The sequence below is a fragment of the Jiella marina genome (assembly GCF_024359545.1).
In the GTDB taxonomy this organism is placed as follows: domain Bacteria; phylum Pseudomonadota; class Alphaproteobacteria; order Rhizobiales; family Rhizobiaceae; genus Jiella.
On sequence record NZ_JAKQZG010000016.1, the window covers coordinates 1 to 57,096 of the forward strand.

Genomic DNA, 57,096 nt, shown 5'->3' on the forward strand with positions numbered 1-57,096 from the left:
TCCGGCACCGGCGGCGGCAAAGAGCGCTCCCCGCCCGATGCCGCAGATGAAGAACACCGGGACGGGCGGTGCTGCCCGCGCGGCAAACCACGACGTCGCCTCTGAAGGATGGGAGGAGTTTTGATGCCTCGCAAGTCAACCAAGAAAACCGGCGCAACCGCGGCTGACGGCACGGTCTTTCCGCTCCCCGCGGTCCTCGACCTCAAGGCGACCGGGCCGCTGACGGAGGGTCTCCTCGCGATGCGCGGCCAGAACCTCGTGCTCGACGCTTCCAAGGTCGAGCGCCTGGGCACCCAGTGCGTCCAGATTCTGATGGCAGCCGCGGCGACCTGGAAGGACGACATGGCTTCGATCAGCATCGTCGAACCCTCCGATTCCTTCAGCGCCGGCCTCCGGATCCTCGGCCTCACGCCGCAAGCCATTCTCGAAAAGGAAATCGCACAATGAGCCGCACCATCCTCACCATCGACGATTCGCGCACCATGCGCGAAATGCTCAAGGCGACGCTCGCCTCCTCGGGCTTCACCGTGGTTCAGGCCGAAGACGGCCAGCACGGGATCGAGGTTCTCCAGTCCATGGGGCAGGAACCCGACGTGATCATCACCGACATCAACATGCCTCGCAAGGACGGCTTCCAGTTCATCGAGGAAGTGCGTGCGAGCGCCGATCGCCGGGCGATCCCGATCCTGGTGCTCACCACGGAAAGCGATGCGGAGAAGAAGCAGCGGGCGCGGCTTGCCGGCGCCACGGGCTGGATCGTCAAGCCGTTCGATCCCCGCAAACTGGTGGACGCGATCAACCGCGTCGCCGCGTAAGCACCGAAGACGTCCGTCCGAACGGCGATCAAGGTCAAGGCAACATACCGGCGCTCATATGCCGGGTCGAGGGTGGGAAAGAGATAGATCCATGGACGCGATGGCGGAAATCCGGCAGACCTTTTTCGAGGAATGCGCCGAACAGTTGGCGGACCTCGAGGCGGGTCTTCTGGCAATCGAGAACGGCGAGGCCGACTCCGATACCGTGAATGCCGTGTTCCGCGCGGTCCATTCGATCAAGGGCGGAGCGGGTGCGTTCTGCCTCGACGATCTGGTGCATTTCGCCCATGTCTTCGAGACCACTCTCGACGAGATGCGCTCGGGCCGTCTCGATACCAGCGACAAGGTCATCAAGATCATGCTGCGCTCGTCCGATGCGCTGGCGGATCTGGTGACCGTTGCACGCGACGGCGGGACGGCCGATGCCGAGCGCAACGCCACGCTGATCGACGAGCTCAAGGGCCTCGTCGCCCTCGCCAAGGGCGAGGAGCCGCCGGCACCTTCGGCCGGTGCTGGCGCCCCCGCGGCTGACGGTCCCACTTATGACGACGGCATGGGCGATCTCGACTTCACGCCGGTGGCGGTCGACCTGTCCGACCTCATGGGGGTGGGCGGCGACAACACGTTCAAGATCGAGTTCAAGCCCAATCCGCGCATGTACGCCAAGGCGAACGACGCGATCCGGGTGCTGCGCGATCTCTATGAACTCGGCGAGGTCAAGGTCACCTGCAACACTGGCGAGGTGCCGCTTCTGACGGCGATCGATCCCGAAGGCGCCTACCTCTCCTTCTCGGTCGAACTGTCCACCGCCGAGAGCGAGTCCAAGGTCCGCGAAGTCTTCGAATTCGTCGAGTTCGATTGCGACCTCTCCGTCGAGGAAGTTGCACCCGAGATGGGCGAAATGGATCTCGACGGCGTCGATCCCGACATCGCCGACATCCTGAGCCGTATCAAGGCCAGCGACGATGACGAGGCCCCCTCCGCCGTGAGCGATGAGCCCGAGGAGGAGGAAGTCGAGGAGGCGGAACCGGAAGCACCGGTCGCGAAAGCCGAGCCCGAGCCGGTCGCCGAAGCGCCGAAGGCGCCACCCGCACCCGCCAAGCCTGCTGCTCCCGCCCCGGCTCCGGCTCCGAGCGCCCCCAAGGGCGAAGCGCAGGACGCCAAGGGTGCGTCCGGCAGCCCGGCACAGACGATCCGCGTCGATCTGGAGCGCGTCGACCGGCTGATCGACCTCGTCGGCGAGCTGGTGATCCACCAGGTGATGCTCTCCCAGCGGGCCTATCAGGCCGGGCTTGCCCGCGCTTCCGACGTCGCCGTCGGCTTCGACGAGCTCGAGCAGCTGACCCGCGAGATCCAGGACTCGGTCATGGCGATCCGCGCCCAGCCGGTGAAGTCCGTGTTCCAGCGCCTGCCGCGCCTTGTCCGCGAGGTCGCCGACATTTCCGGCAAGCAGGTCCGCCTCGTCACCGAGGGTGAGTGGACCGAGGTCGACAAGACGGTCATCGAGCGTCTGGCCGATCCGCTGACCCACATGATCCGCAACGCCATCGATCACGGTCTCGAAAAGCCCGAGAAGCGCCTCGAAGTCGGCAAGGCCGAGGAAGGCGTCGTCCGCGTCGCGGCGATGCATCGCTCGGGCCGCATCGTCATCGAGATTTCCGACGACGGCGCCGGCATCAATCGCAAGAAGGTGAAGGAGATCGCCTCCGACAAGGGCCTGATCCCCGCCGATGCGAATCTGTCGGACGAGGAGATCGACAATCTGATCTTCATGCCCGGCTTCTCGACGGCGTCCGAGATTTCCTCGCTATCGGGCCGCGGCGTCGGCATGGACGTGGTCAAGCGCTCCATTCAGGCGCTCGGCGGTCGCGTGTCGATCTCGTCGAAGCCCGGCAAGGGCTCGACCTTCACCATGAGCCTTCCGCTGACGCTCGCCGTTCTCGACGGCATGATCGTCTCGGTCGGCGACCAGACAGTGGTGGTGCCGCTGACGGCGATCATCGAGACGCTGCAGCCGAAATCTTCCGAAGTGAAGAGCTTCGGCGGCGACGCCCGCCTGATCCAGGTTCGCGACGCCTTCCTGCCGCTCGTCGATGTTGCCCGCGAGCTCGGCTATTCCTACGAGCCCTCCAATGCGACCGGTGGCGTCGCCATTCTGGTCGAAGCGGAGAACGGCGCCCGTTCGGCGCTCCTCGTCGATGCGATCCAGGGCCAGCGGCAGGTCGTGATCAAGAGTCTCGAAGCCAATTACGGCCGCGTCCCCGGCATCGCCGCGGCGACGATCCTCGGTGACGGACGTGTTGCCCTGATTCTCGACGTCGATGCCGTCGTCGCCACGTCGCGGGTCGAGGGCAACTTCTTCAATCAGGCAGCGGAGTGAGCGACATGACGACGGTCTCACCAGCCCATAACGACAATCGGGGCGAACTGGGCTACGCCCGAGAACTCATCGCATTTCGCATCGGAGAGCAGGAATTCTGCGTCGACATCATGTCGGTGCGCGAGATCCGCGGATGGACACCGGCGACACCGCTGCCGCATTCGCCCTCCTATGTGATCGGCGTGATCAATCTGCGCGGCGCGGTTCTGCCGATCGTCGATCTGGCGGCGCGACTTGGCTTTCCGCGCACCGAGCCGACGGCGCGCAGCGTGATCATCGTGGTGCGCGTGGAGCAGCAGCTCTTCGGTCTCCTGGTGGATGCCGTGTCGGATATACTGACGATCACCGACGAGGCGCTGCAGCCCACACCCGACCTTGCCTCCGACCTCGCCAAGACCTTCGTGCGCGGCGTCATGGCGATCGAGGGCCGGATGATCTCGCTGATCGCGACCGACAACGTTCTTCCGCAGTTCCAGGCGGTCGCCTGAACGGCGCGCTGATCAAAAACGCATGCGCAACGGGTACATGAACGCTGCCCGAAGATCTGACCGGCGACCGCAAGGGTGTCGCCCCTACGAGAGGAGAGACGGCCGGTGAGTGCTTCGCGAGAGCCCATCATGCGTTCGCAATCGCGCGCGGGTTCCGATGCCAAGTCGGTGGGAAGCGGCGAATTTCCGATGACGGAGAAGGATTTCGCCACGATCGCGAAACTTCTCTACGAGGACGCCGGCATCTTCCTCGCGGAGACCAAGGCGACCTTCGTCTACTCCCGACTTTCCAAGCGGCTTCGGGCGCTGGGACTGGAAAGCTTCAAGGACTACTGCTCCCTTGTCCAGACGACGGGCAAGGCGGGCGGAGAGCGCATGGCGATGCTCGCCGCGCTGACGACCAACGTCACCCATTTCTTCCGTGAAAAGCACCATTTCGACTTTCTGCGCGACACGCTTCTTCCCCCCCTTCTCGCCGAGGCCAAGCGGGGTGGCCGCGTACGGCTGTGGTCGGCAGGCTGCTCGATCGGCCATGAGCCCTATTCGATCGCGCTGACTGTCCTGTCCATGATGCCGGATGCGGCCGAGCACGACGTGCGCATCCTGGCGAGCGACATCGATCCGAACGTGGTTGCGACCGGTCGCGCCGGCGTCTACGCGGCGAGCGCGCTGGAAAGCATTCCCACCGAGATGCGCCGCAAGTGGTTCCGCCCCAGTTCGGCGGATTCGCTGGGCGGAAAGGGTCACGCTGCGACCGAGATGATCTACGAGGTGGCCGATCCGCTGCGCGATCTGGTCGCCTTTCGCGAATTGAATCTCATCGGGGAATGGCCGATGCGCGGCCAGTTCGACGCGATCTTCTGTCGCAATGTGACGATCTATTTCGACCAGCCGACGCGCGAGCGTGTCTGGAAGCGGTTCAGCGAGCGGCTGCACCCGGAGGGCGTCCTGTTCATCGGACATTCCGAACGGATCACCGGGCCGGCTCTCGAGGTTCTCGAGTTCCAGGGCAACACGTCCTACCGGAAGGTTCGTTGAGCGAAGATCGGCGAACACTCGAAGAATGAGGGTTTGCGCCGTTGACGGGACGCGGGGAGCCTACGGGGCGTTCGTGGATAACCGCAACGGAACGGAGACGATGCGCCGGATCGATCAAGAGAGGATCGCCGGCCTTGGGGGAACTTTGCCATGTGCGCTGCAAGCGTTCTTGTTGTCGACGACTCCATGACGATGCGGGCTTTGATCAAGCACGCGCTGAGCCGTGACCCCGAGATCCGGGTCGTCGGCGAAGCGTCGAATCCGTTCGAGGCACGCACCAAGATGAAGGAACTCGATCCGGACGTGGTGACGCTGGATGTCGAGATGCCGAACATGAACGGCATCGAGTTCCTGGAAAAGATCATGACGCTCAGGCCGACGCCGGTGATCATGGTGTCGAACCTCACCGCCCCCGGCGCTGCCGCGACCCTTGCAGCGCTGGAGATCGGCGCTTTCGACTGCGTCGCCAAGCCGAGCGCGCGCGAGAACATGTTCGAATCCCTGCCAGGCATGATCAAGGAAGCCGCCCGGGCGAAGCCCGGCATGGCGAAGCGATGGAATTCGGGTCCGCAGCGAATCAACGTCTCGCCGCGCGAGACGGCTCGGCCGCAGCGCGCCGCTCGGATGCCCGAGCTGATCGCCATCGGCTCCTCGACCGGTGGGGTGGAGGCCCTGATGCAGGTTCTGTCGGAATTCCCGGCCGATTGCCCGCCGACCCTCATCGTCCAGCATCTGCCCGCGGCGTTCACGACCTCCTTCGCCGCCCGGCTCGACCGTGCGTCACGCGCCACCGTGGTCGAGGCCAAGGGCGGCGAATCGCTCATGCCTGGCCACATCTATCTCGCGCCCGGCGGCGAACGGCACATGTTGCTGAAGTCCGGCTCCCGGCCATCGATCGCGCTGGTGGAGGGCGCTACGGTCTCGGGACACCGACCGTCCGTCGACGTTCTGTTCTCCTCGATCGCCAAGGGCTTCAAGGGCGAGGCCTGCGGCCTGATCCTCACCGGCATGGGGCGAGACGGGGCGCAGGGCCTTCTCGAAATGCGTCAGTCCGGTGCGCAGACCCTTGGTCAGGACGAGGAAACCTCTCTGGTTTACGGGATGCCGCGGGTGGCATTCGAAATCGGTGCGGTTACGCGACAACTGCCTCTGAACAAGGTCGCAAAGTACATTTTCAGCTAGGCTTACGGTTTGATAATAAAGAGATTTTTCGCGCCGCGGAGAGATTTCTTTCATCAAATTCGTGTCTACTCGGCCTCGGAAGGAAAACGCCATGAGCATCGCACAACACTTAAAGGTCCTGATCGTCGACGATCACCGCACGAGTCGCATGCTGATCCGCGACGCGCTGGAGCAGCTCGGCATCAAGAACATCGTCTTTGCCTGCGATGGCGAAGAAGCGTTGAAGGCGATGATGGCGACGCCCTGCCACATCATCATCTCGGACTTCAACATGCCGAAGCTCGACGGGATCCAGCTGCTCAAGGCCATTCGCTCGTACAATCCGACGAAGAAGACGCCGTTCATCATTCTGACGAGCAAGGGCGACCGCGAGCTTGTGATGAAGGCCGCCCAGCTCGGTGTGAACAACTTTCTGGCCAAGCCGATCACGGTGCCGGTGCTGAAGAAGACGATCGAAGCGGTCGTGGGAAGGTTGCAGTGATCCAGAGCGGCGCACGGCCCAATCGAATCCATATCATGCAGGGCGAAGCCCGAGTGGAGAGGGGCGAAAATGTCGTGCTGACGACATTGCTCGGCTCATGCGTCGCCGCTTGCATCCGCGATCCCGAGGCCGGGGTTGGCGGCATGAATCACTTCCTTCTTCCCGGAAGCGGAGGGGCGGAGGGTGGCCGGGCCGAAAGCTTCGGTCTCTATCTGATGGAAGTTCTCATCAACGGTCTGCTGCAGAAGGGCGCGCGTCGGGCGCATCTGGAAGCCAAGCTCTTCGGTGGAGCGCGCACGGTCGACGGCCTGTCGGATGTCGGCTCCAAGAACGCCGCCTTCGCCGAGCGATTCCTCAAGATGGAGGGCATTCGCTATCTCGGCGGAAGCCTCGGCGGGACGCGGGGGCGCCGGATCGAATACTGGCCGGTCTCGGGCCGAGCCCGGCAGATCTTCTTCGAGGACACGACGATGCCGAAAATCCCCGTCGCGCCGCCCGCGCGTCCGCCCCAGTCGGTCGGCGACGTCGACCTGTTTTGATCGCGTCCCTCACGACGAGGCTTCGGCGGGCAGACGTTCATGGAGCCCGCCGGTGCGAAGCTGCGCACGACCAGGAAAAGATGAGAGCATTCGCATGACGACGCATTCTCTTTCGGACCTCCTGCGGTCCCTGTCCGAGGAACTGCGGGCCCTTTCGGGAACCACGGAGGAAATGCACCATCTGGTCTGCCATGATCATCTGAGCCAGGACAGCGATTATGTTCGCACGGTCCAGAGTATCGATCACACGACGCAGATGCTCGACAATCTCTCCACGTTCCTGGCGGTGATCGGGGAAGAGGCGAGCGAGGACTGGCAGGTCGCGGTGGGCACCGCGCTGGAGACGGTCCGGATGACCGAGCTCAAGCGTCGCCTGCACGGCAGCAGCGCCGAGACGCCGGATTCGAGCAACGACAATGGTGATCTGGAACTCTTCGGATAAGGCGGAGCCAGGCCGAGGGCCTGGCTTGCCGCGTCACGGGGCGGCGTTTGAAACCGCGCGTCTGTGACGGAGCCCAACGCAGACACGGGCGCCGGGCGGCCATCCTGAAACGCCAAACTTCGCCGGCTGGCGGCCATGGCCGAAGAGCAGCCGCAGCCGGTCCGGCGAAACCATCTACTCGGCGGCCTGGCGGTCCACCCAGGCCATGTCGTCCCGTTTCTCCTTTCGGGCCGCCGCCTCGTCGAGCGCGCGGAGGCGATCCTCCTCCTCGCTCATGTAGCTGCGAGTGATCGGCAGGGTGTCGAGGCTCTTGGTGAGCTGGATCTGGAAGACCACGAGATCCTGCCAGCGGAATGCCGTCTCCGAGACGACGAGATAGAACTCCCACATGCGGCAGAAGCGCTCGTCATAGAGCGCCTTGGCCTCCTCGCGCCGCGCCAGGAAGCGCTCCCGCCAGGCTTTCAGCGTCTCGGCATAGTGGATGCGCAGGACTTCCACGTCGTTGACGATCAGGCCATTGCGCTGAACGGCCTCCATGATTTCCGAAAGCGCAGGAATGTATCCGCCTGGGAAGATGTATTTGGCGATATAGGAGTTGGTCGTGCCCGGCGGGTCGTATCGCCCGATCGTGTGGAGCAGCATCACGCCGTCGTCCTTCAACACGCTCTCGCAGCGCTTGAAGTATTCGTCGTAGAAGCCGACGCCGACATGTTCGAACATGCCGACCGACACGATCCGGTCGAACGGGCCTTCGGTCTTGCGGTAATCTTCGAGCCGGAACTCGGCGAGATCGGAAAGGCCGCTTTCTGCTGCCCTGCGATTGGCGATGGTCAGCTGCTCGTCCGACAATGTGACGCCGACCACATTGGCCTGCAGATTGCGGGCCAGATAAAGCCCCATGCCGCCCCAGCCGCAGCCGATGTCGAGGACGCGAAGGCCTGGCTTGTCGAGTTTCATCTTGGCCGCGATGTGCCGCTTCTTGGCGAGCTGCGCCTCTTCGAGGGTCGCGTTCCTATCCTCGAAATAGGCGCAGGAATACTGGCGGTCCTCATCAAGGAACAGATCGTAGAGCTGCCCCGACAGGTCGTAGTGATGCTTGACGTTGGAGCGGGCGCGTTTGGGCGTGTTGTACTGCACGATGCGGCGCGCCGCGACGCGCACCCGCTCGATCACCTTCATCCACGTCTGGTCGGTCGCGTGGTTGCCCGCATTCTGGAAGATGAGCGCGAGAACGTCGTAGAGGCTGCCTTCGACGACGTCGATCTCGCCGTTCATGTAGGCTTCGCCGAATTTCAGGCTCGGATTGAGCGCGACGGCTCGTTCGGCCGCCCTGCTGTTGAACCGCAGGGCCACCGGCATTCCGGTGCCGTCGCCCCATCTGTGGGTCTGACCGTCCGCGTCGATCACCTTGAAATCGCCGAAGGCGATAATGCGGTCGAGATAGAATTTCAGAATTCCGTTCATACTGTCGATCTCCTGGCCGAAGCCCCTAAGAGACCGCGGCGGCCGTCGTCAGCCGTCGGGTACCGTTACACGCTGCACTGCGATACGGAATCCTAATTGAGACTCACGATATGAAAAGAGCCCCGCCGTGGGCGGGGCTCCAATTTTTGACAAAAAAATGTCGGGCTGCAGATTTTTTCAGGCCGAGGCTGCGTTCTCTTCGCCTTCGCTCGCTTCGGTCTCGGTGTCCTCGCCTTCTTCGATCTCGTCCTCGTCGGCATATTCGTCCTCGTCCGGGCCGTACATGGCCTCGACCGAGGTGAGATCCTCGCCGCGCGCCTGGCGCTCGGCCTCGTCCGGCGAGCGGGCGATATTGAACTCGATCTCCACCGAGACTTCCGGGTGAAGGCTGATGGTCACGCTGTGCAGACCGATCGTCTTGATCGGATGGTTCAGTTCGACCTGGTTGCGGCCGACCTTGTAGCCTTCCTCGGCGAGGATCTCGGAGACGTCGCGGGTCGACACCGAGCCGTAGAGCTGACCGGTCTCGCCGGCCGAGCGCACGACGATGAAGCTCTTGCCCTCGAGCGTATCGGCGACGCTCTTGGCTTCGGCCTTGCGCTCTTCGTTGCGCTGGACGAGCTGGGCCTTCTGCGCCTCGAAACGCGCGCGGTTGGCTTCGTTGGCGCGAAGCGCACGGCCGGTGGGCAGGAGATAGTTGCGCGCATAGCCATCGCGCACCTTCACGGTGTCGCCCATCTGGCCGAGCTTGGCGATGCGTTCGAGAAGAATGACGTCCATTGTGATGGTTCCCTTGTTTGAAGTCGTGTGGAATGCTTGGGTTCAGGCGGAATCGGTCGGAGGGGCGCGCAGCTGCCGCCAGGTGTCGGCAAGCCCCATGATCGTGAAGATCAGGATCGGAAAAGACAGGATCACGATCCCCGCATAGCTCGCAAAGAGCAGCAGGCCGCGATTGGAGCGACCCCGCGAACGGGCGTGGAGCCGGGCGAGCCCCACCAGGGTGAATGCCATGCCGAAGGCGCCCATGACGACGGTCGCGGCAAGGGCGATCGTTCCCGGCAGGAACGAAACGGCAAGGGCGGTCACGAACACGAAGAGCGCCACCGGTGGCAGGTGCGCGGCTGTCGGCAGATCGTCCTTCGGCCTCGGCAGGCGACCGGAGGTCCGCACGATCCAGGCCCCGAGATAGAGCCCGACCACCAGCGTCAGCGTCAGAACCGCCGGCTGCACCAGCGGCACCAGATTGAGGAGCAGGCCGGCGACATTGTCGAGTTCGGCCTCGCTCACCTGGGCGGCGGTGCCTCCCTCGCTCAGGGCCGCCACGATCTCCGGCTTCAGCGCCTCGACATCGTAGCCGAAATACCAGCCGAGACCGAGGCATGCGAGGGTGGCCATCAGGGCGATGGCGAACAGCACGCGATCGAGAGGATACCAGAGCAGCTTCGGAGGCGCCGGTTGCGGGGCCTGGCCCGGCCCAGCCTCGTTCTGATTGGCCGCCATGTTCGGATCGTCATGCGCCGGATCGCCCAGCGGCTGGGCGAGGCCGAGGAGATGGCCGGCGATCGCGGCCGGACCGGTCATGGCAACGATCAGGAGAAGCGCACCGGCCCAGGAGCCCGAAAGCGCCACGATGACGAGCGCGGAGGCGATCGCCGCGATGGCACCTGCAACCGTTCCCCAGCCAAGGCTGGCGATCGCGATCGGGATCGGCGCGGCGAGCGCCAGCGTCACGGCCGAACTCGATTGCAGGACGACCCCTGCAAACAGAAGCGCGCTCGCTGTTCCCGCGGCGGCGGCAATGAGGAGGCTGGAAGGTTTCATCTCGTCCGGTCGCTGTCCTGCACGCGGGCAGTTAGAGGCGTCTTGCCCCAGCTCGATCGCCGGTCCCGAACCTGCGATCGTCTTGGTCTTTTGCGGTTCGTCCGCCACTTCGGCGGCGGACGAAACCTTGGTCTTCATCCATGGCGCGCGGGCGACCGTCCGTCAGCCGCTCCCGCGTCCTACTTGATGACGTAGGGCAGCAGGCCCAGGAAGCGGGCCCGCTTGATGGCGCGGGCAAGCGCGCGCTGGTTCTTCTGGGAAACCGCCGTGATGCGCGAAGGCACGATCTTGCCGCGCTCGGAGACGTAGCGCTGCAGGAGGCGGATGTCCTTGTAGTCGATCTTCGGCGCTTCGGAGCCGGAGAACGGGTCGGACTTGCGCCGGCGATGGAAAGGACGGCGAGTGGGAAGCTGGGCGATATCGACCATGAGAGCTTACTCCGAATCAGAATCGCGGTTGCGGCGGGGGCGGTCGTCGTCGCGGTCGCGACGCGGACCCCGATCATCGTCACGGTCGCGGCGCGGGCCACGATCACCGCGATCGCGGTCACCGCCGCGGCGGGGGCGGTCGTCGCGCTTCTGCATCATCGCGGACGGGCCTTCTTCATGGGCCTCGACGCGGATGGTCATGTAACGCAGGATGTCTTCGTTGAAGCGCATCAGGCGCTCCATCTCATCGACCGCCTCGGAAGGCGCATCGATGTTGAGCATCGTGTAATACGCCTTGCGGTTCTTCTTGATGCGGTAGGTCAGGGTCTTCAGACCCCAGTTCTCCACCTTGACGACCTTGCCGCCATTCGACTCGAGAATGCCCCGGAACGTTTCCACCAGCTGGTCGACCTGCTGGTTCGAGACGTCCTGGCGCGCGAGGAAAACATGCTCGTAAAGAGCCATTCGGTTCACGCCTTTCCGTTTTCGTTCATCCTGGCCCGAACCAGCGGCTAAGCCTCTGCCACTTCCCGGGATGGCCGGAAGGCCGGAACGGAAAGGCGACATCGAGAGCGGTCGAGAGCGGAGACACGGGAAGCCGACGACATTTGAAGCGTCATGATGCCGGAAATCCGGCAGCCTTCCGTTCAGCCCCCAGCTGGTTGCCGGGCTATGATGGGCGGCGCATAGCGCGAGCTGTCGAAAAATGCAAGCCCGTCCCATCGCCAGCCGGGTCGAAGCTCGAATGTGCGCTGCAATCCCTGGCTGTCGGCGCCGATGGTGGCGAAAGCGCAGAGGGCGGATGTCGCAACGGGGTGGCCCGTCCGAGCGCGCCGCGCGGCTATGGATGTCGCAAGGTGGCGGCCTAACTGCCCAGCCGAATTCTCGATCAGAACCTGATCCTGCCTTCCATTCCTCATGTGCTGCCGGTCTGCGGATCGAGGCTGCCGCGACAGATCCCGGAGAACCGAATGCCGCACGACCACACGACGATCACCACGGGAATTGCCGGGCTCGACGAAGTCCTGAAAGGCGGATTCCCGATCTCGAACATCTATGTCCTGAAGGGCATTCCAGGCTCCGGCAAGACGACGGCGGCGCTGCAGTTCCTCCGCGCCGGGGTCGAGCAGGGCGAGCGGTGCCTCTATGTCAGTCTCGCCCAGACCGGGGAGGAGCTGAGGCAGATCGCAGCGTCGCACGGCTGGAGTCTCGACGGAATCGATATCGCGGAGTTGTCGGCCACCGAGGATGCGGCGATGGCCGTCGACCAATCGATCTTCCAGACCGCCGATCTGAAGCTCGACGAGACTCGCAAGGCCATCATCTCCGCCATCGACAAATACGCTCCTCGCAGGGTCGTCTACGACTCCTTGCTCGAAGTCCGGGTGCTGACGGGCGACGACGCCCGTTTCCGCCGGGAGTTGATCGGCCTGAAGACGATACTCGCCAAGCGGGCGATCACAGGTCTTCTCGTCGATACGGATACCGATCATGGCCGCTCGCGCGATGACGAGATCGAGGCGATCGCCCACGGCGTCATCCGCCTGGACAAGACACTGCCCGATTACGGGGTCGCGCGCCGGCGGATCGAGGTCTCGAAAATGCGGGGCAGACCGGTCGCCGATGGCTATCATGACATGGTCATTCGCGAGGGCGACGGTGTGGTGGTGTTTCCGCGGATCGTCCCGCGCGTCGCGGCGGAGCAGACGAAGTCGCTCGACCTGATCAAATCGGGCGTCGAAAATCTCGACAACCTGCTGGGCGGCGGCCAGGAGGCCGGCACGACGACCTTGGTGATCGGGCAGGCCGGTACCGGCAAGTCGACCATGGCCTCGCTCTATGCCACGGCGGCGCTCAAGCGCGGCGAACATGTGGCCCTGTTTCTGTTCGAGGAACGTGTCGAGACCTTCTTCCGGCGCTCGGAAGGTCTCGGCATGGATCTCCGGGGCTTCAGTGAGGACGGCAGGCTCTTGATCAAGGACTTCAATCCCGGCGAGGTCACCGCCGGCCAGTTCGGCCAGATCGTGCAGGAGGAGATTGCACGCGATCGCACGCGCGTCGTGGTGATCGACAGCTTCACGGGCTATCTCAGCGCCCTTCCGAACCGCGACCAGGCCGTTCAGGACATCCAGTCGCTTCTCAAGTTTCTGGCGCGTCGAGGTGTTTTGACGATGCTGATCGTTGCACAGCATGGCTTGATCGGTCAGAACGTCTCCATTGACGTCGATGTGAGCTTCCTCGGCGATACCGTGTTGCTTCTCAGGATCGAAGAAGACGGCCATCGCTTGCGGCGGTCGATCACCGCGGTGAAAAAGCGGCACGGCCCCCACGCGATGAGTGTGCATGAGCTTTCAATCACGGCGGACGGTGTCAGTGTCAGTCCATCATCGCTCAATCGGGTAGACTAACAAGGAATTGCCTGTGTTCTCAGACCTCGAAGAGGTCCTGATCTATGCTCCCTTTCGCAACGACGGCCAGATGCTGTCGAGCCTTCTCGAGACGCATGCCATTCAGGCCTCTGCATGCTTGGATGTCGATGCCCTCTCGGCGGCTCTGAAGGATGATCGTCTGCCGGGAGCCTTGATCTTGACGCAGGAGGCGTTGACGGCGCAGGTGATCGCACTCGTGCGCACACATCTCTCGGCGCAGCCGGAATGGTCGGAATTGACCGTGTTCGTGCTCGTGGAAAAGGGCGCGTTGCCGGCGACGATGGCGCGCTACCTGGCCGAGCACTGGCCAGGCTCGCGCCAGGTCTTCTACCAGCGACCGCTTGCCACGATCGAACTTCTGAGCGGCGTGCAGTCCGCACTGCTGGCCCGGCTAAGGCAGCGGGAGGTTCGTGATCACATGGCTCTCGAGCGCGAGTTGCGGCACGAGCTGAACCATCGCGTGAAGAACATTCTGGCGAGCGTCACCGCGATCTTTCGCATGACGGCCCGCAACAGCAGCAGCGTGGAGGAACTGACGCAGACGTTTGGCGGCCGTCTGATGACACTGGGCAGTGTCCACTCGGCCCTGTTCGAGGCCGGCGGCGAGGCCGTGGACATTCGCGAACTGGTGACGCTGATACTCTCGCCATATGGGGGCCAGGAGGGTGCACGCTACGAGCTTTCCGGACCGCCGCTCGACCTCAACAAGGACGCCGCCACCAATTTGAGCCTGACGCTTCATGAATTGACGACCAACGCGATCAAATACGGCGCGTGGTCGGTCGAATCCGGTCGGATCTCGATCGCGTGGAAGGTGGAAGGGCCGACCTTCACCCTGAGCTGGCGGGAAACCGGCGGGCCCGAGCTTTCGGAGCCGACCCGTCGCGGCTATGGGACCCGCTACATTCGAAGCTCGTTTCAAACCCTGCTTGGAAATCCACCCGAAATCCGCTTTGAACGTCAGGGACTTGCTCTCGATGCGCATGGACCACGCAACAGGATCGAATGGGGCTCCCATCCGGATCAAAACGAAGCCGAGTTCGTTGGTTCGTGACCTTTGACCGGATAGGGCGGAATGAAAATATTCTGTTTGGAAGATAACCCCCTCGTATCTCTCGATCTGGAAATGATGATCGAGGATGCGGGGCATGATTGCGTCGGCTCGGCCGTGAGCTTCGCCGAGGCTTCCGCCCAATGGGAGGAGGGTCTCGATTTCGATCTGGCTCTGATCGACATCGATCTGACGGACGGGAAGACCGGCATCGACGCCGCCCGCTGGCTGAAGGCACGCGGGATCCCGGGATGTTTCGTGACGGGACAGACCGAGTTGGCCAATGAACATCGCGATCTCGTCATCGACGTCGTCACGAAGCCGGTGGACGAGGCCGCGATCAAGCGGGTCTTCGATCTGGTCGAATAGCGCCTCTCTCGGGCTGCTGCCTGCCATGGGTGGCAGATCAAGTCGGCAATCGAGAAATAGCTGCAATGACTCCCTGTTTGGTTCGGATTGCCGAAGCCTCTTGGATATGAGGCGCTCTGCAATCGTCCCATGTTGGCCCTCGCGCGCCGGGAAAATGTCGCACCGCGCGTAACCCTCTATGCGCGCGTGTGAAGATCCATTACCCACGGGTCTCTCGTGGTCGAGCGTTATTGCGCCGTCTGCAACGAAGGAAACAAGTATCTCGTGCCGTCGGGGAGACGCTCGCTCAATGTTCCGAATCCTGATGTCCACCTTGGCGGCGTGTATTCTATGCGCTGGCAATGTCTCTGCCGATCAGCTTGCCGGCAAGTGGACCGTTCCTCGTGCCACTTATAAGAATATGTCGCAGGATGCCTGCAATGGCGACGAAACTGCCTTCAAGCAGTTGTTCAACGACGCTCTCGTGGAAGGCCATCCTGTCGCGTTGAACAGTCTTGCGTGGATGATCGGCCCAAGCCAGAGATGCGCTTTCGTCCACCATGACCAGGAGGACTGGGTGAGCCTGCTTCGTCGATCGGCGGAAGCGGGGTACCCCGTTGCCATGAAGAACTACGGCAATCTTCTCCTGCAGGGCGAGAAGGTGCAGCGCAACATTCCCAAGGGTCTCAAGCTGCTGCAGGCCGCCGAAAGCAGGGGACATTCCACGGCCGCTGTCGCCCTGGCCTCGATCTTCGCCGACGAGCTCTACGGCTTCGATCAGAACTGGAACGTTGCGAAGCGTCATGCCCGCCGAGCCCTGAAGCTCGGCGCAAAAGGGACGGCGCGGACGCGGATGCGGCAAATACTCCGCGAGATTGAACGCTGCTCACTGCTCGCCCCGTGCTGAGGCGCGATCCGGCAGGGGTTTCGAGGTGATCCGGCAGATCATCATGCGGGGTCTGGCGTAACGATCTCGCGCAGTAGGCACCGTGAAATGCTCATGCAGAAAACCTCCCCCTGGCCTGCGCCGGAGGGAGGTTTTGACGAAATTCGCGAAAGCGGCCGAACCGCTCAGTTCCGTGCGACGATCTCCTCGCCGCTCACCACCATGCGCAGGCCGAGGCCACCGGGTTTGCGGCGGGCGAGGAAGCGCGGGCGGCGGCGCTGATGGGGCGCGGCGCGGCGGGGGGCCGGGGCGGTGGCCTTGACCTTGCCGAGGGTTTCTTCCAGCGCCACCACCGAGCCGTCGGCTTCGATCATCAGCATGGGCAGGCCGAAGACATCCGCCCAGCCGCGCCAGTCGGCCGCGACGTCGAAGAGGTCGCCGGCGACGAGCAGGGGCACCGTGCAGAGCGGATCCTCGTGGTAGAGTTCCAGCGTGACCGTGACATTGCCTTCGCCGTCTTCCATCGCCCGGGCGGCAACGCCGCGAAAGGCGCGAGCCGGAAGCGTCAGCGACACCGGCAGGCCGCAGCCTTCCAGAGTGCGGCGGATGACGGCGCCGCGGCGGTCGACGCGATAGGTGACCTCGACGCCGTCATCGCCGGTGGAAAAGCTCTGGTGACGGTCGCAGTCGCGCGGGTCGAAGCGAAGGGGCGCGGCTGCCCAGTTCGGACGCGGCAGCATTTCGGTTTTCTGAGCGATGGTCATGTTTGACGCCTTCTGCCTCTCCTGAGAGCCGATCGTTGCGGCCCGTATTCCCTGTCAGTTGGCCGATGTGTCCCGGCCTTTGATGATTTGGAGAATAGGCAGAGCGTCTTGACCGGCGCCTAAGAAAGTCAGTTAAGTCTTCCTGACCTTTCGGACGGTTATCAAAACACAAACTTGAATCAAATTTAAACGACCTTTCCCGGGTTTAAGATATTGTCAGGATCAAACAGCCGTTTGAGTTTTACTTGCAGATCCATTTCGGTGGGGTGCTTGGTCCGGGCGAGTTCCTCGCGCTTCAACTGACCGATCCCGTGCTCGGCGGCAAACGTGCCGTCCATGTCGCGGACGATGGCGTGGACGATCGCGTTGATTTCGTGCCAGCGCGCGAGGAAGGCGCTCGTCTCGGCGCCGACGGGCTGCGAGATGTTGTAATGGACGTTGCCGTCGCCCAGATGCCCGAAGGCGCAGATGCGCGCATCCGGTATCGCGGCGAGCACCGCCTTGTCGGCGGCCTCCAGGAATTCCGGGACCCGGGCGACAGGCACCGCGACGTCGTGCTTGATCGAGCCGCCTTCGGGCCGCTGCGCCCAGTTCATGGATTCGCGCATGTGCCAGAAGGCCTTCGCCTCGGAGAGCGACTTGGCGATCGCGGCGTCGGCGACGATCCCGGCCTCGAAAGCCTCTGCCAGGATCGCCTCCAGCATGGCACCGGCGTCCTCTTGGGATCGGCTCGACGAGATCTCGATCAGCACGTACCAAGGATGCGAATCCGCCATCGGGTCGCGCGCACCTTCGATGTGTCTGAGCACGAATTCGAGGCCGAGACGGGGCAGGAACTCGAAACCGGTGAGGCCGGTGCCGGCGTGGCGTTCGGCGATGGTCAGGAGCTTCAGCGCCTCGGCCGGAGAGGCGAGGCCGGCATAGGCGACCTCGCGACCGGCGGGCTTCGGGAAAAGTTTCATCACCGCCCCGGTCATCACCGCAAGCGTTCCCTCCGAACCGATCAGAAGATCGCGGATGTCGTAGCCGCGATTGTCCTTCTTCAGCTTGCGCAGACCCTGGAATATCTCGCCGGAGGGCAGGACGGCCTCGACCCCGAGGCAGAGATCGCGGGTGTTGCCGTAGGCGAGGACACCGGTGCCGCCCGCATTGGAGGCGAGATTGCCGCCGATCTGGCACGAGCCTTCCGAACCGAGCGACAGGGGAAAGAAGAGCCCGGCCTCGTCGGCCGCTTCCTGAACGCGCTGGAGCACGACGCCTGCATCGACGGTGATCGTGCGACCAACCGGATCGACCTCCCGGATCGTATCGAGACGGGACAGGTTGAGCAGGATTTCACAGCGCGAACGTGGCGACTGGCCGCCGACCAGGCCGGTATTGCCACCCTGGGGCACGATCGGCGTCTTCGTCTCGCTGGCGAGCGTCATGATCGCCGCGACTTCTTCCACGCTGCCGGGGCGCAGCACCACCGCCGTCTCGCCGGCATAAAGGCCTCGCGGTTCCTCCAGATAGGGCTCCATGTCGTTTGGCGTCGTCAGCGCATTCTTCTCGCCAACGATCGCGGCGAAGCGGGTGATCAGCGCATCGGAAAGCGGCGCGGGAGGTGTCTTGTCGGGGTTTCCGGTCATGGGGCAGCACGTCGCTTGGCGTTGCGGGATGACGAGGAGATAAGCCTTTCAGACCGCACGGTCGAGCCGCCCTGCAAAGCCCCCCGTTTGCTTCGTCAGCGGGGAGCGGCGGCGCGCTTCAGCCGGTCGTTGATCGCCTCGCCGAGTCCGTGGCGCGGAATCGAGGCGACGACGATCCGGTCGATGTCCGGGGAGTCGAAGGCGGCGAGCGCGGCAAAGAGATGCGCTGCCGCTTCGGCGAGATCGCCGGTCGGACTGAGATTGATGACTGCGGCGGCTGTCTCGATCCCGGGCAGCGGAGCGGGGCCGAAGGCGATCACATGCTCACCGGGTTCGACCGCGGCGGCATCGAGCCGGACGCGACCCTCCGGCGCATAGTGGGAGGCGAGCGCGCCGGGAGCGGCGATTGCCGCGTCCGCTTCCGGATCGGTGACGGGCAGGCCGGCGGCATCCGCCAGGGCCTCGCGTGAAACACCGCCGGCGCGCAGGAGCACCAGCCGGTCGGCGAACGGTCGCACGATGGTCGATTCCACACCGACCGCAGACGGCCCGCCGTCGAGGATCAGCGCGATCCGGCCGGAGAGCCCGCGCGCCACAATTTCAGCACTGGTGCCGGTGACCTTGCCGGAGGGGTTGGCGCTCGGCGCGACCAGGGGACGTTCAAGACGACCGGCAAGACGCGCCGCCACGCCCTGTGGCATGCGGAGCGCGACGGTCGGCAGGCCAGCGGTCGCCAGCGGGTGGACCGGGGCGTTCTCGGCAAGCGGCAGGACGAGGGTGAGGGGGCCGGGCCAGAAGCGCTCCGCGAGGCGTTCGGCCACCGGGTCGAAGTCTGCCACGCGTTTTGCCATGGCGAGACCGTCCACATGGCAGATCAGCGGATTGAATTGCGGCCGGCCCTTGGCGGCATAGATCGCCGCGACCGCGGATCCCGACGCCGCGTCGCCGGCCAGTCCGTAGACCGTCTCCGTCGGCAAGGCGACGAGTTCGCCGGCTCTCAGAAGCGCTTCGGCGCGCTCCTCTGCGGCATCATCGGCAAGGGGGATGATTTCGGTCTGCATGGTCTGCTGGATTGCAGACCTTGCGCGCGGTGAAAAGCGTTTTCCGGCCGCAAACGGCCGTTTTTCTCAGCGCGTTGCTTCGAAGGCCGAGAAGACGCGGCGATTGGCCGTGTCGAGTTCGGCCAGCTGGTCGGCGGAGGCGTGGCGCACCCGCCCGCCGCGATCGGACTGATCGGCGCCGAGCTGGGTCAGCACGCGCGCCGGCATGGTCAGGGCATTGGCCCGGCGCGCGGCTTGCGCCGACTGGATGACATCGAGAACGCGTGAGCGATGCCGGATTGCGGCCTCTTCTTCCTCGATCTGCGTGACGGCGGCCCGGGCCGGCGTGAAGATCAGGTCGTCGAGGCTGCGTGCCGCGATCGACACCGCATTCTGGAAGCTGCTCACATGGGCCGTAAGAGCGCGGGCCGCCTTGTCAGTGAGGACGGAAGGCTTCGACGCGATCTTTGCGGGCTCGGCGGCCGCTGCCTCGTCGCCTTTGGCGATCGCAGTCAGGAGCTTCAGCGGATCGACGGACACCGGATGGCCGGATGGACCGTAGGCAGCGAGCAGCGGGTTCTCGGCCGGATCGGCGCTCGTGTCGTCCTTTCGCGGCGCGGCCTGCGGAATCGCAGCGGCGACCTTGGTTTTCGTCTCTTCCGAGACCGACGCGATCAGCTGATCGGCTGCGGCCGGAGCTTCGTCGATCAGTTCGGCGAAGGGCCAGGCCTTGCGGAGACCGTCATGGTCGAGGCTCGCGACGTTCACGTCGATGTCGGTCTTCGCGCCCTTCACCCGATACGGGCAGGTGCGGGAATTGCAGTTGTGCATCGAGGAGAACTGCCAAAGCGCGTAGGACGGCCAGGTCTCTTCCGGGAACTTGCCGGTGATGTCGTTGCGATAGCGCGCATACCAGAGCGGCAGGCGCGACAGTAGCGGATAGTCGTCGGCGTTCTGAGCGATATAGTCCGCCGTCGAGCCGTTGGTGTAGAGAACCGGATAACGGCCGGTGCGGATCTTGATCTGGTCGGCGAAGATCTCGGCGTCCTCGAGGCTCATCCACTCTTCGCTGTTGTCCTCGATGTCGAGCGCGATGAGATCGTCCTCCGCCGGCTCGGCGAATTCGATGAAATGATCGGCCTGTTCGCGCGGGTTGCCCGGCCGGCCGAGATGATAGGCGCCCCACAGGAGCCCCTTCATCTTCGCCATCTGCCGGCGGGTCATGTAGAGTTCCTTGGTGACGGAATACTTCCACCAGCGGTTCTTGCAGAGCTTGTAGTCGTCACCGCTCAGCTTGCCGCAGCTCCATTCCGGCGGCAGACCGTCCGAAGCCTTGTTGATGAAGCCGGCGATCCGCTTGTCGGAGCTCAGTTCTTCCCAGTCGATGGGATTGAACTCGTAGGCGTCGATGACGAGCGCCTTGTCTTCGGATTTCCATGGCTCGTTCCAGGCCGCCAGGGCCGAACTCGTGCCGGTGATGATCAAGGTGGAAGCCAAGATCAGAGCGAGTCGCATCGTAGCTGCGAACGCAGCCTTGTGCTTCGTCATCGCGTGTTGCCCCCTCGACGCCGTCTCGTGCGGTTGCCGCTATGTGTGTCCCCAGGGCGTTCCCCAAAGCCGAAGCTTCATCGCCCTCGTGATTTCAAGCTTGTACCCGGAAATCGGGCATGTTCCGGGCGGCGAGTTCACGAATTATTACAACCTGGCCCGTGCGCGGTCGCATGTGGAGCGACCAATCTCCAATCTGACAGATTTGATGAAAATTCGAAATCATAGACGTGCCAGAGGGTTAATGGAGTTTTCGGTACGCCCGCCCGTCCCCGAGGGCAACGCGCACCCGGAAGGTTCAGTGGCCGCCTGGCGGTTCATCTCGTTCAGGCTGAGGTCAGCTTGCCCTCTGGGAGGCGAGGAATTCGGGAGCCAAGACGGGCGAACAGCCTGAAATGCGGAGAAGCCACCCCGGGGAGGACGGGGTGGCTTCGGGAAACTGTCCGGCTTCGGGAGGGGGACGGGACCGGACAGCGGGGGACTGTCGGGACCGGTCTCAGTGGCAGCGGCGAATGCGCTTCCAGACCCAGAGCTTGTTGCCGCACTCGTCATAGCCGGCGAAGACCTTCTGCTTCTTGATGTGGCAGACCTTCTCGTACTTGACGTGATGATAGTGCTTCTTGTGCCAGCCACCGGCCTGAGCGGGAGCGGAGAAGGCAGCGGCTGCGGTGGCGACGGTGGCCAGGGCGATCAGGGTGTTGCGGATCATGGGGGCTCTCCTCGGGTTCGTTCGATGCCAGGAGAGTGAAAGGCCCAGAGCCGAAAACGCGGTGTCCACACGAAAAAATCCCGCGAAATGCCGCGGGATTTTCGATAAAGCTTCGCCCCCGAAGGACAAATTTCTTCAGGATGTCTTTGCGGCCAGGGCGGACATCATCCGCTGATCTTGGAAAAATCCGCGACCCGGCCGCAGGCCGTGCGGATGCGGGTCAAGAGCGCCAGCCGGTTGGCGCGGACGGCAGGGTCCTCGGCATTGACCAGCACCTTGTCGAAAAAGGCATCGACCGGCAGGCGCAGCTTGGCGAGGCCCGCCATGGCCTGCTCGTAATCGGCGTTCTGCAAAGCATCGGCCAGTTCGATCTCCGCCCGGTCGATCGCGGCGGCAAGCAGTTTCTCTTCCTGCTCGGCCAACAGATCGAGATCGACCGTCTCGGCGATCGCGGTGCCCTTCTTCTCCTCGGCGGCCAGAATGTTCGCAGCGCGCCTGTAGCCGGCGAGGAGGTTCGCTCCGTCCTCGGTGACGAGGAACGAGCCCAGCGCCTCGACGCGACGCGTGATGTCGAGGAGGTCGTCATTGGCCGCTGCACCGCCACCGAGCACCGCGTCGACGAGATCGTGGCGCGCCCCGGCATCGCGGAGCTGCACTTTCAGCCGGTCGTGAAAGAAGGCGAGGAGGTCGCCGGCCGGGGTCAGCGTACCGAGCTTCAGTGAGAGGCCATTGTCCGCGAGCAGCCGGATCACCCCCAGCGCCGCACGACGCAGCGCATAAGGATCCTTCGACCCGGTCGGCTTTTCGTCGATGGCCCAGAAGCCGACGAGCATGTCGAGCTTGTCGGCCAGCGCGACGCAGATCGAGACGGGGTCGCTCGGCACGATGTCCGAGGGGCCGAGCGGCTTGTAGTGCTCCTCGATCGCCGCCTGTACCGAGGGGTGCTCGCCCTGAAGCCCGGCATAATAGCGGCCCATCAAGCCCTGCAGTTCGGGGAACTCGCCGACGGCTTCGGTAGGCAGATCGGCCTTCGAAAGCAGCGCCGCACGCCTGGCCAGGGCTTTCAGCTCGTCGATTGAAACGCTCTGTCCGCCAAGCTCCGCCCCCTCGGGATAGACGGTCTCGGCGATCGTTTCCGCGAGCGCGGCAATGCGCGCGACGCGTTCGCCCTGGCTGCCGAGCTTGGCGTGGAACGTCACGCCGAGCGCGTCGAGCTTGGCCATGCGCTGGTCGAGCGGCTTGTTGAGGTCCAGCCCAAACTTCTCGGCCGAAGCTTTCAGCCCGTCGAGGTCGGGAAGATCCGCCTGGTCGGTCTGCCAGAAATACAGTGCATCGGAGAGCCGGGCGCGCACGACCTTGCCGTTGCCCTGGGCGATCTCGGCGCCACCGTCGCTCGCCGCGATGTTCGAGACCAGCAGGAAGTGATTTGACAGGGTGTTTTCGCGGCCATCCGAGGCGCCGCCCTGCGCCCGGGTGACGAAGCATTTCTGGTTCGTCTTGATGGTGAGCTGGATCACCTCCGGCGGGATTTCCAGAAAGGCCGCGTCGAATTCGCCCATCAGCGTCACCGGCCATTCCACGAGGCCGGAAACCTCCTCCAGCAGCCCTTCGTCGGGCACGACTTCGAGACCCTTCGCAAAGGCGAGGTTTTCCGCATCGTGGCGGATCATCTCCTTGCGCCGCTCGGCATCGAGCACCACGCGCGCCTTTTCGAGGCTTGCCACATAGTCGTCGAAGCGGCGCACCTTGATCGGATCGGGTGCGTGGAAGCGGTGGCCATAGGTGAGATTGTCCGATTTCAGCCCGTCGATCTCGAACGCGACGACCACCGGCTCCTCGGTCTCGGGACCGAAGGTGCACAGGATCGACTGCAGCGGCCGCACCCAGCGCAGCGAACCGGGCGTCGCCGAAGCCGGGCCCCAGCGCATGGATTTCGGCCAGGGAAAATCGCGGATGATCGCCGGCATCGCCTCGGCGACGATCTCTTCCGCTGCCCGGCCGGGCTTCCTGATGGTCGCGACGTAGAAATCGCCCTTCTTCGGGTCGGACTTCACCTCTGCCTCGTCGATCGAGGCAAGACCCGCGCCGCGCAGAAAACCCTGGATCGCCTTTTCCGGCGCGTCGGTGCGCGGACCCTTCCGCTCCTCGATCACGTCCTTGGAACGCGCCTCGACGCCACGAATGTCGAGCGCAAGGCGGCGCGGCGTCCAGTATTCCCGCGCGCCCTCATAGGTCAGACCCGCATCGACCAGCGCATTGGTGACGAGGGATTTCAGATCGCCCGCCGCCTTGCGCTGCATGCGGGCGGGAATTTCCTCGGATCGGAGTTCGATGAGTAGGTCGGGCATGGCTCGGCATCCTCACCCTCCCCTTGATGGGGAGGGTCGGCGCGTAGCGCCGGGGTGGGGTGATGGCGCCGCCCCCCACCCGCCGCTTCGCGGCGACCTCCCCACGAGGGGGAAGTGGGCGGAGAGTCAGTCACAGACGAAGTGTCGTCGCCGCTCTTCGACCACGGCAAAGATGGTGTCAAGGACGGCTTCGATTTCGAAACGCACTTCGTCGTTCCAGAAGCGCAGCACACGATAGCCCTGCGACTTCAGCCAGCGGTCGCGCTCGAAATCCGCTCTGGCGTGTCGAGGCGATCCGTGCTGCGCGCCGTCGATTTCGATCACCAGTCTCAACCGATGGGACGCAAAGTCCACGGTGAACGGGCCGATGGGAGCTTGCCGCCGAAAATGACTTCCTTCGATTGGAATGCGGGTGAGATGGCGCCAGAGTTTTCTTTCCCAGTCGGTCTGATTGTCGCGCAGCTGCCGCGCCCGGTTTCGCCGAAACCGCTCAAGCGACATCGCTGGCGCCGCCCCCGTTGTGGCATCTCGACCGCCGCACCGCCTCGCGAAAAGCCCGAAGCTCGGGGACGGAGGCAAGCCGGATCTTGCGGCCGGAGAATTCGCGGAAAAAAGTCTCGAGCCCGGGCGCGGAATGGCGCGGAAAGCTCCAGACCCATTTGAGAAAGCCCCAGTCCAGGCGTTCGGGGCAGCCGGGAGCCATGTCCGGGCGGACGCGGCCATAGCCGAGCGCGATACGCTTGACGATGCGGCGCAGGCAGATGTCGCGCGGCAGGTCGATATAGATCAGCGTGTCGGCCCTGGTAGCTCGTAGAGCGAGCGTGCGGGAATTGTTGCCGTCGAAGACCCAGCCCTCCGTCGCGATCGCCTCGGCGACGAGAGCAGGCAGTTCGCTGCTGTCGCGCGGCCGCCAGCCGGGTTTCCAATAGATCTGGTCGAAATGGACGACGCGCAGGTCGAGGGCGCGGCCGATCTCGCGGGCAAGGGTGGACTTGCCGCTCCCCGGGCAGCCGATGACCATGACATTGCGCCCGACGACCGAGCCCGACACCCCACACCTCGTGTCCTTGGATCGAATGAAACCGTTGCACCGCCATCGAAGCTGACCTTGCGCGGGGGATCAACGGGAAGGTGCGGTCCCGGCCATGGATTCCGGTGAATCGCGGGCGCCGCGCCTTCAGATCGCGCCGCCGAACGTGTCGCACGCGGTGACGTCGCCGCTCTCGAAACCGCGGCGGAACCATTCCTGTCTTTGCGCCGAGGTGCCGTGGGTGAAGGAATCCGGCACGACGGTCCCCTGGCTGCGGCGCTGCAGCGTGTCGTCGCCGATCTGCTGCGCAGCGTTGAGCGCCTCGTCGATATCGCCGGCCTCGACGATGCCGTCGCCATTCGCGTCATGGGCCCAGATGCCGGCATAGCAGTCCGCCTGCAATTCGACGCGCACCGAAAGAGCGTTGCCCTCGGCCTCGCTCATGTTCTGGCGGGCCTGATGATAGCGCGGCAGGATTCCGGTCAGGTTCTGGACATGGTGGCCGACCTCGTGGGCGACGACATAGGCCTGGGCGAAGTCGCCGGGGGCATTCAGTTGCTGGCGAAGCTGCCGGAAGAAGGAGAGGTCGATATAGAGCTTGCGATCGCTGGGACAGTAGAATGGACCGGTCGCCGAGCCCGCAATGCCGCAGGCCGAACGCACCTGGTTCGAAAAGAGAACGAGCGTCGGCTCGGGATAGGTCTCGCCGCTTGCCTGAAAGCGCTGATTCCACGTGTCCTCGGTCTCAGCGAGCACGGTCGCGACGAAATCGTCGGTCTCGTCCGCCGTGTTCGCGACCCCCGGGCCGCTGGAGCCGGATTGATAGGTGCCGCCTCCTCCGCCGCGGTCTCCGAGGAGAGCCAGCGGATTGATGCCGAATCCGAGCCACAGGACGAGGGCGATGATGATGAGGCCAATACCGCCGCCCCCACCGGCGCGTGCGGGGATGCGCAAGCCGCTGCCGCGCCCCATCCCCCTGCCGAAGCCGCCGCCGCGCCGGTCTTCGATATTGCTCGACTGTCTGCGACCGCGCCACCGCATGGCGTGTTCTCCCTCGCTTCGGCCGCCTGCCGACCGGCCTTGTCACTTCCTGGTCGGCAAAATAGCGCCGGCGCGGGCAAGGCAACGTCCCCGGCAGCGAAGGCCTGATCCGGTGACGCATCGTCACCACCCGGTGGCTTTTCTCCCGCACCATGCCACCTATCTGCGACCAGACTTCGGGGGCCTCGCGCTCCCTCCCACGGATTGCAAGCCTTCATGCCCGCTTCTTCAGACGCATCGCCGATCCTCGCCGTTCAAGGGGTTTCGAAGACCTATGAGGGCGGGTTCCAGGCCCTGAAGGCCATCGACCTCGAAATAGCGAAGGGGGAGATCTTCGCGCTTCTCGGGCCGAACGGCGCCGGCAAGACGACGCTGATCTCGATCATCTGCGGCATCGTGAACCTGTCCTCCGGCACGATCACGGTGGATGGCCACGACATCGATCGCGACTATCGCGCCGCCCGTAAGAAGATCGGCCTCGTGCCCCAGGAGCTGACCACCGACGCCTTCGAGACGGTCTGGGACACGGTGTCCTTCTCGCGCGGCCTCTTCGGGAAGAAGAAGGATCCGGCCCATATCGAGAAGGTGCTGCGCGATCTCTCGCTCTGGGAAAAGCGCGACAACCGGATCATGACCCTGTCGGGCGGCATGAAACGCCGTGTGCTGATTGCCAAGGCGCTGTCGCACGAGCCGGAGCTTCTGTTCCTCGACGAGCCGACGGCGGGCGTCGACGTGGCGCTGAGGCGCGAGATGTGGGCGGTGGTGCGCAAGCTGCGCGAGGCGGGCGTCACCATCATCCTCACTACCCACTATATCGAGGAGGCGGAGATGATGGCCGACCGGATCGGCGTCATTTCCAGGGGCGAGCTGATCCTGGTCGAGGAGAAGACCGAGCTGATGCGCAAGCTCGGCCACAAGGAACTGACGCTGCATCTGCAGGAGCCGCTCGGCGCCGTGCCGGAGGGCTTTTCCGACTACGACCTTTCCCTGTCTGAGGACGGAAGCAGCCTGACCTACAGCTACGACACCAATGCCGAGCGCACCGGCATCGCCAGCCTCATGCGCCGGCTCGCCGAAGAGGGCATCCGTTTTCGCGACATTTCCACCAAACAGTCGACGCTCGAGGAAATCTTCGTGAACCTCGTCGAGGAACGGGCATGAACTTCACCGCCATCGCCGCCATCTACAAATTCGAGATGGCGCGCACCTTCCGCACGATCATGCAGAGCGTGATCTCGCCGGTGATCTCCACCTCGCTCTATTTCGTCGTCTTCGGTGCGGCGATCGGCTCGCGCATCGAGGAGGTGGACGGGGTGTCCTACGGCGCCTTCATCGTGCCGGGCCTGATCATGCTGTCGCTGCTGCAACAGAGCCTGACCAACGCCGCCTTCGGCATCTATTTTCCGAAATTCGTCGGCACGGTCTACGAGATCCTCTCGGCGCCGATTTCCGCCTTCGAGATCGTCATCGGCTATGTCGGCGCGGCGGCGACGAAGTCGATCGCGCTCGGCCTGATCATCCTGGCAACGGCGGCGCTCTTCGTCGACTTGCGGATCGAGCATCCGCTCTGGATGATCTTCTTCCTGGTGCTGACGGCGGTCACCTTCGCCATGTTCGGCTTCATCATCGGCATCTGGGCCGACGGTTTCGAGAAGCTGCAGCTCGTTCCGCTCCTGATCGTCACGCCGCTCGCCTTTCTGGGCGGCAGCTTCTATTCGATCAACATGCTCCCCGAGTTCTGGCAGGACGTCAGCCTGATCAATCCGGTGGTTTACCTCATCAGCGGTTTCCGCTGGGCCTTCTACGGCGCGTCGGACGTTTCGATCGCCGTCAGCCTCGGCATGACGCTGGTCTTTCTGGCTGCGACGCTCGGTGCCATCGCATGGATCTTCAAGACGGGCTGGCGGCTGAAGAGCTGACGAACCACCGGCCTCAGTGCTGATATGGATCCACCGCATCCCTTAGCCCGTCGCCGACGAACGAAAACGCCAGCACGACCAGCACTACCGGCACCATCGGCAGGAGCAGCCAGGGATAGAGCGCCACCGCCTCGATGTTCTGGGCTTCCGAGAGGAGCACGCCCCAGGAGGTGATGGGCGGGCGGAGGCCGAGGCCGAGGAAGGACAGCGCCGTCTCGGCGAGGATCATGGTCGGGATCGACAGCGAGGCCGAGGCGATCAGATGGCTCATGAAATTCGGCAGGAGATGCCGGAAGATGATCCGCCGCGGCCGCGCTCCCAGCATTTCGGCGGCGACCACGAAATCCTCCTCGCGAAGCGCAAAGAGCTTCGAGCGCACCGCACGCGCCAGCCCGGGCCAGTCGAGCAGGGCCAGGATCAGCGTGATGCCGAAATAGATCAGAAGCGGGCTCCAGGTGACCGGGAGCGCCGCCGAGAGGGCTAGCCATAGCGGCAGTTCCGGGATCGATCGCAGGATTTCCGTGGTGCGCTGGACCGTCGCGTCGATCCAGCCGCCGAAATATCCGGCAAGACCGCCGATGGTGATGCCGAGAATGAAGGACAGCGTTACGCCGACAAGACCGATGGTGAGCGAGATGCGGGCACCATAGGTGATGCGCGACAGCATGTCCCGGCCGAGCCGGTCGGTGCCGAGCAGGAAGAAGGTGCCGCCTTCTGGCGGACAGACCAGATGCTTGTCGGCCGGGATCATGCCCCAGAAGCGATAGGGCTCGCCGGAACAGAAGAATCGCAAGGGCAGCGGCCGGCTCGTGTCTTCGGCATATTCCCGTTTGAGGGTTTCCATGTTGAGGGAATAGTCGAGCGGATAGACGAAGGGGCCGACGAATTCGCCATCGTGGAAGAGATGCACCGCCTGGGGCGGGGCGAAGATGTAGTCGGTGTGGCGCGACTGCAGTTCGTAGGGCGACAGGAACTCGACGATCAGGATCGAGGCGTAGCTGAGCGCCAGGAAGACGAGGCACACCACCGCCACCTTGTGCCGCAGGAAACGCCACCAGATCAGCCGAGCCTGCGAGGCCTTGGCGTAGCGCTCGGAGACGACCGAGCCGGCGGCGATGGTCGCTTCCGGATCGAAGGGTTCGCGCGAGACGAAATGGGTCGTGTCGCTCATCGGGCGCTCTTTGCCCCCAGCCGGATGCGGGGGTCGAGGACGGCAAGCAGGATGTCGGAGATGAACATACCGACGACGGTGAGGAGCGCGAGGAACATCAGGAATGAGCCGGCAAGATACATGTCCTGACTGCGCAGCGACGAAAGCAGCATCGGGCCGGTGGTCGGCAGGCTCATCACCGCCGAGATGATCACCGAACCCGAGACGATCTGCGGCAGGATGCCGCCGAGATCGGCGATGAAGGGGTTGAGCGCCATGCGCAGGGGGTATTTGAACAGGATCGTCCGCTCGGGCAGGCCCTTGGCCCGCGCCGTGATGACATATTGCCGGTTCAGCTCATCGAGCAGATTGGCCCGCAGCCGGCGGATCATGCCCGCCGTGCCGGCCGTGCCGATGACCAGCACCGGCACCCAGAGATGGGCGAAGACCGAGCCGACTTTCCCGAGCGACCAGGGCTCGTCGATATATTCCGGCGCCATCAGCCCGCCGATCGACGTGCCGAACCAGACATTGGCCAGGTAAAGCAGGATCAGCGCGAGCAGGAAGTTCGGCGTGGCGAGGCCGAGAAAACCGAGGAACGACAGGCCGTGATCGGTCCAGGAATATTGGTGGGTCGCCGAATAGATCCCGATCGGGAACGACACCAGATAGATGAAGAGGACGGTCGCCGCGTTGAGGAGGAGCGTCAGCGGCATGCGTTCGCCGACGACGTCGGCGACCGGCTGGCTGTACTCGAAGGAATAGCCGAGATCGCCGTGAAGCAGGCCGGTGGCCCAGACGAGATATTGCTCCCAGAGCGGGCGGTCGAGGCCGTACTCCTCCCGCAGGAAGGCGATCCGTTCGGCCGTGACCTGTTCGCCCTGGGCCTGGATCTCGGCGATGTAGCTCGTCAGATAGTCGCCCGGCGGAAGCTGGATGATGGCGAAGACGAGCACGCTGATCGCGACGAGCGTCAGCGCCATGGTGACGAGGCGGCTCAAAAGATAGCGGATCACGACGCGCTGTCCGCCGTCGACACTTCCGGGCAGGCGAAATGGAACGTGTCCGGATTGTAGATGCCGAAATAACCGCCGGGATTGTAATTGTAGATGCCGCGCTCAGGCACGCCTTCGAGCGTGTTCGAGACGACGACGATCTGGTCCACCTCCGACACGATGCCGATGGTGAAGACCTGATCGGCGAAGATTTCGAGGGCCTCCTTCCAGATGCGAATGCGCTCGTCGCGTTCCAGCGTCGAGGCCCAGGCCTTTCTGAGCGCGATCAGCTTCTTGAGCGGTTTGAGGCTCGAGGCGTCGCCCGGCTCCTCGCCGCCCGTGCCGCCGGTCTCGACCCACATGCCGAAGCCCGGCCATTCGAGCTGTTCGGCGGTCGAGGGAACGAGTTCCGCCGGGTCCGTGTCCGGTGTCGGCAGGCCGTTGTCGAGGCCGGTCCAGACCGACATCAGGGTCGAGCCGGCCTTGATGCGGTTGCGGAAGATCTCGCGCTGGGATTCGCGGATCAGGAGTTCGATGCCGAGTTTGCGCCAGTCGTCGCGGATCAGTTGCAGGACATCGGATTGTTCGCGGCTTTCGCCGGCGGTCTCGATGACGATCCGCATCTCGCGCCCATCTGGCAGACGCCGAAGCCCGCGCGGCGTTTCGCGGGTCAGACCGAGTTCGTCGAGCAACGCCTCTGCCTGTTCGGGGTCGTAGTCCGTCCAGAGCGAGCGGAGGTTGGGATCGTAGAGCGGCGAGCCGGGCAGAACCGTGTTGCCGCCGGGTTCGGCGAGGCCATAGAAGATCGCCTTGTTGATGTCCTCGCGATTGATGGCGAGCGACAGGGCACGGCGGAAATCGGCCGTTTGCAGCAGCTTGCGCCAGACCGGGTCGGTGGCGTTGAGATTTGGATAGAGCGCGACATGGGCGCCGCGGCCGGATTTCCAGCGGCGGACCTCGAAATCCGAGCGTTTCTCGCCGCGTTTCAGGAAAGGGTAGTTCGGAAAGGAGAGATAAGCGGCCTGCAGGTCGGATTCGCCATTGGCGACCTTGGCGGGGATGAGGTCAGGATTGGAGATCGTCAGCGCGACCTCGTCGATATAGGGAAGCTGCCGTCCGGCCTGGTCGACGCGGTGGAAATAGGGATTGCGGGCAAAGATCAGCCGCTGCGAGGGCGGTTCGGTCACGAGCATCCAGGGCTGCAGCGTCGGCAGGTCGGGATTGTCGTTGCGCGAGGCCCGGTCCTTCTTGAAGTGGAGGCCGGCCCAATTGCGCTGTCCGGCCTTCTCGACCCGCTCGGCGAGCTTCTGGGGATCCTGATAGCGCTCGTGATATTTCTTGAGGTAATGGGCCGGCCGGAAGATCTCGAAGGGTGTGGCCGCTGCCTGGGAGGCGAGGAAGTTCGGGTTCGGCTTCGCCCATTCATAGCGTACGGTGTACTCGTCCGGGAAGGTCACTTCCGGCTTCTCGCCATCGACCAGGAGCTCGCCCGGAACGCCGAATTTGGCGATGTTCTCGTTGGTCGCCATGTCCTCCCAGAAATAGCGAAAGTCCTCCGAGGTGAACGGCGCGCCGTCGGACCATTTCATCCCCTGCCTCAGATGGAAGGTGAAGATCCGACCTTCCTCTACCTCGACGCTCTTGGCGATGTCCGGGACGATTTCGTAGTTCGTGTCATAGGCGACGAGCCGCGCATAGCCGAAGACCGGCATGATGCGACTGTCCTTGGCGCTGCCGCCGAGCATGTTCAGCGTGCCGCCCAGCGAATCGGCGGGGCAGGCGGCGTCCACATCGAGAACGCGCGGCACCTCCGGCAGGCGCTGTTCGAGCGGTGGAAGCTCGCCCTTCGCGACGGCCGGGGCCAGAGACTTCGGTTCGGGAGGGGTCTGTGCGAAAGCCTGGGGCAGCGCGAGAAGCAGGAAAAGTGCCGAAACGAGCAGAGATGGGCTTCGGCAGCCGCCGCGCACGGTGCGAAGATGGCTCCTCACTGCCTTCGAACGCGCCATAGGGTGTCTGATCCTTCCCAGTCTTTGCGGCCAGTAAGCTTCGGTGCCCAAACTTTGTCAATGTTCTCCTTCCGCGCGGGTCAACTTGGAATTCGAGCGTTTTTCGAGTGGCGAACGCTTCGTCGCGAAAGGGATGAACAGCGCCGTCTTGCCGCTCGCGGCGGGCTTGCCACATCAGGGTCGGAACGTCGGGCTCGATGCCGAGTTCGGCCGATGAACGGGAATGGAACGGCATGATCGAAGGGCGGGTCGCAATTCTGGTGAAGGGCTATCCGCGCCTGTCGGAAACCTTCATCGCGCAAGAAATCGCCGGTCTCCAGGATCGAGGACTGCAGCAACTCATCGTCTCGCTGCGCCAGCCCCAGGAGGCGAAGGTCCATCCGGTGCACCGGCGGATCACCGCCCCCGTTCTCTATCTGCCGGAATATCTGAAGGACGATCCGGCGCGGGTGAAGCGCGGCCGGGAATTCGCGTCGCGCCAGCCGGGCTATGCCGAGGCCGAGAAGCTGTTTCAGGCCGATCTCGCCCGGGACCATACGGCCAACCGCTATCGCCGTTTTGGCCAGGCCTGCGTGCTCGCCGCAGAACTTCCCGCCGATGTCGGCTGGCTCCACACCCATTATCTGCACACGCCGGCCTCGGTCGCCCGCTATGCCGCGGCGATCCTCGGGCTCGGTTGGTCGTTTTCCGCCCACGCCAAGGACATCTGGACGAGCGAGGCCTGGGAATTGTCGGAAAAGCTCGATTCGGCGTCCTTCGGGGTCACCTGCACGGGCACCAACCTGGACTATCTGCGCTCGCTCGCCAAGCGGCCGCAACAGGTCGAACTCGTCTATCACGGCCTCGACGTTTCCGGGATCACGCCGCCCGAGCGGAAAGCCTTCGACGGCAGTCGCCCCTTTCGCATCGTCTCGGTGGGCCGGGCGGTGGAAAAGAAGGGCTATGCCGATCTGATCCGTGCGCTTGCCCGCCTCAAGGACCGGAACTGGCATTTCGACCATGTGGGCGGCGGAACGCTGGCGAATAGGCTCAAGGAACAGGCCGAGAAGGCGGGCATTGCCGAGCGGATCACCTGGCACGGCAGCCGCGCGCGTGACGAAGTCTTTGAACTTCTCGCCAGGGCCGATCTCTTCGTCCTGCCCTCGCGGATCGCCAAGTCCGGAGATCGTGACGGCTTGCCCAACGTGCTGATGGAGGCGCAGGCGCACCGCCTGCCGGTCGTTTCCACCCGGGTTTCGGCGATCCCCGAACTGGTCGAGGACGGGCGGACCGGCCTTCTGGTCGACGAGCGCGACCCGAAGGCGCTCGCCGCGGCGATCGCCCGGGTGATCGACGAGCCGGAACTGGCGCTTCGTCTCGGCAAGGCGGGCGAGGAGCGGGTGCGCTCGAAATTCTCGCCCGAGCCGGGCCTCGACCGGGTGGCCGCGCTTCTTGGCGGGGCGCTCAAGGCGGAGGCCGCGTGATGGCGGCGGACTTTCCCCTGACTGTGGCTGCCCTCGACCGGCTTGCCGGCGAAGACAGGGCCGTGGCGCTCTGGTGGCGCGACGACGATGCGCGGCGGCCCTCGGTCGCGCTCGACCGGCTGCTCCTTCTCAGGGAAAAACAGGACCTGCAGCTCGCCCTCGCCGTCATTCCGGAGGATGCAGAGCCGGGGCTTGCCGCGCGTCTCGACCACAACGGCATGATCGCTGCGCTCCTGCATGGCTGGTCGCATGCGAACCATGCGCCAGCGGACGAGAAGCGGGCCGAGTTCGGCGATCACCGGCCGAACGCGGCCATGGAACGTGAACTGATCGAGGGCCGGGCCCGCCTCGTCGATCTCTTCGGGGAGCGGTTCCTGCCGGTCTTCGTACCGCCCTGGAACCGGATCGGCGAACGGGCGAGGACACTGCTGCCGACGCTGGGCCTGCCGATCGTCTCGACCTATGGCCCTGCTCGGCCGCCCGTCCTGGGCGGTCCGGCCGAACTCAACACCCATCTCGACATCATGGACTGGCGGGCGAAGTCCGGGCTTGCCATGGACGAAGCGGACCGCCGGCTGTCGGACCTGATCGAAACGCGGCGCGGCGGATCGGTCGAGCCAATCGGGATCCTCTCCCACCACCTCCAGCATGACGAAGCGGCCTGGGCGCTTCTGGAACGGCTCTTGGCAGAGATGGCCCGCCACCCGGCGGTGCTTTGGCCGGACATGGCCGCGTTGATGGCGGCGCGAAACACGCAATGATTCCCGACCCATTCGGGACGAGGCCGATCTTGCAATGTCGACGTGTTCTTCGCTGTCGGTTACCGGTTTTCTTACTGAACCGAAGATAAATGCGCCATTCAGGGCTCATTCCGCAGGGGAAGGTTACAAGGCGATCATCGAAACGTTGATTTCGCCCCAAGCCCCAACGCCCCCACGAAGGAAGCCTGAAATGTCGAACTCTCTCGCTCCCCGCCTTCTCGCTGCCCTGGTCGCTCTCGGCGCTCTCGGTTCCGTCGCCGACGCCGGCCAGTTCAAGGCCGCCAAGATCCAGAGCGCCGGCGCCTCGATCTCCTGCTCGATCCCCAACGCCGTCGTCTGCTCGATCTCCAGCAACAAGGGCATCCGGTCCGTCAAGATCAGGGCAAATGGTCCGAACGGCCCGTTCAACCTGGTCAACAAGTCCTATCCCGGCTGCCCGAAGAGCGTGAAGGTTTCCTGGGACTCGGCCTATCACTCCTCGTCGAAGCAGGTCGTCGAGTGCAGGTCGGCGAAGCTGAAGCTCGGCGGTCGCTGATCGCGCGAGCGACCCAAACGCCTCACATGCGCGCAGCCCTTTGCGGTCGGCAGGTCTCTGCCGGCCGCAAAACGTCTGGAAATCCGCCGCCGAATGGTGTCAACCGGTCGTCTCGCAGCGGGAAGACGGCAGGCAGAGATGATCGGCAAGCTCAAGGGCACGATTGACGAGATCGGCGAGGACCATGTGGTCGTCGACGTTCATGGTGTCGGCTATGTCGCCTTTTGCGGTGCCAAGACGCTCGCGGCGCTCGGCGGTGCGGGAGAAGCGGTGATCCTGTTCATCGAGACCATCGTGCGTGAGGACATGATCCGGCTCTACGGGTTTTCGAGCGCCGCTGAACGCGACTGGTTCCGCCTGCTCCAGACGGTCCAGGGCGTCGGCTCCAAGGTGGCGCTCGCGGTGATCGGGACTCTGTCGCCCGGCGATCTCGCCAATGCGGTCGCCCTCCAGGACAAGGCGATGGTCGCGCGCTCTCCCGGCGTCGGCCCGAAGGTCGCCGCGCGCATCGTCGCCGAACTGAAGGACCGTGCGCCAGCCTTTTCCGGTGCCGACGCCGAAGAAAGCTTCGGCCTCAAGCGCGACATCGGAGGCGGCACCGCCTCGGCGCCGATCGCCGACGCTGTCTCGGCCCTCACCAATCTCGGCTATGCTCGAGATCAGGCCGCCAACGCCGTCGCGGCGGCCGTGAAGGAAGCCGGGGCGGATGCTGACAGTGCGAAGTTGATCCGGCTGGGGCTGAAGAAGCTGGCGCGCTGAGCGCCCGGAAAGATCGAGAGCGGTATTTCCGGCTGTCCGCCGGTGGCGAGCTCTGCTATTGTGACGCCATGCGCAACGATTCCGTCAGTTTTTCAGGCAATCGCAATTTTGGCCGCCGAAAGGCTTGGCGACGCATGCGCGTGTGATCTGCGCCCACGATAGTCCGTCTCAAGCCGCTCTTCGAAGCGGCTTTTTTTATGGAGTTGGGAAGTGTTCCCGGTCATAGAACATATCGACGACGTGTTGCCGCACATTGCGGGCGACAATGGCATCTATGTCTCGAAATACGCGACGCACGATACGATCGACTACGGGCATCATCTCGATGAGACCTTCAATTCGGCCATCAGACGCGAGTGCCGAGGCCTGAAGTTCAACAAGTCCGGACGGCTCATCGCGCGGCCCTTCCACAAATTCTTCAACCTCGGCGAACGGGAACGGGTCGAGGATGTCGATTGGTCAAGGCCGCATCGAATCCTGGAAAAGCTCGATGGTACGATGATCCATCCAGCTTTCGTGGAAAGCGAAATGGTATTGATGACCCGAAAGGGCATTACGCGACAGGCGCTCGAGGCAGCGTCGTACGCGACCGAAGGATTGCTCGCTCTGGCACGCGATCGCTTGGATGTCGGCAAGACCGCCATCTTCGAATTCACATCGCCGGGTAGTCGGATCGTCATCGGTTATGACAAGCCTGCGCTGACACTTCTCGCCATCCGCGACAACACGACCGGTGCTTATGCGGATTTCGAGCTGATGCATGACATGGCCGGGCATTACGGTGTGCCGGTTGTCAGCAGCCATCGCGTCGACGGTTCCACCCCCACTTTTGTTTCGGGAGTTCGCGGACTCACCGAAATCGAGGGCTATGTGATCGTGTTCGATGATGGTCACCGGCTGAAGTTGAAGACCGACTACTACGCGCTGCGGCACAAGACGCTTGCCAGTCTGGCGCTCGAAAAGAACGCGCTGGATCGTGTGCTAAAGGACGCTGTCGACGACGTGGTGCCGCTTCTTCCCCCTGCGGCTGCACAAAAGCTCTTGGCCTACCAAGTCGCTGTTCTGGCTGGTGTCTCGCGTCTCGACACGCATGTGGCTGAACTGCTCGAGCTCTATCGCAGCGCGGATCGTAAGACCCAGGCACAGGTGATCAACGAGAAGCTGGACAAGCGCCTGCGCCCCGTTGCCTTCAAGTCCCTCGACGGCAAGAGTTCGCGGAATGCTATTCTTGACATCCTTCGGTGGGCATCACACAGCCAGACGCGGATTGATGCGGTTCGGGATCTGTTCGCCATGTCCTGGAATGGCGAGGATTTCGAGATCGAGGATGGCTGGTCGGATGAGAAGGAAAGCGATTGTCTGAGACGGACCGCCTGATCTCCCCCGAAAAGCGCGGCGAGGATATCGACGCGACCTTGCGCCCCCAGCGGCTCGACGATTTCGTCGGCCAGGCGGCGGCGCGGGCGAATCTCAAGGTCTTCATCGAGGCGGCGAAGGCGCGCGGCGAGGCGCTGGATCACGTGCTCTTCGTCGGGCCGCCCGGCCTCGGCAAGACGACGCTCGCCCAGATCATGGCGAAGGAACTCGGCGTCAATTTCCGCTCGACCTCCGGTCCGGTGATCGCCAAGGCCGGCGATCTCGCCGCGCTCCTCACCAATCTGGAAGAGCGCGACGTGCTCTTCATCGACGAGATCCACCGCCTCAACCCGGCGGTCGAGGAAATCCTCTATCCGGCGATGGAGGATTTCCAGCTCGATCTCATCATCGGCGAGGGACCGGCCGCGCGTTCGGTGAAGATCGATCTGTCGAAATTCACCCTCGTCGCCGCGACGACCCGGCTTGGCCTTCTGACGACGCCGCTGCGCGATCGCTTCGGCATTCCGGTCCGGCTGAATTTCTACACGGTCGAGGAACTGGAACATATCGTCACCCGCGGCGCCCGGCTGATGCAGATGCCGATGGGCGAAGACGGGGCGAAGGAGATCGCCCGCCGCGCCCGCGGCACGCCGCGCATCGCCGGCCGCCTCCTGCGCCGGGTCCGCGATTTCGCGCAGTTTGCCGGGGCCGAAACCGTGAACCGCAAGGTGGCCGACGAAGCGCTGTCGCGGCTCGAGGTGGACAGCCTCGGCCTCGACCAGCTCGACCGGCGCTATCTCGACCTCATCGCGCTCAATTTCGGCGGCGGTCCGGTCGGCATCGAGACCATCGCCGCCGCGCTCTCCGAGCCGCGCGATGCGATCGAGGACATCGTCGAGCCCTATCTCCTGCAGCAGGGCTTCCTCCAGCGCACGCCGCGTGGCCGGCTTCTAACGCAACATGCGTTCCGCCATCTCGGCCTCGCGGTGCCGCCGGCCTATCAAGGCGTCCAGTCGAACCTCTTCGACGAGGGCGAATAGGCCGGCGCTGAATTGCCGGCTGCGGGGCTGTCGGATGACCTCGCCGGGGGCTGCTATCGCGATGCGGCGCGAATTGTCTTTGCCCCGGCCGCTTCGAGCGTGGCGAGCGATGCGCCGGAAAGTTCTTCTCGGGCGAGATCGAGGAATTTCTCGGCCTGCTCGCGAATGGCCTCGCACTGTTGCCTGTCGCGGCACATCGGCACGATCTCGGTCAGGCAGTTCAGGAAATGCTGGCCGGCGATCATGTCGGAGGCGGCATATTGCCTGAGATGGCCGAAGCCGATTTCCAGATAGGCGGGGAAGTCGTCCAACAGACTCACGGCACGGAGCTTGCCGTTGTCGTCGATGATGTAGGGGCTGCGCTCCGACCGGCCGGCAATCTTCGCCATGGCTGCCTTCAGCCAGTCGAGGCAGGTGATCGCCGTATAGGGATCGTTCACGCCGGGCGACAGCGCCCGGCCGGCGATCTCGACCAGTTCGTCGAACAAAAAGTTCAGATCCTGGCCCGGGCTCCGTGTGTTGCCGACGGCGATCGTGGAACGCAGCTTGTCGCATGTCTCGTCGTTCACCCGCTCGGCCGGCCAGGCAAGCGCGATGACCTGACCCACATGGATGAAATTGCCCGGCCTACAGGTGAGTCGCACGACAACATCTTCGGTCGAGGTCGCCTCGATCAGGGACTCCGCATCGACAATCTGCACATAGCCGACACGGTCGGAAAGAATGCGTCTGTATCCGGGCGTGTCGCTTCCGCCTTCACCGAGGTCGGGTGTCTTGCGAAGGGCCGGCGGCAACTGCCATCGCAGATCGTTCAGCGCCTCGTCGTCATGGGCAGGCTTTTCCGGATATTCCTTTCCGATCCGCTTCAGGAGCGTGTGACCGATGTCGGCGATGACGTTGGAGATGTGAATCTTCGACGGGACGTGGTGGATGAAGTAGATCAGCACGCCGATCGAGAGGATCGCCAGAACGAGCGCACCGAAGATCGCTATGTTGGGCACGAACATGGCGGCGAAATCGCCGTTCTCGCTGCCGTCCCGCACGGTGCGCAGGACGATCATGCAGTAGACAAAGGTCGCGACGAACACCGCCAGCGTCACCTGGTTGCCGCGATCGTTCATGAAATTGGTGAGGAGTCTTGGCCCGTAGCTGCCGGAGGCGAAGACCACCGCCGCCATGGTGACGGAGAAGACCGTGCCGGCGACGCCGATCATCGATCCGCCGATGGCGCCGAGAAGCGTCCGCGCCCCTTCCGGTTGCGTGGCATAGAGGAAGGGTCCGCTGCCCAGCCAGTCCGGCTCCACCAGCGTGTCGATTTCGACAAGGGTGAAGGCGAGGATCGCCGAGAGAAGGGCCAGCACCGAGGGCAGGAACCAGTAGCTCGCCTTGATGCGCTCGTAATACTGAATAAGGAGAGCGCGCATCTGGCCTCTTCGGTGTGGCGGATCGACGATCCGGGCATTTATGCAGGACGGTGTCCAGAGCTAGAGCCGGGCCGCAAAAACCCTGCGTTCGGCCGTCAAGAGATTTTTAGCTTTATTTCCGGCAAGCGCTATTCGTTCGAATATGAAGTATGGAACTGATATGAATTCCTTGGTGTCAGAGGAGAATTTCATGAAGGTGTTCTTAATATCAGCGGTGCTGGCTGGTTCGGCGATGCTTCTGTCGGGTGCTCAGGCCGCCGATTCGAAGCCCAACCCGGTCGAGCAGGTCAGCTATTTTCGCGCCGACGCGCGCGATCGCCCCGGCTGCACGCCGAATTTCATCGATGGGCAGTTGCGCTGGCCGGCGGGAATCGGCAATCCGGCGGCGAGCTGTCCCGATGCTTATGCCTGGACCTCGATGCTTGAGGCGGTTCGGGAGAAGTTCTGGACCTGGGGCACCGATCAGACGATCTGGATATCCGATCCGAAGCCGATCTGCCTGCCGGGGCAGGTCAGTCAGGACTGCTGCGATCCGTCCGTCATGGACCGGACGCCGCCGATCGAGGGGGCTCCGCCCAGCGGGTGTCCGTTCTTCCCGACCGACTGGACCAATCCGCCGCCGCTGACGGTCGCCAAGCCCAATCCGAGTCACAGCCACGATTTCCTGAACACGCTGGATCCGGCTCGCGTGCTGCGGCAGGAAGAGGCCGAGATCGTGTTCAGGAACCGGCCCTTCGTCCGCTACAGCTTCCTGCAGAATCTTTACAACAAAGAGAGCCTGGGTGCGCGCTTCACGGCGATGCAGAACTGGATCAGCGACCATGCGCCCTATGCCAATCCGGCCCTGACGGTCGATTATCCGACCGACGCCGTCATGTTCAAGGTCGACTTCTTCAGCCAGTCCGAAATGCTGGAGTCGGGGCTCATCAGCGATACCGACGGAAATGGTCAGCGGCTCGATCCGCCCAACAATCCCGAGCATCCCTATGTCACGATGCTGATCGAGGAGACCCTTGCGCCCGGTGACGAGGAGCCGGAACTCTTTTATCTCGTCTCGGTGACCGCGGCGTCCAAGGCCCTGCCCAACTGGCATTGGTACGCCTTCGAACATGTCGGCAATCTGGGACGCTGCGACTATACGGGTTGCAACGATTCCTTTGGCTTTGACGCCCGCGGCGTCGAAGTGGGCGGCGCGTCCTTCGGGCAGAACTACATTCCACCGAAAACGGAAGATTCCGACGACGCGTCGAACGACATCGTCTTTCGCACCGGAACGCCCTACACCGTCGCGGAAACCGGCGAGTCGATCACGCCCTCTCTCGACGCCTTGCTGGCTGCGATGGGTGTCGCGACGGCCGACAGCGTCAGCGACCCGAACACGCCTTCGGCCGCCGATCCGGCCTGGCGGAGCTACCGGCTGAAGGCCAGCCAGATCAGTTTCGTCACGAATACGGGCGTGCCCACCCATGCCGGGCAGTCGATCACGGAGGGCGGCTTCGTCAATTCGGCCTCCTGCATGACCTGCCATTCCCAGGCCGGACCGGATGCCGACGGCAATGCGGGCGTGCCGGGCATCGGCAGCCAGACCAATCTCAACCTGTTCGGCCTCAACCAGACCGTCAACGGCGCGCCGGAGCCAAGCTGGTTCTTCGCCGAGGGCACGACCGTCATGCGCTCGCTGCCGATGGACTTCGTATGGGGCATGTTGAACGCGTCCTGCGTCGACCCGGATGGCGACACGGGAAAATGCAAGTCCTACAATGATCCGCATTTCGCCCCGCCGATCGGCCGTATCGAGCCGGGAGCGACCACGCGCCGATAGAGCGTGATGGTGCGCGAGGGCGGGATGCGATGCGCTTCGCTCGCGATCCTGCTCTGACCGCCTGTTCGAGGGTCAAGACGAAGTCGCGGGCTGGAGGACCAGCCCGCGACGATGATCGATGAATTCTCGGCGACCGGATGTCGGAGCGACCGCGCTACATCGCCGAGCCGCCGAGATCGACCTTGAAGAAGAGCGTCTCGCCGGAGGAATCGTCGACACCGTCATTGTCGGTCACGGCATAGGCCGTCCCGTCGGCGGCGAAGGTGAAGCCCTCGATCTTGTCGACCACATAGCCAGCGGTGGCCTTCAGGTCGGGGAGGAAGTCGTGGACCTCCTCCTTGGTCACGGTCGGCAGCTCGTCGCCGATCGGTGCCGGGTTCAGATCGGCCTTGGCGACGCGGTAGAGCTTCTTGATCTTCGCCGCTTCGCCGATCTGGTTGTCGCGCTCGACGATGTAGAGATGGTCGCCATGGGCGGTGATCTCCGACAGGCCGACCCAGCCCTTCTCCGCCGATTCGAGCGGATAGCGCACGGCCGACCACTCCTTCGAGCCTGGCTTGTAGGCGAGAAGCTTGACCTCGCCCTCCGGATCGTCCTTCCACTCCCGCTGAATGGCGATCCAAAGCGTGTCGCCATCCATGGTCACGCCTTCGGCGCCGAAGCGGATCTCGTTGGCGAGAAGGGCATCGGGGAAGGGCACGATTTCGGTGACATTGCCCTGGCCGTCCACATGGACGAGCTGATGCGGGATCTCGCGGTCGGTGCGGCCTTCGCTCGCCAGCCAGAAGCCGCCTTCGCCATCCGGGGCAATGCCTTCGAGGTCGAGATTCGGCGCGACGTCGCCGTCCCGCATCACCGTCATCGCGCCGGTGATTGTCGCCGGCATGGACGACGCGTCGATCGTGAAGATGCGCGGCTGGTTCTTGTAGAAGGAATCCGACACCGCATAGAGCGTCGAAGCGTTCTCAGGGTCCGCGGCGAGGCCAGACAGCGCGCCCCAGCCGAGCGGCGTTCCGTCCTGGTCTTCCGAGACGATCATCGGATAGCTCGGCGTGCCCTCGGCGCGCTCATAGATCATGACGTGCGACCGCGCGCCGCCATCCTCGATCAGATCTTCCTCGTTCGATGTCGCGAAGAGATTGCGCGAGGGGATCGCCACCGCACCCTCCGGGCCGACGCCGGAGGGCAGAAGCTGAACGAGCTCCGGATCGCCGTCGCCGATCTGGTAGACGCCCACCGCCGAGCCGCGCTCGGAGAGCACGAAGGCATAGGTGGTGCCGTCGAATGTCGCGGTTTCGAGTCCCTCCGGCTCGACGCCCTTGGCGTCGGAGCGCTTGTCCGGATAATGGCCGGCGCGCACCAGCTCGTATTCGAAGGCGGGGCCGGATTCATAGGCGACCGTGCCGTCCTTGTTCCAGACGGTAAAGGAGCGCGAACCACCTTCGTAATCGCCCTCATTGGCGGTGACGAAGCGGTCGTCGTCGATCCACTGCACGGCGTCGGGCTCGCGCTTGCGGCCTTCCTGACTGCCGGTGAGAGCGATCTCGCCATTGTCCTCGGTGTCGATGCCCTGAAGGTCGATGGCGCCGGCAGAGAAATGGTTGGTCACTTCGCCGGTGGCTGCGTCGATGATCGCCAGGTGATTGTTCTCCTGAAGCGTCACGACGATCTCGTTCTGGCCGTTGAAATCGACGAATTCCGGCTCGGGATCCTCGCCGCCGATCTCGGCAAGGCCGGTCATCTCGACCGTCTTCATCGAAGCGCAATCCGGCGCGCCGTCGGTGAGCGAGAAGATGGTGACGAAGCCCGCCGGCATCTGGGGCAGGGCGCCGTCGTCGAGATCCTCGTCGCGCTCGTTCTCGATGGCGACGGCCGCGAACTGGCCGTCCCTGGAGACCGCGACCGAATCCGGCTGGCCGCCGAGATCGCAGGAGGCGATTTCGCTTTTCCCGGCGATGTCGACGACCGCGAGGCGTCCCGACGGATTGGTGAAGCTCTCCGACGTGTTGACGCCGACCAAGACGTCCGGTCCGGCGACGGCGACCGAGGTCGGCTCGCCGGACAGGTTGATGAAGCCGAGCGGCTGGGGGGAGGCGGGATCGGTGATGTCGATCATGCCGATGCCACCGGCCGGGCTGTCGGAATAGATCAGCGTGTTGCCGTCCTGGCTTGCCGTGATGATCTCCGACGAGGTCACCGTCGCCGGGTCGGCATCGGCCGGCAGATTGCTCGCCACGGGAAAGGATGCGATGCGGGTGAACACCGGTTCGGCAAGCGCGCCGCCGGTTGCGGTCAGGATCGTGGTCGTGCAAAGCGCGGCGATGAGATGGCGCGGCATGTCCAGACACTCCTCATGGGTTTTCGGTTAAGGCCGCGCCGTTTTGCCCCCGCGTCGGTGACACGCAGATGACGCTTTACGGCTCGAAATTCGTCAGAAACCGCAAGGCCTTGATGAACAAGTGCAAAAAGGACCGATTTCCGGATGAGCAGTGATCTGGCAGGGCGCCTGACCGAAGACGGCCACCGGCTCGAGGTGCGGGTCTATTTCGAGGACACCGACTTTTCCGGCGTCGTCTATCACGCTCGCTATCTGCATTTTTTGGAGCGTGGGCGTTCGGACTTTTTGCGGTTGAAGGGCATCGGCCATCGCGAACTGATGGCCGGCACCTTCGGCGCGCCCATGGCTTTCGCGGTGCGGCGCATGGAGATCGACTTCCTGCGTCCTGCGCGCATCGACGATGTGCTGACCGTCTCGACCCGCACCCGGCAGCTCGGCGGCGCGCGGGTGCTCCTCGATCAGACGGTCCTGAAGGGCGACGAGGTGCTTCTCAATGCCAACGTCAAGGTCGCGGTGATCTCGCCCGAGGGCAAGCCGATGCGCATGCCGCCGCGTGTGCTGGAGGTCTTGGCGCCGGGCGCCAGCCAATAGGCCATGACCGGGCCGCACGCGCCAAGCCCTTGTCTGCGTCGGTCGTAACCGTCTGTTAACCCTAAATCGGTGACATGACGATCGCGCGGATTTTCGACGAATTCGCCATGCTTTTACCGGAATCACTTGGGAAAGCGGATGAGGGGATGCGTTTTCGGCATGCGTTCGGCGCTGCGACGACCGATCAGATGCGCGGCCGGCAAGTGGCGGCGGAATGTCGAGGACTTCGAGGCGCCCGCGCGGCGTGGCCGCTGCCGAACGTGATCGATGCGGTAACTTTGTAATGGATGAGGGGCGTGGCGCGGGGCGCCGACGCCCCTTGCCGGCTGAGACAAGAGCCGGCGGATTGAGGGGCTTGATCTGAAATGGACGGGCAAATCGCTCAGGAAGCGCTGCACGCGGCCGGTTCCGTATCCTTGTGGGATCTGTTCTGGCAGGCGGGCTTCATCGTCAAACTGGTGATGATCGGGCTGCTCGCGGCCTCGATCTGGTCCTGGGCGATCATCATCGACAAGATCCTGCGCTACGGCTCTTTCCGGCGCCAGCTCAACAAGTTCGAGAGCCATTTCTGGTCCGGCCAGTCGCTGGAGGAACTCTATCACACCCTCTCCGAACGCCGGACGACCGGCATGGGCGCGCTGTTCGTCGCTGCCATGCGCGAGTGGAAGAAGTCCTTCGAAAAGGGCGCCCGCTCTCCCATCGGCCTGCAGGCGCGGATCGAGAAGGCGATGGACGTCACGCTCGCCCGCGAGATGGACAGTCTGGAATCGCGGCTCGGCTATCTGGCGACGATCGGCTCGGCCGCGCCCTTCGTCGGCCTGTTCGGCACCGTCATCGGCATCATGACCTCGTTTCAGGCGATCGCCGGCTCGCAGCAGACGAGCCTTGCGGTCGTCGCGCCCGGTATCGCCGAGGCGCTGCTCGCGACCGCGATCGGCCTCGTTGCGGCGATTCCGGCGGTGGTCGCCTACAACAAGCTGTCGGCCGATGTCGGCAAGCTCGGCATGCGGCTGGAAGCCTTCGCGGACGAGTTCTCGGCCATCCTGTCGCGCCAGATCGACGAAAAGCTCGGCCAGCGCTGACCGGCGGTCAGAGACAAGCCAGAGAGGAACAACGCGATGGGAATGTCCACCGGCAAGGCAGGCGCGATGCGCACGCGGCGCGGACGCTCGCGTCGCGCCCCGATGAGCGAGATCAACGTCACGCCGATGGTCGACGTGATGCTCGTCCTCCTGATCATCTTCATGGTGGCGGCCCCCATGCTGACGGTGGGCGTGCCGATCCAATTGCCGGAAACCCAGGCGAAGTCCCTGAATTCCGAAACGCAGCCGATCACCATTTCGGTGAACTCGGACGGAACGGTCTTCCTGAACGAATCCGAAATCGCCGTCGAGGAGGTGGTGCCGAAGCTGCAGGCGATCGCGCGGGCCGGCTACGAGGAGCGGATCTTCGTACGCGGCGACCGCAGCGCGGACTATGGCACGGTGATGCGGGTGATGGGGCGCATTTCCGCCGCCGGTTTCCGCAATATCGGTCTCGTCACCGACCAAGACGTCAACGCCTGAGTCTGGCGCCAAGCCCATGAAGTCCGGCCTCGTCGTTTCCTCGATCCTCCATGCGGCAGCCCTCACCTGGGGGCTGTGGGCACTGGGTGCGCCCGAGCCGATGGAAGTGGCGGCGGTGGATTCCCTGCCGGTCGAGCTCGTGCCGCTCGAGGCCTATTCCCAGTCGGTAATCGGCGCCGAGGACGCGCCGGTGGCCGATACGCCAGCGCCCGAACCGACCGAGGCGTCCGAATCCGAGCCCGCCGAGAATGTCGGCGACAACACGGTCGATCTGCCGACACCGCCGACGCCGACGGAGCGACCGAAGGCGACGGAACAGGCGGCCGCACCCGCGCCGGCCCCAGCCGAGCCGGCGCCGCCCGAACCTGCGCCAGAGCCGGAACCCGCGCCGACGCCGGAGGCCGTGCCGCTGCCGGAGCCCGATCCGCAGCCTGCAGCGGAACCGGAGCCCGCCCCTCAGCAGGCCGAGCCGGAACCCGAGCCGCAGCCTCAGCCCGATCCCATCGAGCAGGCGATCGCCACCGCCGAGCCTCAGCCCGAACCCGGGCCGGCGACGCCGCCGGAGCCGCAGAACGTGCCGGTTCCGACTGCCCGGCCGGAGCCGCCCGCACCGAGACCTGCCGAGATGCAGCAGGCCGAGCGTCCGCGCGAGCCGGCGACCCAGACCGCGCAGCAGGAAAGCGAATTCGATCCCGACAAGATCGCCGCGCTCCTGAACAAGGAGAAGTCGGCCGGCGGCGGGGCGCAGAGCTCGCAGCGGCAGGCGGCCCTCGGCGGCGAGCGCACGACGGGGGGCCGTCTTTCGCAGAGCGAGCTCGACGCGCTGCGCGGCCAGGTCAGCCGCTGCTGGTCACCGCCGGCTGGCGTTTCGGAGGCGGGATCGCTGCGGGTTTCGATCCGCATGCAGCTCGACCCGTCCGGCGGTCTCGAAGGCCGCCCGGTCCTGGTCGACGGCGGCGGCGGTACACCGATCGAGCGGGCAGCAAGCGAGGCGGCGCTCAGGGCGGTGATCCGCTGCGCGCCCTATCAGTTGCCGGCGGAGAAATACGACACGTGGTCCGAGGTGATCCTGAACTTCGACCCGCAGGAGATGTTTTGACGCGAAAGCGTCATCAAAAATCCCGATTGAGTCGTTGGAAGGGCTGCGGGATTTGACGGTGCACGAGAGCGCCGATGCACCGGCCGGCGGGCAGGGGAGGCCCGGCGGATCCATGAAGGACGGGGGAGCGGGGCCGCGCGGCTGAAGAGCCGGAATGGCCCGCGCCAGAGGGATATTCGAACAATGCCAAGTTTCGCCAAACGCCTATGCGCGCTCGCGCTGGCCCTTGCCGGCTTCATCGCTTTCGCGATGCCGGCCCAGGCCGTTGTCGAGATCGACATCACCCAGGGCAACGTCCAGCCGCTGCCCATCGCCATTGCCGATTTCCAGTCGCAGGACGGGATCGGCAAGCAGATCTCGGATGTGGTCTCGGCCGATCTGAAGCGCTCCGGCCTGTTCGCGCCGATCGATCAGGCGGCCTTCATCCAGAAAGGTCTGGGCACCGACACCAGCCCGAACTTCCAGGACTGGACGGTGATCAACGCCCAGGCGCTGGTCGTCGGCCGCGTCTCGCCGGAAGCCGATGGGCGGCTGCGCGTCGAGTTCCGCCTGTGGGACACCTTTGCCGGCCAGCAGCTCGACGGCCAGCAATTCTACACCAACCCGGAAAACTGGCGCCGCGTCGCCCACATCATCTCTGACGCGATCTATGAGCGGCTGACCGGCGAGAAGGGCTATTTCGACACCCGCGTCGTCTTCGTCGCCGAATCCGGCGACAAGGCCAACCGGGTCAAGCGTCTGGCGATCATGGATCAGGACGGGGCGAATGTCCGCTATCTGACCGACGGCCGCGACCTCGTTCTCACGCCGCGCTTTTCGCCAAACCGCCAGGAGGTCACCTACATGTCCTTCGGCAATGGCGAGCCGCGGGTCTATCTCCTTCAGCTCGAAACCGGGCAGCGCGAGATCGTCGGCAATTTCCCGGGCATGACCTTCTCGCCGCGCTTCTCGCCGGACGGCCAGAAGGTGATCATGAGCCTACAGCAGAACGGCAACGCCAATATCTACGCCATGGATCTGCGTTCTCGGGCGACGACGCGGCTCACCTCCACCAATGCCATCGACACCTCGCCGTCATATTCGCCGGACGGCAACCGGATCGTCTTCGAATCCGACCGTGGCGGACGCCAGCAACTTTACGTGATGAACGCCGACGGCTCGAACCAGCAGCGCATCTCCTTCGGGGACGGCTCCTACTCGACGCCGGTCTGGTCGCCGCGCGGCGATCTGATCGCCTTCACCAAGCAGACGGGCGGGCAGTTCCAGATCGGCGTGATGCGGCCCGACGGCTCGGGTGAGCGCATCCTGACCTCCGGCTTTCACAATGAAGGCCCGACCTGGGCGCCGAACGGCCGGGTGCTGATGTTCTTCCGCGATCAGAAGGGCGGCGGCGGACCGCAGCTCTATTCCATCGATCTGACCGGCTACAACGAGCAGAAGATCCCGACCCCGAGCTACGCCTCGGACCCGGCCTGGTCGCCGCTCCTCGACTGAGTTGCGGCACGTCTGATCAGGCACCGAGGCCTTCATCGCTTCCTGTCGAGGGATTGCCCGAATCAAAGCATCGGCCCGAAAACCAAAACCGGTTTTCGGGCCGTTGCTTTTGGGCGAACTCGCGGCAGCCAGTCCGGCGCAAGCTTGGCTGCCTAAAAGCGAGTGACTGTTGCAAGGACGCATCAATCGTCCGGGAAAACCCTCTGAGGGCCGCGAATGCGGCAATGGCGCACAAAGCTGCCAAAACCCTGCCGCCTCGAGGGAGAAGCATTGGATTTTACCGGCTGTTAAGTGCGTGCGTGGTAAGCCGTCGGTAACCGAAATCCATTGGATTTGAAGGAGTTCACCATGCCGAGCATGGCCTTCCAAGGCAAGACGCGCATCGCTCTCGCCCTCGCCGCAAGCCTTCTCGTCGCCGGCTGCGGCACCAATCGCGACGCCCTGCCCGACAACGCCGCCGGCCTCGGCCTCGGCGGTCCCGGCGGTGCGGGGTCCGCCACCCCCGGCTCGGCCCAGGACTTCACGGTCAATGTCGGCGACCGGATCTTCTTCGACACCGACTCCTCGTCGATCCGGGCCGACGCGCAGCAGACGCTGCAGCGCCAGGCGCAGTGGCTTCAGCAATATCCGCAATACGCCATCACCATCGAAGGCCACGCCGACGAGCGCGGCACCCGCGAGTACAACCTCGCCCTCGGTGCCCGCCGCGCTTCGGCGACCCGGGACTACCTCGCTTCCCTGGGCGTTCCGGCCAGCCGGATGCGCACGATTTCCTACGGCAAGGAGCGGCCGGTCGCGGTCTGCGACGACATTTCCTGCTGGTCGCAGAACCGTCGCGCCGTGACGGTGCTCGGCGGCGCGGGAAGCTGATCGACCGATCTTCATAGCCAGCTTCCTTCAGGAAGCGGGATCGAACAGGAAAGCGGTGGAGACCCTCGTCTCCGCCGCTTCTGTCGACGGCACGCCAAACTTTGGCCGAACTCCCTCGTTCCATGCTCGAACGTGGATCGGATGCCGCACGCCGTTGCTTTTTTCCTCCCGGGGAGGGCCGATGACGCCCTCGCCTCTGGCCGACGGGCGGAAGCGCGCAACGTTATCGTGTTCCGATCCATCATGGCTTGATCGAGGGGATGATACCGTGACGAATTATCCGACGCTTCGCCGCGGCCTTGCGGCGGCAGCGCTTGTCGCTTTCCTGCAGCCGCAGACGGCGATGTCTTTCGAACTGCCCGGCGTGTTCGATCAGAGCGAGCGGCCGGCGGCCGAAGTGCCGCTTCCTGCGCCCTCGGTCTCAGAGGCCATGAGCCGGGACGATGGCCAGCCGATGCGGGTCGCGCAGTCGGGCGAGGTGCTGGTTCGCCTGAACCAGCTCGAAGAAGAAATCCGCCGGCTGAACGGCCGGGTCGAGGAGTTGAGTTTCCAGCTTCTTCAGGCCCAGGAGGACATGCGGAAATATCGCGAGGACAGTGAATTCCGCTTCCAGCAGCTGGAGGGCGGCAGTTCTTCTTCGTCCGGCAGCGGCGAACGGCGCGGCGAGGCGGCGCCGGCCCCGTCAGGCACGAGCAACGATCAGGCCGCGGTCGACGATATCGGCCAGCTTCTGGACAACGGCCTCGATACCTCATCGCTCGATACCGGCTCGGGCGACGGTCCGCCGTCCGGCGGCTCGCAGACGGTCGCGAGCGTTTCGCCGAACGGGCCGGGCGAGATGTATGATCTTGCCTACAATTATCTCCTCGCCGGCGACTATGCGCTCGCCGAAGAGGCCTTCCGGCAGTATTCCCAGACCTTTCCGAATGCGGATGACGCACCGGACGCGCAATACTGGCTGGGCGAGAGCCTGTTCCAGCAGCAGAAGTACAATGAGGCGGCCGAAGTGTTCCTCGAAGCCCAGAAAGGCCACCCCGACAGCGCCAAGGCGCCGGAAATGATGCTGAAGCTCGGCATGTCGCTCGCCAAGCTCAACAATCGCGAGACCGCCTGCGTCACGTACAAGGAAGTCTCGCGGCGCTATCCGCAGATGAGCGACAATGTCCGCCGCAAGCTCACTGACGAGCAGAAAGCTGCGAGCTGCTGAGCCCCTCGGGCCGATGGCCGTCGCCTTGGCCGACCGGATGGGCAGCCCTTCCTCACCCTCTCTACCTCTTCTGGATACCGCCCTCGTCGCGGCGATCGACGCGCTGATCGGCACAGCTACGACCTGCGGCGTCGAAACCGGCACCATTCTGCTCGCAGTCTCCGGCGGACCGGACTCGCTTGCTCTGTTGCTCGGAGCGGCGGCGTGGGTCCGTGCCGGGAAAACTTCGTCACGTCTTGCCGTCGCCACCGTGGATCATCGCCTGCGGCCCGAATCCGCCGGTGAGGCAGCCTTCGTCGCCCGGCTTTGTGCCGATCTGGGAATGGCGCATGACACCCTCGTATGGGACGGGGCGGAACACCGGGGCAATCTCGCAGCGGCGGCGCGAGAAGTGCGCTATCGCCTTCTTCTCGGCCACGCACGCAAATGCGGGGCAGGGCTCGTCTTGACCGCACACCATCAGGACGATCAGATCGAGACCCATTGTCTTGCCGAACGGCGCGGCGCGGCGCCCATCGACGCAGCGGGTATGCGAGCGCTCAGATACCTGGATGTGGACGTCCTGCTCGGGCGGCCCTTTCTCGAAATTCCCAGGACGAGCCTCGTGGAGGCTGTCGGACGGACGGGCTTGAGGCCTGTCGACGATCCCTCAAATCGTGATCCGGCCTATCAGCGCGTGACGATCCGGCAGCACCTGGCGGCAGGCCGGCTCGACCGAAAAAGCGTGCTCGAAGGCCTCAACCATTGCCGGCGCCAGCGGGAGGCGGCGGACGCCGCTCTCGCGAGGACCGTCGCGGAATTGTCCGCGGCCGATGCGCTCGCATTCCACACGGACGGCGCAGTCCGGCTTTCTTCCAAAGCCTACGCGGCGCTGGACGATGACATCGCCTGGCGGCTTCTGTCGCGGCTCGTCGTCGCGGTTTCAGGTGAAAACGCTCCGCCTTCGGGCCCTGCAATCCAGCGGATGCACCACGCCCTTCTCGCCGCATCGGCGGATGGCGAAGTCGTGATCCGCACGCTGGCAGGCGCGCTGATCATGAGCACGGATGCAATCCTGTTCATGCGCGAAATCGGACGGCGCGGCATTGAGTCGCTCGCTCTGGAGGCCGCGCCGCGTCTTGTCCCCGGTCGATGGCTGGCCGAACTCGGGTCGGCACGTCCGGGTCGGAGCCCTGCGTCCCGTCCGCACTGGACCCTCTTCGACGGGCGTTTCGCGGTGGAGATCGGCGCCTGGCAGGACGTTCCCGGTGCGACGCTCGTGCCATTGGCAAGCCTCGGCAAGGGCAATCGCCGCCAACTCTCGCAGCCGGTTCTGGTCGATGGGAAACGTCGGCCGGTAGCGGCGGCCGCGGCCGCCGCGGCGCGAATCGGTCCTGACCTGCCGAGGCTCGAATGTCTGTCTTTGAGCCGGTTTCGGCTCATGCGCGACCTGCCGGAAACACCTTCCGTTCAGCCCATTTCACGATGAGTGACGAAATGCTCCCCATTTTGCCGCAAATGGGGGGTCAAGATGTTGGCATTGGCCGGCGGAGCACTTATCTTCCGCCGGTCCGTATCGCGGTCATCTCGCCCATTCAGGAAGAGTGATGAACCAGAATTTTCGAAATTTCGCGCTTTGGGCCATCATTGCCCTGTTGTTGATCGCACTCTTCCAGCTGTTTTCCAACGGCTCGCAGAATGCCGGCGCGCGAGAGATCCCCTATTCGCAGTTTCTCGCCGATGTCGATACCGGCCGCGTCCAGACCGTGACGATCCAGGGCCAGCAGATCACCGGCAAGTTCAATGACGGGTCCTCGCCGTTCCAGACCTACGCCCCGGAAGACGCCAATCTCGTCTCGCGGCTGGAAAGCAAGAACGTCCAGATCAACGCCGCCCCTCCGGGTGACAATTCCAACCCGATCTGGTCGATGCTCCTGTCCTTCGGGCCGATCCTCCTGATCCTCGCCGTCTGGATCTTCCTGATGCGTCAGATGCAGGGCGGTGCCGGCGGCAAGGCGATGGGCTTCGGCAAGTCCAAGGCCAAGCTCCTGACCGAGGCCCACGGGCGCGTCACCTTTTCCGACGTCGCCGGCGTCGAGGAGGCCAAGCAGGACCTCGAGGAGATCGTCGAATTCCTGCGCGAGCCGCAGAAGTTCCAGCGCCTCGGCGGCAAGATCCCGCGCGGCGTGCTCCTCGTCGGCCCTCCGGGCACCGGTAAGACGCTGCTGGCGCGCTCCGTCGCGGGCGAAGCCAATGTGCCGTTCTTCACGATTTCGGGTTCGGACTTCGTCGAGATGTTCGTCGGCGTCGGCGCCAGCCGCGTCCGCGACATGTTCGAGCAGGCGAAGAAGAACTCGCCCTGCATCATCTTCATCGACGAGATCGATGCCGTCGGTCGTCACCGCGGCGCCGGGCTCGGCGGCGGCAATGACGAGCGCGAGCAGACGCTGAACCAGCTTCTGGTCGAGATGGACGGTTTCGAGGCGAACGAAGGCATCATCCTGATCGCCGCCACCAACCGTCCGGACGTGCTCGATCCTGCGCTTCTGCGTCCCGGCCGTTTCGACCGTCAGGTCGTCGTTCCGAATCCGGACGTCACTGGCCGCGAGCGCATTCTGAAGGTGCATGTGCGCAATGTGCCGCTTGCCCCGAATGTCGATCTGAAGACGATCGCGCGCGGCACGCCCGGCTTCTCGGGTGCGGACCTCGCCAACCTCGTCAATGAGGCAGCGCTGATGGCGGCGCGGCGTTCGAAGCGCCTCGTCACCATGCTCGAATTCGAGGACGCCAAGGACAAGGTCATGATGGGCGCCGAGCGCCGGTCCATGGCCATGACCGAGGAAGAGAAGAAGCTGACGGCCTATCACGAGGCCGGCCATGCTCTCGTCGGTATCCACGAGCCGTTCAACGATCCGCTGCACAAGGTCACGATCATTCCGCGCGGTCGGGCCCTCGGCGTGACCATGAACCTGCCGGAGCGCGACCGTTACGGCATGCGCAAGAACGAGATGGAGGCCCGTCTCGCCATGATCTTCGGCGGCCGTGCGGCGGAGGAGATCATCTATGGCGAGGAGAACGTCACCACCGGTGCCTCCAACGACATCCAGCAGGCGACCAACATGGCCCGCGCCATGGTGATGGAATACGGCATGAGCGACAAGCTCGGCCGGCTGCGCTACAAGCAGAACCAGGACGAGGTCTTCCTCGGCCATTCCGTCGCCCAGCAGCAGAACATGTCGGAAGAGACCGCCCGGCTGATCGACTCCGAGGTTCGCGGCATCATCGAGACCGCCGAGAACAAGGCGCGTCAGATTCTGCACGACCACATCGACGAGCTCCACACGCTCGCCAAGGCGCTGCTCGAATACGAGACGCTCTCCGGCGACGAGGTCCGCGACCTTCTGGCCGGCCGGCCGCTCAGCCGCGACATGGGCGACGACACCCCGCCGTCGCGCGGCTCGGCCGTGCCCAAGGCGGGCCCGCAGCGCCCGGCCCGAGGCGACGGTCTGGAGCCGCAGCCCACCTGAGCACAAGCCATTCAGGCGACGAGATCGAAGGGCGGCCCGCGGGTCGCCCTTTTTTCAGAGTTCCCTTACCTTCGATCGCGATTGCACCGGCGCTGCAACCGTTGCGAAACGTGGTGTGTCGGATAGTCCGGCCCGAAGGCAGCCGAAATCAACAATCACACCGGCCGAAGCCGTCAGGCTGCCCGGCCGGGCGACGAGGGTTCGTTACCATGGCAAAAAGCTATTTCGGAACCGACGGCATTCGCGGCACGGCCAATCGCCATCCGATGACCGCCGAGGTCGCGATGAAGGTCGGCATGGCCGCCGGCATCGTCTTCAAGCGTGGCAGCTATCGCCATCGGGTCGTCATCGGCAAGGACACGCGCCGTTCGAGCTACATGATCGAGAACGCCATGGTCGCGGGCTTCACCGCAGCCGGCGTCGACGTCTTCCTACTCGGACCCATGCCGACTCCGGCCGTCGCCATGCTGACGCGTTCGCTGAGGGCCGATATCGGGGTCATGATCTCCGCCTCGCACAATCCGTTCGAGGACAACGGCATCAAGCTGTTCGGTCCGGACGGCTACAAGCTCAACGATCATATCGAGGCAGAGATCGCTGCCCTCATCAACGAGGATCTCAGCGGGCGCATGCCGACAGGTGCAGGGATCGGCAAGGCCAAGCGTGTGGATGGCGACATCTACCGCTATATCGAGTTCGCCAAGCGCACCCTGCCGCGCGAACTCTCCTTCGAGGGCATGCGGGTGGCGATCGACTGCGCCAATGGCGCGGGCTATCGCGTTGCGCCCGAAGTGTTGTGGGAACTGGGCGCGGAGATCGTGCCGATCGGCGTTGACCCGGACGGCACGAACATCAATCTCGATTGCGGCTCGACCGCGCCGCAGGCGCTGATTTCCAAGGTCAAGGAAGTGCGTGCGGACATCGGCATCGCCCTCGATGGCGATGCCGACCGGGTGCTGCTTGTCGACGAGAAGGGCCAGATCGTTGATGGCGATCAGTTGATGGCGGTGATCGCCGAAAGCTGGGCCGACGACGGACGCCTCGCCGCCGGGGGCATCGTCGCGACGATCATGTCCAATCTCGGCCTCGAGCGCTTCCTCGAAGCCAAGCACCTCCAGCTGGCGCGCACCAAGGTCGGCGACCGCTACGTGGTCGAGCATATGCGTGAGCATGGCTACAATGTCGGCGGTGAACAGTCGGGCCACATCATCCTTTCGGATTTCGCCACCACCGGCGACGGCCTCGTCTCGGCGCTGCAGGTGCTGGGCGTGGTGAAGCGCAAGGGTGGCACTGTCTCGGAAATCTGCCGACGCTTCGAGCCGGTTCCGCAGGTCTTGAAGAACGTGCGCTATCGCAATGGCGAACCGCTCCAGGAAGGCCGGGTGCAGGATGCGATCGCCGCCGGCCGCGACCGGCTCGGCAACAGCGGGCGTCTGGTGATCCGCCCCTCGGGAACCGAGCCCCTGATCCGGGTGATGGCCGAGGGCGACGACGCCGCTCTGGTGGGCGCGGTGGTCGATGACATCGTCGGCGCCCTGACCCAGGCCGCGGCATAGGCCGACCTCCGAACCCTTGCCATTTCCTCGGTTGATGCCCCTCCGGCACCATCCTGCACAGCAGCTCGGGTGCCGCTTGGGCAATTCCTGCCTGATGTTTGTGCAATTACGGTAAACAACCGCTCAACGAAAACCTTTCGTTAACCATTCCTGTTTACCGTTTCCGGTGAGGTCACTTGAGAAGTGGCGTCAGCACCGAGCTCACCGGAGACGCAATCCATGAAGAAACTGCTTTTGACGACCGTCGCCGCCCTCGGTGCCTGGTCGTTCGCCGCCCCGGCTGCGATGGCCGCGGACATCATCGAAGAACCCGTCTACATCGCGCCGCCGGCGCCGGAACCGGTCGTGTCGCATGCCGGCTGGTACCTGCGCGGCGACGTCGGCTATAATTTCAAGTCCAAGTCGAGCGGCGACTACGACTTCTGGAATCCCGGCGACACGTCTCCTCTGCCGTATGACGACGGCTGGGTCCGCGGAATCGACCATACCGAGCACTACGACGAATTCTCGCTGCGCGGCTCGGCGAATTTCAGTGCCGGTGTCGGTTACCGCTTCAACAAGCATTTCCGCACCGATCTGACGGTCGACTACTTCAAGGCCGACATGGAAGGTTCGAGCCGGTGCGGCTACCTGGTCGAGATCGGCTACCTCCTGGATCCGACCAACAACGACTGCCGCTACAACGACTCTTCCTCGGCGTCGGTCTGGACTGCGATGGCCAACGCCTATGTCGACATCGGCACCTATGGTCGCATCACGCCCTATATCGGCGCCGGCCTCGGCTTCGCTCACGTCAGCTACGACGAGATGAAGAACAGCATCGATTGCACGGGCGGCCTGTGCACCGGCAACGGCACCTATGTGGGAACCCATCCGGGTGAGTCCTCCTGGCGCTTCGCCTCCTCGCTCATGGCCGGTGCGACCGTCGACATCACCAAGAAGCTGAAGTTCGACGCGGGCTACAAGTACACCCGGATCGCCGCCGGCGACGCCTTCGGCTACGACGCTCTTGATCGCAGCAATGGCGCGTCGGGCGTCCAGTCCCGTGACCATGGCTTCGACATCCACACCATCAAGGCTGGTCTGCGCTACGAATTCGGCGGTGGCGGCGTTGGGTTCGGCAAGGGCAAAGGCAAGGCGCCAGCCCCGCTGTACGACGAGCCGGCTCCGATCTACGCCGACGCACCGACCTACGTCGATACGCCGATCTACAAGTAAGGCCTCTTTGGCCACAAAGGGACACGAGTCGCGACCGAACTCTCGCGGCTCACCTTTCCCGAACAGGAACGCCCGCCGCATCTTAAATGATGCGGCGGGCGTTCCTGCGTCGAAGCTTGACCCACCAGGCCCTGGCGCCTTCCTAAGCTGCAAAAACCGCGGCCATGTCGGCGAAGCCCTTGAACTCCAGCGCATTGCCGGAGGGATCACGCAGGAACAGCGTCGCCTGCTCACCGGGTTCTCCACGAAACCGCACCATCGGTTTCTCGATCCAGTCGACGTCGTCCCGCTGGGACAGTCGTTCTGCAAGGGCGCTGAATTCTTCCATGGAAAGGACGACGCCGAAATGCGGAATCGGCACGGCATGACCGTCGACCTGACCGGTGGCATCGGCCGCGCGCTCTGCCGCATCCGCGCGGCGATGGGCGGAAAGCTGGTGGCCGAACAGGTCGAAATCGACCCAGGTTTCGGACGAACGGCCGATCTTCGCGCCGAGCACGTCGCGATAGAAGGCGCGCGTGG

General features: G+C 64.4%; 54 protein-coding genes (1 of these 54 only partly in view). 34 read left to right on the plus strand and 20 right to left on the minus strand.

The genetic code is table 11. The features are described from left to right. Positions 1-123 precede the first annotated feature (123 nt). The 9 genes from MF134_RS21490 (at position 124) to MF134_RS21530 (ending at position 7,365) form a co-directional block, all read left to right on the plus strand. A complete protein-coding gene (locus MF134_RS21490) occupies positions 124-447 on the plus strand; it encodes an STAS domain-containing protein (RefSeq protein WP_255341467.1) in 324 nt (107 codons plus the stop codon). Further along, a complete protein-coding gene (locus MF134_RS21495; RefSeq protein WP_255341468.1) occupies positions 444-815 on the plus strand; it encodes a response regulator in 372 nt (123 codons plus the stop codon). The genes MF134_RS21490 and MF134_RS21495 overlap by 4 nt, the downstream gene beginning before the upstream one ends. 91 nt (positions 816-906) lie before the next feature. After that, positions 907-3,195 carry a chemotaxis protein CheA gene (locus MF134_RS21500; protein ID WP_255341469.1) on the plus strand — a complete coding sequence of 763 codons (2,289 nt, stop codon included), beginning with the start codon at positions 907-909 and terminating at the stop codon, positions 3,193-3,195. A gap of 5 nt (positions 3,196-3,200) precedes the next feature. Next, on the plus strand, positions 3,201-3,683 hold the full coding sequence (locus MF134_RS21505) for a chemotaxis protein CheW (protein ID WP_255341470.1): 483 nt from the start codon (positions 3,201-3,203) through the stop codon (positions 3,681-3,683). Between the two features lie 129 nt (positions 3,684-3,812). After that, entirely contained in the window at positions 3,813-4,721 is a 909-nt protein-coding gene (locus tag MF134_RS21510) for a CheR family methyltransferase (RefSeq protein ID WP_255341528.1), read from the plus strand. Positions 4,722-4,871: 150 nt separating this feature from the next. Continuing rightward, positions 4,872-5,903 (plus strand): protein-glutamate methylesterase/protein-glutamine glutaminase, encoded by a 1,032-nt coding sequence (locus MF134_RS21515; RefSeq protein WP_255341471.1) that lies wholly within the window; start codon positions 4,872-4,874, stop codon positions 5,901-5,903. A 91-nt stretch (positions 5,904-5,994) separates the two neighbouring features. Beyond that, entirely contained in the window at positions 5,995-6,384 is a 390-nt protein-coding gene (locus tag MF134_RS21520; RefSeq protein ID WP_255341472.1) for a response regulator, read from the plus strand. Next, entirely contained in the window at positions 6,381-6,923 is a 543-nt protein-coding gene (locus tag MF134_RS21525; RefSeq protein ID WP_255341473.1) for a chemotaxis protein CheD, read from the plus strand. The genes MF134_RS21520 and MF134_RS21525 overlap by 4 nt, the downstream gene beginning before the upstream one ends. Before the next feature lie 94 nt (positions 6,924-7,017). Next, on the plus strand, positions 7,018-7,365 hold the full coding sequence (locus tag MF134_RS21530) for a hypothetical protein (RefSeq protein ID WP_255341474.1): 348 nt from the start codon (positions 7,018-7,020) through the stop codon (positions 7,363-7,365). A gap of 174 nt (positions 7,366-7,539) precedes the next feature. Here the strand turns inward: MF134_RS21530 and MF134_RS21535 are convergent, their stop codons facing one another. The 5 genes from MF134_RS21535 to rpsF all read right to left on the minus strand — a co-directional run bounded on the left by MF134_RS21535 (position 7,540) and on the right by rpsF (position 11,543). Then, complete coding sequence (locus MF134_RS21535) at positions 7,540-8,829, minus strand: SAM-dependent methyltransferase (RefSeq protein WP_255341475.1); 1,290 nt, start codon at positions 8,827-8,829, stop codon at positions 7,540-7,542. 177 nt (positions 8,830-9,006) lie between these two features. Then, on the minus strand, positions 9,007-9,609 hold the full coding sequence (gene rplI / locus MF134_RS21540; RefSeq protein WP_255341476.1) for a 50S ribosomal protein L9: 603 nt from the start codon (positions 9,607-9,609) through the stop codon (positions 9,007-9,009). A 42-nt stretch (positions 9,610-9,651) separates the two neighbouring features. After that, positions 9,652-10,788, minus strand: a complete 1,137-nt coding sequence (locus tag MF134_RS21545; RefSeq protein ID WP_255341477.1) for a hypothetical protein — start codon at positions 10,786-10,788, stop codon at positions 9,652-9,654. Positions 10,789-10,829: 41 nt separating this feature from the next. Further along, complete coding sequence (gene rpsR, locus MF134_RS21550; protein WP_255341478.1) at positions 10,830-11,078, minus strand: 30S ribosomal protein S18; 249 nt, start codon at positions 11,076-11,078, stop codon at positions 10,830-10,832. 6 nt (positions 11,079-11,084) lie between these two features. After that, a complete protein-coding gene (rpsF, locus tag MF134_RS21555) occupies positions 11,085-11,543 on the minus strand; it encodes a 30S ribosomal protein S6 (RefSeq protein ID WP_255341479.1) in 459 nt (152 codons plus the stop codon). Between the two features lie 506 nt (positions 11,544-12,049). Here rpsF and MF134_RS21560 point away from each other — a divergent pair. The 4 genes from MF134_RS21560 (at position 12,050) to MF134_RS21575 (ending at position 15,813) form a co-directional block, all read left to right on the plus strand. After that, on the plus strand, positions 12,050-13,486 hold the full coding sequence (locus tag MF134_RS21560) for an ATPase domain-containing protein (RefSeq protein WP_255341480.1): 1,437 nt from the start codon (positions 12,050-12,052) through the stop codon (positions 13,484-13,486). Between the two features lie 13 nt (positions 13,487-13,499). Beyond that, entirely contained in the window at positions 13,500-14,561 is a 1,062-nt protein-coding gene (locus tag MF134_RS21565) for a sensor histidine kinase (RefSeq protein WP_255341481.1), read from the plus strand. 21 nt (positions 14,562-14,582) lie between these two features. After that, positions 14,583-14,927, plus strand: coding sequence for a response regulator (locus MF134_RS21570; RefSeq protein ID WP_255341482.1), 345 nt, complete (start codon positions 14,583-14,585; stop codon positions 14,925-14,927). A gap of 289 nt (positions 14,928-15,216) precedes the next feature. Further along, positions 15,217-15,813 carry a tetratricopeptide repeat protein gene (locus tag MF134_RS21575; protein ID WP_255341483.1) on the plus strand — a complete coding sequence of 199 codons (597 nt, stop codon included), beginning with the start codon at positions 15,217-15,219 and terminating at the stop codon, positions 15,811-15,813. 164 nt (positions 15,814-15,977) lie between these two features. Here the strand turns inward: MF134_RS21575 and MF134_RS21580 are convergent, their stop codons facing one another. From MF134_RS21580 to ypfJ, 9 genes are all read right to left on the minus strand, one after another. Beyond that, the gene (locus MF134_RS21580; protein WP_255341484.1) at positions 15,978-16,556 is read right to left on the minus strand and encodes a DUF6101 family protein; all 579 of its coding nucleotides are present in this window, start codon (positions 16,554-16,556) and stop codon (positions 15,978-15,980) included. 185 nt (positions 16,557-16,741) lie between these two features. Further along, positions 16,742-18,184, minus strand: coding sequence for an FAD-binding oxidoreductase (locus MF134_RS21585; RefSeq protein ID WP_255341485.1), 1,443 nt, complete (start codon positions 18,182-18,184; stop codon positions 16,742-16,744). Positions 18,185-18,279: 95 nt separating this feature from the next. Beyond that, positions 18,280-19,245 carry an L-threonylcarbamoyladenylate synthase gene (locus MF134_RS21590; RefSeq protein WP_255341486.1) on the minus strand — a complete coding sequence of 322 codons (966 nt, stop codon included), beginning with the start codon at positions 19,243-19,245 and terminating at the stop codon, positions 18,280-18,282. Positions 19,246-19,311: 66 nt separating this feature from the next. Then, the gene (locus MF134_RS21595) at positions 19,312-20,772 is read right to left on the minus strand and encodes a glycoside hydrolase family 25 protein (protein ID WP_255341487.1); all 1,461 of its coding nucleotides are present in this window, start codon (positions 20,770-20,772) and stop codon (positions 19,312-19,314) included. A 496-nt stretch (positions 20,773-21,268) separates the two neighbouring features. Beyond that, positions 21,269-21,481, minus strand: a complete 213-nt coding sequence (locus MF134_RS21600; RefSeq protein ID WP_255341488.1) for a hypothetical protein — start codon at positions 21,479-21,481, stop codon at positions 21,269-21,271. A 164-nt stretch (positions 21,482-21,645) separates the two neighbouring features. Then, positions 21,646-23,829 carry a glycine--tRNA ligase subunit beta gene (gene glyS / locus MF134_RS21605; RefSeq protein ID WP_255341489.1) on the minus strand — a complete coding sequence of 728 codons (2,184 nt, stop codon included), beginning with the start codon at positions 23,827-23,829 and terminating at the stop codon, positions 21,646-21,648. A gap of 126 nt (positions 23,830-23,955) precedes the next feature. Next, positions 23,956-24,330, minus strand: a complete 375-nt coding sequence (locus MF134_RS21610) for an endonuclease domain-containing protein (protein WP_255341490.1) — start codon at positions 24,328-24,330, stop codon at positions 23,956-23,958. Then, positions 24,320-24,880 (minus strand): AAA family ATPase, encoded by a 561-nt coding sequence (locus tag MF134_RS21615; RefSeq protein WP_255341491.1) that lies wholly within the window; start codon positions 24,878-24,880, stop codon positions 24,320-24,322. Before MF134_RS21615 ends, MF134_RS21610 begins: the two co-directional genes overlap by 11 nt. 126 nt (positions 24,881-25,006) lie before the next feature. Next, entirely contained in the window at positions 25,007-25,900 is an 894-nt protein-coding gene (gene ypfJ / locus MF134_RS21620) for a KPN_02809 family neutral zinc metallopeptidase (RefSeq protein ID WP_255341492.1), read from the minus strand. 216 nt (positions 25,901-26,116) lie between these two features. Between ypfJ and MF134_RS21625 the strand changes: the two genes are divergently transcribed. Beyond that, a complete protein-coding gene (locus MF134_RS21625; RefSeq protein ID WP_255341493.1) occupies positions 26,117-27,061 on the plus strand; it encodes an ABC transporter ATP-binding protein in 945 nt (314 codons plus the stop codon). Beyond that, positions 27,058-27,819 (plus strand): ABC transporter permease, encoded by a 762-nt coding sequence (locus MF134_RS21630; protein WP_255341494.1) that lies wholly within the window; start codon positions 27,058-27,060, stop codon positions 27,817-27,819. The genes MF134_RS21625 and MF134_RS21630 overlap by 4 nt, the downstream gene beginning before the upstream one ends. A gap of 13 nt (positions 27,820-27,832) precedes the next feature. Here MF134_RS21630 and MF134_RS21635 read toward each other — a convergent pair whose 3' ends face one another. Genes MF134_RS21635 through MF134_RS21645 form a run of 3 tightly spaced genes read right to left on the minus strand, consistent with a single transcriptional unit; the run spans position 27,833 to position 31,970 of the window. After that, positions 27,833-28,990 carry an ABC transporter permease gene (locus MF134_RS21635; protein WP_255341495.1) on the minus strand — a complete coding sequence of 386 codons (1,158 nt, stop codon included), beginning with the start codon at positions 28,988-28,990 and terminating at the stop codon, positions 27,833-27,835. Further along, complete coding sequence (locus MF134_RS21640; RefSeq protein WP_255341496.1) at positions 28,987-29,985, minus strand: ABC transporter permease; 999 nt, start codon at positions 29,983-29,985, stop codon at positions 28,987-28,989. Before MF134_RS21640 ends, MF134_RS21635 begins: the two co-directional genes overlap by 4 nt. Continuing rightward, positions 29,982-31,970: an ABC transporter substrate-binding protein gene (locus tag MF134_RS21645; RefSeq protein ID WP_255341497.1), complete on the minus strand. Its 1,989-nt coding sequence runs from the start codon at positions 31,968-31,970 to the stop codon at positions 29,982-29,984. The genes MF134_RS21640 and MF134_RS21645 overlap by 4 nt, the downstream gene beginning before the upstream one ends. A gap of 233 nt (positions 31,971-32,203) precedes the next feature. On the opposite strand from MF134_RS21645, the gene MF134_RS21650 reads away from it, so the two are divergent. The 6 genes from MF134_RS21650 (at position 32,204) to ruvB (ending at position 37,884) form a co-directional block, all read left to right on the plus strand. Next, complete coding sequence (locus MF134_RS21650; protein ID WP_457590044.1) at positions 32,204-33,433, plus strand: glycosyltransferase family 4 protein; 1,230 nt, start codon at positions 32,204-32,206, stop codon at positions 33,431-33,433. Continuing rightward, on the plus strand, positions 33,433-34,194 hold the full coding sequence (locus MF134_RS21655; RefSeq protein ID WP_255341499.1) for a polysaccharide deacetylase family protein: 762 nt from the start codon (positions 33,433-33,435) through the stop codon (positions 34,192-34,194). The genes MF134_RS21650 and MF134_RS21655 overlap by 1 nt, the downstream gene beginning before the upstream one ends. Positions 34,195-34,384: 190 nt before the next feature. After that, the gene (locus MF134_RS21660) at positions 34,385-34,729 is read left to right on the plus strand and encodes a hypothetical protein (protein WP_255341500.1); all 345 of its coding nucleotides are present in this window, start codon (positions 34,385-34,387) and stop codon (positions 34,727-34,729) included. A gap of 138 nt (positions 34,730-34,867) precedes the next feature. After that, positions 34,868-35,488 carry a Holliday junction branch migration protein RuvA gene (gene ruvA / locus MF134_RS21665; protein ID WP_255341529.1) on the plus strand — a complete coding sequence of 207 codons (621 nt, stop codon included), beginning with the start codon at positions 34,868-34,870 and terminating at the stop codon, positions 35,486-35,488. 210 nt (positions 35,489-35,698) lie between these two features. Continuing rightward, positions 35,699-36,865 (plus strand): RNA ligase, encoded by a 1,167-nt coding sequence (locus MF134_RS21670; protein WP_255341501.1) that lies wholly within the window; start codon positions 35,699-35,701, stop codon positions 36,863-36,865. Next, positions 36,844-37,884 carry a Holliday junction branch migration DNA helicase RuvB gene (ruvB, locus tag MF134_RS21675; RefSeq protein WP_255341502.1) on the plus strand — a complete coding sequence of 347 codons (1,041 nt, stop codon included), beginning with the start codon at positions 36,844-36,846 and terminating at the stop codon, positions 37,882-37,884. Before MF134_RS21670 ends, ruvB begins: the two co-directional genes overlap by 22 nt. Positions 37,885-37,937: 53 nt before the next feature. Here the strand turns inward: ruvB and MF134_RS21680 are convergent, their stop codons facing one another. After that, positions 37,938-39,308, minus strand: coding sequence for a DUF2254 domain-containing protein (locus tag MF134_RS21680; RefSeq protein ID WP_255341503.1), 1,371 nt, complete (start codon positions 39,306-39,308; stop codon positions 37,938-37,940). Between the two features lie 190 nt (positions 39,309-39,498). Here MF134_RS21680 and MF134_RS21685 point away from each other — a divergent pair, with 190 nt between their 5' ends. Further along, positions 39,499-41,130 (plus strand): hypothetical protein, encoded by a 1,632-nt coding sequence (locus MF134_RS21685; protein ID WP_255341504.1) that lies wholly within the window; start codon positions 39,499-39,501, stop codon positions 41,128-41,130. Between the two features lie 154 nt (positions 41,131-41,284). Here MF134_RS21685 and MF134_RS21690 read toward each other — a convergent pair whose 3' ends face one another. After that, positions 41,285-43,468: an esterase-like activity of phytase family protein gene (locus MF134_RS21690; RefSeq protein ID WP_255341505.1), complete on the minus strand. Its 2,184-nt coding sequence runs from the start codon at positions 43,466-43,468 to the stop codon at positions 41,285-41,287. Between the two features lie 144 nt (positions 43,469-43,612). On the opposite strand from MF134_RS21690, the gene ybgC reads away from it, so the two are divergent. From ybgC to MF134_RS21750, 12 genes are all read left to right on the plus strand, one after another. Continuing rightward, positions 43,613-44,059, plus strand: coding sequence for a tol-pal system-associated acyl-CoA thioesterase (gene ybgC / locus MF134_RS21695; protein ID WP_255341506.1), 447 nt, complete (start codon positions 43,613-43,615; stop codon positions 44,057-44,059). A 74-nt stretch (positions 44,060-44,133) separates the two neighbouring features. Next, positions 44,134-44,343, plus strand: a complete 210-nt coding sequence (locus tag MF134_RS21700; protein ID WP_255341507.1) for a hypothetical protein — start codon at positions 44,134-44,136, stop codon at positions 44,341-44,343. 93 nt (positions 44,344-44,436) lie between these two features. Next, positions 44,437-45,141 (plus strand): protein TolQ, encoded by a 705-nt coding sequence (gene tolQ, locus MF134_RS21705; protein ID WP_255341530.1) that lies wholly within the window; start codon positions 44,437-44,439, stop codon positions 45,139-45,141. Positions 45,142-45,177: 36 nt separating this feature from the next. Then, positions 45,178-45,624 (plus strand): protein TolR, encoded by a 447-nt coding sequence (gene tolR / locus MF134_RS21710; protein ID WP_255341508.1) that lies wholly within the window; start codon positions 45,178-45,180, stop codon positions 45,622-45,624. A gap of 16 nt (positions 45,625-45,640) precedes the next feature. Next, complete coding sequence (locus MF134_RS21715) at positions 45,641-46,723, plus strand: hypothetical protein (RefSeq protein WP_255341509.1); 1,083 nt, start codon at positions 45,641-45,643, stop codon at positions 46,721-46,723. Between the two features lie 183 nt (positions 46,724-46,906). After that, a complete protein-coding gene (gene tolB / locus MF134_RS21720; protein ID WP_255341510.1) occupies positions 46,907-48,217 on the plus strand; it encodes a Tol-Pal system beta propeller repeat protein TolB in 1,311 nt (436 codons plus the stop codon). 348 nt (positions 48,218-48,565) lie between these two features. After that, on the plus strand, positions 48,566-49,087 hold the full coding sequence (gene pal / locus MF134_RS21725; RefSeq protein ID WP_255341511.1) for a peptidoglycan-associated lipoprotein Pal: 522 nt from the start codon (positions 48,566-48,568) through the stop codon (positions 49,085-49,087). Between the two features lie 268 nt (positions 49,088-49,355). Next, on the plus strand, positions 49,356-50,294 hold the full coding sequence (gene ybgF, locus MF134_RS24115) for a tol-pal system protein YbgF (protein ID WP_255341512.1): 939 nt from the start codon (positions 49,356-49,358) through the stop codon (positions 50,292-50,294). A gap of 13 nt (positions 50,295-50,307) precedes the next feature. Continuing rightward, positions 50,308-51,762: a tRNA lysidine(34) synthetase TilS gene (gene tilS / locus MF134_RS21735; RefSeq protein WP_255341513.1), complete on the plus strand. Its 1,455-nt coding sequence runs from the start codon at positions 50,308-50,310 to the stop codon at positions 51,760-51,762. A gap of 118 nt (positions 51,763-51,880) precedes the next feature. Then, positions 51,881-53,800, plus strand: coding sequence for an ATP-dependent zinc metalloprotease FtsH (gene ftsH, locus MF134_RS21740; protein WP_255341514.1), 1,920 nt, complete (start codon positions 51,881-51,883; stop codon positions 53,798-53,800). 209 nt (positions 53,801-54,009) lie between these two features. Next, positions 54,010-55,356, plus strand: coding sequence for a phosphoglucosamine mutase (gene glmM / locus MF134_RS21745; RefSeq protein WP_255341515.1), 1,347 nt, complete (start codon positions 54,010-54,012; stop codon positions 55,354-55,356). A gap of 219 nt (positions 55,357-55,575) precedes the next feature. Then, on the plus strand, positions 55,576-56,574 hold the full coding sequence (locus MF134_RS21750) for an outer membrane protein (RefSeq protein ID WP_255341516.1): 999 nt from the start codon (positions 55,576-55,578) through the stop codon (positions 56,572-56,574). Positions 56,575-56,716: 142 nt separating this feature from the next. Here the strand turns inward: MF134_RS21750 and MF134_RS21755 are convergent, their stop codons facing one another. Further along, positions 56,717-57,096 carry the 3' portion of a VOC family protein gene (locus tag MF134_RS21755; RefSeq protein ID WP_255341531.1) on the minus strand. Its footprint extends 43 nt past the window's final position, so only the last 380 of its 423 coding nucleotides appear in the window; its start codon lies off the right edge, out of view; the stop codon is at positions 56,717-56,719.

Excerpts from the sequence above, each read along its gene's own strand:
- MF134_RS21490 (WP_255341467.1), top strand. The coding sequence starts at position 124 with ATGCCTCGCAAGTCAACCAAGAAAACCGGCGCAACCGCGGCTGACGGC.
- MF134_RS21495 (WP_255341468.1), top strand. The coding sequence starts at position 444 with ATGAGCCGCACCATCCTCACCATCGACGATTCGCGCACCATGCGCGAA.
- MF134_RS21500 (WP_255341469.1), top strand. The coding sequence starts at position 907 with ATGGACGCGATGGCGGAAATCCGGCAGACCTTTTTCGAGGAATGCGCC.
- MF134_RS21505 (WP_255341470.1), top strand. The coding sequence starts at position 3,201 with ATGACGACGGTCTCACCAGCCCATAACGACAATCGGGGCGAACTGGGC.
- MF134_RS21510 (WP_255341528.1), top strand. The coding sequence starts at position 3,813 with ATGCGTTCGCAATCGCGCGCGGGTTCCGATGCCAAGTCGGTGGGAAGC.
- MF134_RS21515 (WP_255341471.1), top strand. The coding sequence starts at position 4,872 with ATGTGCGCTGCAAGCGTTCTTGTTGTCGACGACTCCATGACGATGCGG.
- MF134_RS21520 (WP_255341472.1), top strand. The coding sequence starts at position 5,995 with ATGAGCATCGCACAACACTTAAAGGTCCTGATCGTCGACGATCACCGC.
- MF134_RS21530 (WP_255341474.1), top strand. The coding sequence starts at position 7,018 with ATGACGACGCATTCTCTTTCGGACCTCCTGCGGTCCCTGTCCGAGGAA.
- MF134_RS21535 (WP_255341475.1), bottom strand. The coding sequence starts at position 8,829 with ATGAACGGAATTCTGAAATTCTATCTCGACCGCATTATCGCCTTCGGC.
- rplI (WP_255341476.1), bottom strand. The coding sequence starts at position 9,609 with ATGGACGTCATTCTTCTCGAACGCATCGCCAAGCTCGGCCAGATGGGC.
- MF134_RS21545 (WP_255341477.1), bottom strand. The coding sequence starts at position 10,788 with ATGAAGACCAAGGTTTCGTCCGCCGCCGAAGTGGCGGACGAACCGCAA.
- rpsR (WP_255341478.1), bottom strand. The coding sequence starts at position 11,078 with ATGGTCGATATCGCCCAGCTTCCCACTCGCCGTCCTTTCCATCGCCGG.
- rpsF (WP_255341479.1), bottom strand. The coding sequence starts at position 11,543 with ATGGCTCTTTACGAGCATGTTTTCCTCGCGCGCCAGGACGTCTCGAAC.
- MF134_RS21560 (WP_255341480.1), top strand. The coding sequence starts at position 12,050 with ATGCCGCACGACCACACGACGATCACCACGGGAATTGCCGGGCTCGAC.
- MF134_RS21570 (WP_255341482.1), top strand. The coding sequence starts at position 14,583 with ATGAAAATATTCTGTTTGGAAGATAACCCCCTCGTATCTCTCGATCTG.
- MF134_RS21575 (WP_255341483.1), top strand. The coding sequence starts at position 15,217 with ATGTTCCGAATCCTGATGTCCACCTTGGCGGCGTGTATTCTATGCGCT.
- MF134_RS21580 (WP_255341484.1), bottom strand. The coding sequence starts at position 16,556 with ATGACCATCGCTCAGAAAACCGAAATGCTGCCGCGTCCGAACTGGGCA.
- MF134_RS21585 (WP_255341485.1), bottom strand. The coding sequence starts at position 18,184 with ATGACCGGAAACCCCGACAAGACACCTCCCGCGCCGCTTTCCGATGCG.
- MF134_RS21590 (WP_255341486.1), bottom strand. The coding sequence starts at position 19,245 with ATGCAGACCGAAATCATCCCCCTTGCCGATGATGCCGCAGAGGAGCGC.
- MF134_RS21595 (WP_255341487.1), bottom strand. The coding sequence starts at position 20,772 with ATGACGAAGCACAAGGCTGCGTTCGCAGCTACGATGCGACTCGCTCTG.
- MF134_RS21600 (WP_255341488.1), bottom strand. The coding sequence starts at position 21,481 with ATGATCCGCAACACCCTGATCGCCCTGGCCACCGTCGCCACCGCAGCC.
- glyS (WP_255341489.1), bottom strand. The coding sequence starts at position 23,829 with ATGCCCGACCTACTCATCGAACTCCGATCCGAGGAAATTCCCGCCCGC.
- MF134_RS21610 (WP_255341490.1), bottom strand. The coding sequence starts at position 24,330 with ATGTCGCTTGAGCGGTTTCGGCGAAACCGGGCGCGGCAGCTGCGCGAC.
- ypfJ (WP_255341492.1), bottom strand. The coding sequence starts at position 25,900 with ATGCGGTGGCGCGGTCGCAGACAGTCGAGCAATATCGAAGACCGGCGC.
- MF134_RS21625 (WP_255341493.1), top strand. The coding sequence starts at position 26,117 with ATGCCCGCTTCTTCAGACGCATCGCCGATCCTCGCCGTTCAAGGGGTT.
- MF134_RS21630 (WP_255341494.1), top strand. The coding sequence starts at position 27,058 with ATGAACTTCACCGCCATCGCCGCCATCTACAAATTCGAGATGGCGCGC.
- MF134_RS21635 (WP_255341495.1), bottom strand. The coding sequence starts at position 28,990 with ATGAGCGACACGACCCATTTCGTCTCGCGCGAACCCTTCGATCCGGAA.
- MF134_RS21645 (WP_255341497.1), bottom strand. The coding sequence starts at position 31,970 with ATGGCGCGTTCGAAGGCAGTGAGGAGCCATCTTCGCACCGTGCGCGGC.
- MF134_RS21650 (WP_457590044.1), top strand. The coding sequence starts at position 32,204 with ATGATCGAAGGGCGGGTCGCAATTCTGGTGAAGGGCTATCCGCGCCTG.
- MF134_RS21655 (WP_255341499.1), top strand. The coding sequence starts at position 33,433 with ATGGCGGCGGACTTTCCCCTGACTGTGGCTGCCCTCGACCGGCTTGCC.
- MF134_RS21660 (WP_255341500.1), top strand. The coding sequence starts at position 34,385 with ATGTCGAACTCTCTCGCTCCCCGCCTTCTCGCTGCCCTGGTCGCTCTC.
- ruvA (WP_255341529.1), top strand. The coding sequence starts at position 34,868 with ATGATCGGCAAGCTCAAGGGCACGATTGACGAGATCGGCGAGGACCAT.
- MF134_RS21680 (WP_255341503.1), bottom strand. The coding sequence starts at position 39,308 with ATGCGCGCTCTCCTTATTCAGTATTACGAGCGCATCAAGGCGAGCTAC.
- MF134_RS21685 (WP_255341504.1), top strand. The coding sequence starts at position 39,499 with ATGAAGGTGTTCTTAATATCAGCGGTGCTGGCTGGTTCGGCGATGCTT.
- MF134_RS21690 (WP_255341505.1), bottom strand. The coding sequence starts at position 43,468 with ATGCCGCGCCATCTCATCGCCGCGCTTTGCACGACCACGATCCTGACC.
- ybgC (WP_255341506.1), top strand. The coding sequence starts at position 43,613 with ATGAGCAGTGATCTGGCAGGGCGCCTGACCGAAGACGGCCACCGGCTC.
- MF134_RS21700 (WP_255341507.1), top strand. The coding sequence starts at position 44,134 with ATGACGATCGCGCGGATTTTCGACGAATTCGCCATGCTTTTACCGGAA.
- tolR (WP_255341508.1), top strand. The coding sequence starts at position 45,178 with ATGGGAATGTCCACCGGCAAGGCAGGCGCGATGCGCACGCGGCGCGGA.
- MF134_RS21715 (WP_255341509.1), top strand. The coding sequence starts at position 45,641 with ATGAAGTCCGGCCTCGTCGTTTCCTCGATCCTCCATGCGGCAGCCCTC.
- tolB (WP_255341510.1), top strand. The coding sequence starts at position 46,907 with ATGCCAAGTTTCGCCAAACGCCTATGCGCGCTCGCGCTGGCCCTTGCC.
- pal (WP_255341511.1), top strand. The coding sequence starts at position 48,566 with ATGCCGAGCATGGCCTTCCAAGGCAAGACGCGCATCGCTCTCGCCCTC.
- tilS (WP_255341513.1), top strand. The coding sequence starts at position 50,308 with ATGGCCGTCGCCTTGGCCGACCGGATGGGCAGCCCTTCCTCACCCTCT.
- ftsH (WP_255341514.1), top strand. The coding sequence starts at position 51,881 with ATGAACCAGAATTTTCGAAATTTCGCGCTTTGGGCCATCATTGCCCTG.
- glmM (WP_255341515.1), top strand. The coding sequence starts at position 54,010 with ATGGCAAAAAGCTATTTCGGAACCGACGGCATTCGCGGCACGGCCAAT.
- MF134_RS21750 (WP_255341516.1), top strand. The coding sequence starts at position 55,576 with ATGAAGAAACTGCTTTTGACGACCGTCGCCGCCCTCGGTGCCTGGTCG.